The following is a 57,099-nucleotide window of genomic DNA, read 5'->3' on the forward strand; positions in this document are numbered from 1 at the left end:
TTCCTGCTGCCTGCCGATCATCTCTCGGCCGTGACCATACCCATTCAACTGTGGAGCTCGGACCCGATGCATCAGTCCGACGGCGTATCCGGCTGTTGCGCAGCCACGATCAAGGACGAACTGGCATCCAAGCCCGAATGGCATTTCGTCGCGAATGCGAACCACTTCGCATTTCTCGCGGTCTGCTCCCAGAAACTGGCGCTGGACGCCCCCAGGATTTGCGCCGAGCCGCCGGGCTTCGATCGCACGGCCTTCCACAAGGCATTCGAACCCGAGATGATCGCTTTCTTCCGCAGGACCCTAAACCAGTGACACGACCAATCATCTTCGAAACTCGGAAGCATTCGCAACAGCGCGCTCCTGCAACTCACTAGCGTCTACGCCTGTGGATCGTCGCTTGATGTTCACTCGTGGCCTGCTAAATCCCCCGCCATGACAGTCCAACACAACAAGACCTCGGTCGCAGCGATCTCGATCTTCGCGAGCGGCGGCATGGCGGCGGCCAAGTTCGCGGTCGGGATCGCGATCGGCTCGCTGGCGCTGATTTCCGAGGCGCTGCATTCCTCGATCGACCTGGTCGCGACCATCATCACCTGGGCGGTGGTACGGGTGTCCGACAAGCCGGCGGACGAGGAGCATCATTACGGCCACGGCAAGCTCGAAAGCGTCTCGGCACTGGGCGTTACCGCCCTGCTCTACGTGCTCGCCGGCGGCATTCTGGTCGAGTCCTACAGCCGGCTGCGCGAGGGAACCGCGCCACCGACCATTTCGGCCGTGCCGTTCGTGGTGCTGGTGATCGACATCGTCGTCAATCTCTGGCGCGCCCGTGCCCTCCACCGTGCCGCGCGGGAGACCAGGAGCCAGGCGCTCGCCGCCGATGCGCTGCATTTCGCCTCCGACGTGATGGGCTCGTTCGCCGTGATCGTGGGCCTGATCCTCGCCGGCCTCGGCTTCTGGTGGGGTGACGCGGCTGCCGCCGCCGCGGTGGCCGTGATGATCGCCCTGCTCGGCCTGCGCATGGCCGGCTCGACGGTGCAGACACTGGTCGACCGCGCCCCGGAAGGCGCGCATGAGACGGCCACGGCCGCGATCCGCAGCGTGCCGGGTGTGATCGACGTCGAGCGGCTCCGCGTGCGCATGGTCGGAGCAACCACGTTTATCGACACGATCGCAAAGGTGCCGCGGACTTATCCCATCGACCGGGTCGAGGACATCAAGCGCAACGCGCAAGCAGCCGTCGAGAAGGCCTTCGGCGACACCGACCTCACCTTCACCGCAGTCCCTGTGGCGCGCGACAACGAGACCGTGCGCGACCGCATCATGGTCATCGCCCACAATTCGGGCCTCGCCATCCACCACGTCACGGTGCACGATCTCGGCGCCAAGCTGATCGTCAGCATCGACCTCGAGGTCGACGCCGGGATGCAGCTCGACGCCGCCCATGACGTCGCCAACACGCTGGAACGCAACATCCAGGAAGAATTCGGCGCGGACGTCGAGGTCGACGTCCACATCGAGCCGCTGGAACCGGAACTGCCGTTCGGGGTCGATGCGGAGTCGGAACGGGTGCGGGCCATTGCCGCCGCCCTGACTGAATATGCCGCCGGCGGCGAGATCCACGACATCCATAATGTCCGCGTCCGCAACACCGACGCCGGCGAGATCGTCAACTTCCACTGCCGCGCCGAGCCGTCGATGAGCGTCATCAGGGTGCACGAGCATGTCGATGCGATCGAGCGCGCGTTGCGGCGCGCGTTCCCGAGCGTGAAGCGCGTCATCAGTCACGCCGAACCGCCGCGTGCGTGACAGAGAATGTGCGAGGAGTCACACGTTCTCGTTTCGGACTCGCCGCGCACGTAAGTTTGCGGACGCACGACGCACAAACTGCGCGTTGGATAAGAATAAATTCGCGTTAACGATTCGTTGACTCTCGACAGCCCGCGAAATCTGGATTCAAATCGAGCATGATTCGGCAGCGATGTGGGGCTGCTTCCGAACTCAAGTTGCAAGCAGGTTTCCAGGGGGCTTTAGGCATGTCGCGTGCAGACGCCGCGAACGCGTGCGTCCAATCCGATTCGATCAAAGGATTGGCGCAATCGATCGCGAAACCTGCCTATCATCGGCTCCTGATCGCGGAGCCTGCGCTGCGCCGCGCCGTGCCGACGCTCATCATCGCATTCCTGATCACGATCTGCCTCGGCGCGTTCGTGCAGGTCGTCGACCAGACGCGCCAGAAGCGGCTGGTGATCCGCCACGACATCTCGGCGCTCGCCGACCTGCTCGCCGAGCGTATCGACCGCCTCACCTCCGGGCGACAGGAGCGGCTGAAGAACATCGAGAGCCTCCCGGCGTTGCTGCCCGACCTCATTCCAACCTGGGGCACCGCCTCGGGCCGCCACGTCATCGTCACCTCGGCTGGAATCGACCGCCACATCCTCGCCCGCATCCCGATCGACAGCGATCCCTCGGGCAACGACCGCCTGCTCGACGCAATCACGACGGCGCAACTGCTGGCGGCACCGCCGCGCGACGACAACATCTCCGACATGACGCTGCCGAACGGCAACGCCGCAATGGCGACCGCGCGGCAGATCAAATCGCTGCCCGGCTTCGTGACCGTGATCCAGGAGCGCAACGAGCCGATCTGGGGTTCAGACGCCGCGCTGTCGGTGACGCTGTCGGCCACCACCGGCTTCGTGGTCCTGATCCTCGGCTTCGCCTTCCACTGGCAGTCCACCCGTGCCCGCGAGGGCGACCTGATCAACGACGCCGTGCGCGGCCGGATCGACACCGCGCTCAACCGCGGCCGCTGCGGGCTGTGGGACTGGGACCTGTCGCGCGGCCGCATCTTCTGGTCGCAGTCAATGTTTTCAATGCTCGGCCTCGACGGCCGCAACGAGCTCCTCACCTTCGGCGAGGTCAACGCGCTGGTGAAGTCCGACGACATCGACCTGTTCGAGATCGCCGACCAGCTCATCTCCGAGAAGATCGACCACATCGACCAGACTTTCCGCATGCAGCATGTCGACGGCCACTGGATCTGGCTCCGCGTCCGCTGCGAGAAGACCAGCGGCGCGACCGATTCCAGCGTTCACCTGATCGGGATCGCGGTCGACATCACCGAGCAGAAGAGCCTCGCCGAGCGGACCGTGGAAGCCGATTTGCGCCTGCGCGACGCGATCGAGACCATTCCCGAAGCCTTCGTCCTGTGGGACGCCAGCGACCGCTTGGTGCTCTGCAATTCGCACTTCCAGCGCCTGCACAAGCTGCCCGACAGCGCCGTCATCCCCGGCACCTCCTACGAGACCGTGCTGGAGGTCGGCCGCATGCCGGAGGTTCGCACCCGGCACAACGAGACTGCGAGCCAGGGCCCCGGCGCGCGCACCTTCGAGGCGCAACTCGATGACGGCAGCTGGCTGCACATCAGTGAGCGCCGCACCAAGGACGGCGGCTACGTCTCGGTCGGCACCGACATCACCCGCATCAAGGAGCACGAGCAGAAGCTGGTCGACAACGATCTACGCCTGCGCGCCACCGTCATCGACCTTAAGCGCTCGCAGGCAGCCCTGGAGCGCCAGGCGGGCGAACTCGCCGATCTCGCCGAGAAATACCAGCGCGAGAAGACCCGCGCCGAGGAAGCCAACCAGACCAAGTCGAAATTCCTTGCCAATATGAGCCACGAGCTGCGCACGCCGCTGAACGCGATCATCGGCTTTTCCGAAATCATGGGCTCGGGCATGTTCGGCGAGCTCGGCTCGGAGAAGTACCAGGAATACTGCCACGACATCCTGACCAGCGGGCATTACCTGCTCGAAGTCATCAACGACATCCTCGACATGTCCAAGATCGAGGCCGGCCGCATGAAGCTCGACATGGAAGAGCTCGACCTGGCGCAGACGCTGGCGGAATCCTTGCGGGTCGTCACCGGCCGCGCGCAGGACAAGCACCTGACGCTCGACGCCGACATCGCAAAGTCCATCTCCGTCGTCGCCGACCGTCGCGCCACCAAGCAGATCATCGTCAATTTGCTCTCCAACGCCGTGAAGTTCACGCCCGACGGCGGACGCATCGTGGTGCGCAGCCGGCAGCTCGACGACAGGATCGTGCTGATGATCGCCGACACCGGCATCGGCATCGCGCCGCATTCGCTGGCGCGGCTCGGCCGCCCCTTCGAGCAAGTCGAGAGCCAGCTCACCAAGACCTATCACGGCTCGGGACTGGGGTTGGCGATCGCCCGCTCGCTGGCGCAGCTTCATGGCGGCTCGATGCGGCTGCGCTCCAAACTCGAGGTCGGCACCGTCGTGCGCGTCACCCTGCCCCGCAACGCGATCAAGTCGGCGTCCGGAATATCGGCCGCGGCCTGAATTCTACGATTGCAGCGACGGCGCGACTTCTCGCGCGACATTGACCAGCGCCGCGATCAGCGGCGTCATCGGATCACGCTGCGGGATCACCATGCCGATGCTGTAGTTGACATCGGGATCGATGATCGGGATCGACCGCACCGTATCGGACAGGCCGAGCGTCTCGGCGAGCTTGGCCGGCATCACGCTGGCCCAGCGCCCCGTCTTCACATGCGTGAACAGCACCAGCAGCGAATTCGAGGTCAAGGTCGGCGTCGCCTCGGCGCCGACCGAACGTAACGCGCGGTCGATGATGCGGCGGTTCTGCATGTCGGGCGTCAGCAGGCACAGCGGCACCTGTCCGACCTCCCGCCACGTCACCGTCTCGCGATCACCGAACATTCCATCCGGCGCGGTGAGCAGACGATAGCTCTCGCTGTAGAGCGGAATGGTGCGCACCTTGCCGATCGGCTCGTTCTCGATATAGGTCAGGCCTGCATCCACCTCGAGATTCTCGAGCAACCCCAGCACCTCGGATGAGGTGGTGGACTGGATGCGGAAACGCACCTCGGGATGCCTGGCGCGGAACGGCGTCGTCAGCGCAGCGACCATGCCGAGCACGGTCGGGATTGCGGCAATTCGGATCTCGCCGGAGAGCTGATGCTTCAGCCCGTTGATCTCGTCACGCATCGCGCGGGCATCGCCCACGATCCGCCGCGCCCAATCCAGCGCCCGCTCGCCTTCCGGCGTAAAACCCTGGAAGCGGGAGCCGCGCTGGACCAGCATCACGCCGAGGATCTCCTCGAGCTGCTTCAGCCCGGTCGACATCGTCGGTTGCGTCACGCCGCACATTTCGGCGGCCCGGCCGAAATGCCGTTCCTTCGCCAGCGCCAGCAATAGTTCAAGCTTGTCGAGCAACCGTTCGTTCCCTCGGATCGTATGGTGGCATGCAAGCTAGCATGCCCTACCCCTTGCGACACGCAAAAACCGCCACGAATGCCTAGCGCTGCATCCAGCGCGTCGCCGCGACGCCCGCGGCGCGGGCTTGGAGCCGAACGTGCGGGAGGCGCTCACCTCGCTGAAGCCGACGACGACGTCCCTTCCAGCAGCGCCCTGAAGACACGGCGCACCTCGCTCTGCGTCTCCTTCACGCGCGCCTCCAGCGAGGAGAAATGCGGCGCGTCGCCGGCGCGTGCCATCACGCGCAAGAGGTCGGTGCCGGCGGTTTCGGGCTTGAAGCGGTCGCTGACGCAGAGCCGCAGGATCTGCGTCAGGTCGTGATAGAGCCGCGCCGCGGCACGCAATATCTCGGTCTCCGATTGCGCGAGCACGCCGAGCCTGCATGCATTGTCCAGCACCTGCGTGGTGCCGACGTCGAGAATCTCCGGTTTCTCGTGAGCATGCACGAGCTGGAGATATTGCGCGATGAAGTCGATGTCGACCATGCCGCCGGCGGCATATTTGAGATCCCAGCAATCGGCCTCGCCCTTCTCCTGGGCAATGGCACGCCGCATGTCGGCAACGTCGTTGGCGGTGATTGCGGGATCGCGGCGACGGGTCAGGACATCGCGGATGACGTGTTCGATCCGCTCCCGGAATTCGGGCGAGGCCGACACGACGCGCGCGCGCGTCAGCGCCATGTGCTCCCAGGTCCAGGCCTCGTTGGCCTGGTAGTCCGCGAACGAGACGAGGCTCGAGGCCACAGGGCCGGCACGCCCCGAGGGGCGCAGCCGCATGTCGATCTCGTAGAGCACTCCGTAATTGGTGCGCGTCGTGAACGCGCTGATCAGGCGCTGGGTGAAGCGGGCGAAGTAATGCGCACCTTGCAGTGACTTCGCACCGTCGGAGTCCGGATTGTCGCTATCGAAATCGTAAAGCAGGATCAGGTCGAGATCGGACGACGCGGTCATCTCGCGGCTGCCGAGCCGGCCCATCGCGATGATTGCGCTCTCCTGCCCCTTGATCCGGCCATGCTGGGCGGCGAAGCGGTCGGCGACGAGACCATGCACGGTATGGACGATGCCCTCGGCGACGTCGGCAAAGGCCGTGCTCGCCTGCTGCGCCGAGACGGTGCCGGAGAGAATGCGCGTGCCGATCAGGAACAGGCTCTCTTGCCCGAACAGACGCAGGCGGTCGAGGAACTCTTCGTAAGAGCCGGCATCCTGCACGGTGGTCGCAAGCCGCCCCGACAATTCCTGCCTGTCGGGCATGGCGCCGAAGAAGCGCGGATCGATCAGGCCATCCATGAGCTGCGGCTGCCGGGCGAGCATCTCGCCGAGCCGGGGCGCCGCGCCCAGCACCAGGGCGACCAGCGCGACGAGATCGCGGTTCTGGCCGAGCAGCGTGATCAGCCGGCCGCCGCGCTGAAGCGCTCCAAGGAAATGGTCGAACGCCACGACGGCCCGATCCGGCTCCTCGGCATGAGCGAGACCGTCGATGAGAGCCGGCACGAATTCGACGAATGCGTTGCGCGTCGCTTCGACGCGGAACACGCGGTACTCGCCGGTGATCCAGTCACGCACGGTCTGCGCGACGGCGGCAGGCTTCTTGAAGCCGAGCGTGGCCAGATACTGAAGCAGCCGCGGATCGTCGGGACCCGCACTGTAGTCGAGCGCCGGCAGCTTGGCCGTGCCGGTCGGATCGTCGCCTTCGAACAGTTTTTCGTAGTGGCCCTGGACGATCTCGAGCTGCCGCAGAAGGTCGCGGGCAAAGGCCTCGCGATCCGGATAGCCGAAGAACCAGGCGAAACGCTCCACCGCCTCCTTGTCCTCGGGCAGCGTGTGGGTCTGCTCGTCTGCGATCATCTGGAGGCGATGCTCGACCCGGCGCAGGAATTGGTAGGCCGTGGTCAGCTCGTCACGCGCCGAAACCGTGATCCAGTTGCTGGAAGCAAGCACGCCGAGCGCGGCGAGCGTCGGCCGCACACGCAGTTCGGGATGTCGCCCCCCGGCGATCAATTGCTGGGTCTGGGCGAAGAACTCGATCTCGCGGATTCCGCCGCGCCCGACCTTCACGTTATGCCCTTCGACCGCAACCTCGCTCTGGCCGCGATAGGTCTGCATCTGCCGCTTCATGTCGTGAACGTCGGCAAGCGCGGCAAAGTCGAGATGCTTGCGCCAGACGAAGGGCGCGATCTCCGCGAGCAGCGCCGCGCCCGCCCTGGGATCGCCGGCGCAGGCTCGCGCCTTGATCATCGCGGCGCGCTCCCAGGTACGCCCTTCCCGCTCGTAATAGTTCAGCGCGGCGTCGCGCGAAATCGCCACCTGCGTCGAGGATGGATCGGGACGCAGGCGCAGATCGACGCGGAAGACGTAGCCGTCATAAGTGCGCTGCTGGAGAATGCGCGCCATCCCCTGCGTCACCCTCACGAAGAACGGCTGGGGTTCGATATCGGCGGCGAGCGTCGTATTGTCGGGATCGAAGAACACGATGAGATCGATGTCGCTGGAATAGTTCAGCTCGCCTGCGCCCATCTTGCCCATCGCAAGCACGATCAGCCCGCAGCCCTCCTCCGACGCCTCGGGATTGGGCGGCGAGAGCTTGCCGCGTGCGGCTTCCTGCCGCAGGAGGTACTGAAGCGCCGCCCGCACCGAGGACACCGCGACATCGGTGAGCGCTGCGGTCACCCGCATCACCGGCCAGACCCCGCCGATGTCGCACAATGCGATCAGGAGCGCGGCCTCCGCCTTCATGCGGCGAAGCAGCCGCATCACCTCGGCTTCATCGGATGCCGCGAGCACGGCGCCGTTCGCCTCCGCGATCAGCGTGGCGAGATGCGCATCCGGATCGCATTCCAGCAGCCGGATCAGGCGCTGCGGATCAGCGCGCAGCAGCTCAAACAGATAAGGCGAGAATTCCGCGATGCCGGCCAGGATGTCCCGCGCGAAGCGGTGAGCCAGCAGCGCTTCAAGACGGGTGAATTGCGCTGGCTCGAGCTCGGCCAGCCACCTTTCAAAACGTCCTTGGTCGGTGACGGAAGCGGCAATATGGGGAGCCTCCGCGAAGCGTGCGGCAAGTCTCTCACCATGCTTGTCCGCGTTTCCCGGCGCGGAGTGGTTCATGCCACCTTCTGTGGCACATCCGGCATTGGCGGAGCAACCCTGTCGCCCGCGCGCGCCGGCAGCACCAGCGTGGCGACAAGACCGGGCTGGGCGTCACCCAACCTCAACTCACCGCCATGCAATGTCGCGACCGCGGAGGCGAGACTGAGACCGAGGCCGGATCCAGGCAGCGTGCGGCTCGCTTCCAGCCGCACGAATCGTTCCACCACATGCTTGCGGTCGGCTTCGGGGATTCCGGGACCGCGATCGGTGACGCTGAGCAGCACCTGATCGCCCTCGCGCCTCGATTCGATCGTGATCTGCCTGCCCTCCATGCTGACCACGGTTCCCGCGGATTGCGCGACCGGCTTGCCGTATTTGACCGCATTCTCGACAAGATTGGCGAGGGCCTGGCTGATCAACTCGCGGTTGGCGTGAACCGGCGTCGGCTCGCACCTGACCTTCAAAGTCATGCCGTCGTCTTCGGCCAGCGGCTCGTAGAGTTCGTGAATGCCGTTGGCGACATCGGCGGCGTCGAAATCATCCATGTTACCGCGCGCCTGCCCGGACTCGGCGCGCGCGATCATCAGAAGCGCGTTGAAGGTACGGATCAGCCCGTCGGATTCCTCGATGGTCCGCTCCAGCGCGGCGCGGTAATCGACCTCGCCGCCGGATTTCGCCAGCGCCTCCTCGGCGCGGTTGCGCAGGCGCGTCAGCGGCGTCTTGAGATCGTGAGCGATGTTGTCGGAGACCTCCTTCAGCCCCGCCATCAGCGCCTCGATCCGCTCCAGCATGGCGTTGAGATTTTCGGCGAGGCGGTCGAGCTCGTCGCCACTGCGCCCTACCGGCAGGCGTTCGCTGAGATCGCCGGTCATGATCCGATGGGCGGTGCCGCTCATCGCATCAATGCGCCTCAAAACCCTGCGCGCCACAAAGATGCCGCCGCCCAGGCCGAGCACAACGACGATCAGGATCGACCATTGCGCGGCCTTCGCCACGATGCCGAACAGCCGTCGCCGCTCGGCCAGATCGCGTCCGATCAGAAGCCGGAAGCCGTTTTCCAGTTCGGTGACGCGGACGAGCGCAAGGTGGTCGCGATCGTCGGCGTCCTCGATACGCCGGTAGGCGGTCTCGGACCAGCCGCGCTTCGCCATCACGCCGGGCGCCAGCGAGCCGACATTGCCGGCGATCGCCTGCCCGGTCGGCGTCGTCACGAGATAGAGGTTGGCACCCGGACGCAGCGCCCGGTACTCGATCGCGAGCACGAGAGCGCGCAAGCCGCGGCGGCCGTAGATCTCGCTGATCTCCGAGGTCTCGGCATTGACTGTCTGCGTGATCTCCTCGGTGATCAGCCGCCGCGTATTCCAGGCGAAATAGGCCAGCAGCGAGGCCGCGAACATCGCGAACAACAGCAAATAGACCAGCGTCAGCCGGAATGCCGTGGTGCGGACGAGTTTACCGAATGCCGTCACGGATCATGTATCCCGCGCCGCGGATCGTGTGCAGCAGCGGCCGCTCAAAACCCTTGTCGATCTTGGAGCGCAGCCGCGAAATGTGCACGTCGATGACGTTGGTCTGCGGATCGAAATGATAGTCCCAGACGTTCTCAAGCAGCATGGTGCGGGTCACCACCTGGCCCGCATGCTTCATGAGGTATTCGAGCAGGCGGAATTCGCGCGGCTGGAGCGTCAGCTCGTCCTTGCCGCGCGCGACGCGATGGGAGAGCCGGTCGAGCTCGAGATCGCCGACGCGGTACAGCGTGTCCTCGGCCGGACCGCCGCGGCGGCGCGACAGCACCTCGACCCGGGCCAACAGCTCGGCGAAGGAATAGGGTTTCGGCAGATAATCGTCGCCGCCAGCGCGCAGGCCCTTGATGCGGTCGTCGACCTGGCCGAGCGCGGAGAGAATCAGCACCGGCGTCGAATCGTCCTTGTCGCGGAGCGCGCCGATCACCGACAGGCCGTCGCGCTTGGGCAGCATGCGGTCGACCACCAGCACGTCGTAATCGCCGTTCTCGGCCATGGCAAGGCCTTCCTCGCCGTCGGCGGCGTGGTCGGCAATGTGCCCGACCTCACGAAACGCCTTCACGAGGTAGTCGGCGGATTCGCGGTCGTCTTCGATGATGAGGAGGCGCATCGTGCGTTCGGCAACGGTCAAGGGAGTGAACCTTCTCTAAACATGGCGCGAGCGGCAATCGCATGCAAGCCGAGTGAGAGACTCTGGCATCGAGAAAAAGGCGGGCGGTGAAGCTGGGGGGACTTCACCGCCCTAGGCCTTCCGACGGAGGGGGGCGTATTCCACCGGAAGGTAGATAGGGGAAGCAAACGTTGCGCTGCTCCCCCGAAGGGCGCCGTCGGCGGGGGCGACTGATGCCGGCGACACCCTTCATCTCGGAGGCCTCCTGAGGCCGAGCCCTTGGTTAGCCCTTCGCGATGGGCACGGCGACGAAGCGCGACTGACCGCCGCTCTTCACCCGCATCAGGACGCTGTTCTTGTTGTCAGTCCGCGCCGTGTTGATGGCGTCGCGAACTTCGCCGGCGGTGCTCACGCTCTTGCCGCCGACTTCGAGAATCACGTCACCTTCCTTGAAGCCGCGTTCGGCTGCGGCGCTCTTCGGATCGACTTCGGTGACCACGACGCCTTCCTTGCCGGCGCCGGCCACGGAATCGGCGGGCGCGACGGTCATGCCGAGCTTGGGCACGTCGGTGCCGCGGCTCGCGCCCTTGCCGCTGTCCTTGTCGATGTCGGCCTTGGCTTCGATCGTGTTCGGCAGCTGGCCGAGGGTGAGGTTCACCACCTTGTCCTGGCCCTTGTGCAGCACGTTGAGCTTCACGGTCGCGCCGGGCGCCAGGCCGCCAATGGTGCGGGCGAGCTCGCGCGCGTCCTTGACCGATTCGCCGTTGACCGACGTGATCACGTCACCGGACTCGATGCCGGCCTTGGCCGCCGGACCATTCGCCTGCGGCTCCGCAACCAGCGCACCTTCGGCCTTCTTCATGCCGAGGCTGTCTGCGATGTCGGGTGTCACCGGCTGGATCTGCACGCCGATCCAGCCGCGGCTAACCGAGCCCTTGTCCTTGAGCTGCGCCACCACGCTCTTCACGGTGCTGGCGGGGATCGAGAACGCGATGCCGACGCTGCCGCCGGAAGGCGAGTAGATCGCGGTGTTGACGCCCATCACCTCACCATTGGTGTCGAACGCGGGACCGCCGGAATTGCCCTTGTTAACGGGGGCGTCGATCTGGATGAAATCGTCGTAGGGGCCGTTGCCGATGTCGCGGCCGCTGGCCGAAACGATGCCGGCAGTCACGGTGCCGCCGAGGCCGAACGGGTTGCCCACCGCGAGCACCCAGTCGCCGATCCGCGGCTTGCCGTCGGCAAGCTTCGCGAATGGGAAGTTCGAGCTGCCCTCGACCTTGATCAAGGCAAGGTCGGTGCGCTGGTCGGTACCGATCACCTTGGCGGTGTAGGTCTTGCCGTCGTCGGTGGTGACCTCGACCTTGTCGGCGCCGTCGACCACGTGGTTGTTGGTCACGGCAAAGCCGTCAGCCGAGATGAAGAAGCCGGAGCCCTGGCCCTGCACGACGCGGCCACGACCGCCACCACCCTTTAGGCCAGGGATACCATCCGGACCGCCGAAGCGGCGGAAGAACCGCTCCATCGGCGAGCCCGGCTGGAACGGTGAGGAGGAATCATCGCCGTCATCGTTGCTCGCGGTCTTCTCCTTCATGTTGACCTTCACCGAGATCACCGAAGGTTTCACGCGCTCGACAATGTCGGCAAAGCCGATCGGGCGTTCGACCTTGCGGACCTCGTTGTTGACCTGTGCATGTGCCGGGCTCGAGAACAGGTCGGCCGGCGAGGTCGACGTGCCGAAGCCGTAGACGGCGGCGCCGAGGCCGGCGACGACCGATGCCATCAGCGCGATCTTGCGGGCCGAGAAAACGGACCGGCGGGGCTGCTGGTAGGACGGAAGTTTCGAGAGGTCGGAACGGTCGGTCATGCAGAGATCTCCAGGGCCTTGAAATCCATTTGGTACCTGACGGCGGCAACTTACGGACCTGAAGATGGGGGCTGTCGCCTTACCGTGCGCTGGCGGCGGGGTTAAACTTTTGTAATGAACCGGACATGCGGATGCGGCAGTTTATCGCGGCCAAAACTAGTGAACCTGCAGGAACTTAACCAAGTTCCAGGAACCCCCGCGCAGTGCCGGCTTGATGCGCGCAGCAACGTAGCTAGCTGGATTTGGCTTCATCCGCCATCAATGCGGCGAGCCGCGCTTCCTCGTCGGGCGTGAGCGGCGGAGCCGGTAGGTCTGCACCATTTCGCGCGCGCCGGCGGATTTGCAGCCATAGCGCCAGGCTGCCGCCAATCAGCAGCAACGGCGCGAGCAGCCACAGCAGCATGTTCTGGCGCTCGAAGCGCGGCTTGAGCAGCACGAACTCGCCGTAGCGCGCGACCAGGAAATCGAGCACTTGCGAATTGCTGTCGCCGGCCGCGATACGCTCGCGCACCAGGAGCCGCAAATCGCGCGCCAGCGGCGCATCGGAATCGTCGATCGACTGGTTCTGGCAGACCATGCAGCGCAGCTCACGCGACAGATCGCGTGCACGCGACTCCTTCACCGGATCCGACATGATCTCGTCCGGCTGCACGGCATGCGCCGCAGGCAAGGCCAGCAGCATCAGCGCGATGAACGCGACCATCATTCGGCGCATCCGATCACTCCGCCGGCTGCAGGCGCTGCTTGGCACGCGCCGGTTTCGGCGCGCCGACTCGCAGGCGCCGGTCCGACAGCGATAGCACGCCGCCGAACGCCATCAGCACCGGTCCCCACCAGATCAGCAGCACCAGCGGCTTGTGATAGATGCGCACGGCAATGGCGCCTTCGGCAGTGGCGTCGCCGAGCGAGATGTAGAGCTGGCTGGCGCCGCGCGTCAGCAGCGCGGCCTCGGTGGTCGAGGAGCCGCGGGTGGTGAAGCTGCGCTTGGACGGCGTCATCACGCTGAGCATCTCGCCGTCGTGGCTGACGTTGAATTCGGCGATCATCTCGTGGAAGTTCGGTCCCTGGCGCTGAAACAGGCCGTCCAGCTTGACGTCATAGCCGGCGACATGGGCGACGTCGTTCTGCTTCATCGTCGCGATATATTCGCTGTTCCAGGTGGTCTCGCAGACGATTCCGATCAGCGCAACGCCGAGGCCGGCATGCGCAAATACCGAGCCCCAGGCCGAGCGCGGCAGACCGCGGGCACGATGGAGCGTCGTCGCGAACGGCAGCCGGAACAAGCCGGTTCGTTCGGCCAGATCCGTGACGGCGCCGGCAATGACGAAGACGCCAAGTCCGATTGCCAATGGCGCGAGCGCGCTGCCGCCGCGCACCCAGCCCCAGACCATCGCGACGGCGATAAGCCCGGCAACGCCGGCCGCCAGCAGGCGTTGGGTGACGCCTAGCAGATCGCCGCGTTTCCACGCCAGCATCGGCCCGAACGGCACGGCGAGCAGCAATAGCGTGAACAGCGGAGCGAAGGTGAGATTGTAGAACGGCGCGCCGACCGACATCTTGAAATCGGCGAGCATCTCCATCGCCAGCGGATAGAGCGTGCCGAACAGCACCACCGCGCAGGCCACAGTGAGCAGCAGATTGTTCAGCACCAGCGCACCCTCGCGCGAGATCGGTGCAAACAGGCCGCCCTGCTTCAACGACGTCGCGCGCCCCGCGAACAGCGACAGGCTGCCCCCGATGAACAGGCAGAGAATCAGGAGAATGAACACCCCGCGGGTTGGATCGGTCGCGAAGGCATGCACCGAGGTGATGACCCCCGAGCGCACCAGGAAGGTCCCAAGCAGCGATAGCGAGAAGGTCAAGATCGACAAGAGGATGGTCCAGACCTTCAGCGCGTTGCGCTTCTCCATCACCAGAGCCGAATGAAGCAGCGCGGTGCCGGCAAGCCAAGGCATCAGCGAGGCGTTCTCGACCGGGTCCCAGAACCACCAGCCGCCCCAACCCAGTTCGTAATAGGCCCAGTACGAGCCCATGGCGATACCGAGCGTCAGGAAGATCCAGGCGACCAGCGTCCACGGCCGCACCCAACGCGCCCAGGCGGCATCGATCCGCCCCTCCAGCAACGCCGCGATCGCGAAGGAAAACGAAATTGAGAAGCCGACATAGCCGAGATAGAGCATCGGCGGATGCACGGCGAGACCGATGTCCTGAAGCACCGGATTGAGATCGCGTCCCTCGATCGGCGGGTTGGTGATGCGCAGGAACGGGTTGGAGGTCACCAGGATGAAGAGATAGAAGGCGCTGGCGATCCACGCCTGTACGGCCAGCACGTGCGCGCGCAGCGACAGCGGCAGATTGTTGCCGAAGGCCGCGACCAATCCGCCGAACAGCGCGAGGATCGACACCCACAAGAGCATCGAGCCTTCATGGTTTCCCCACACGCCAGTGATCTTGTAGAGCAGCGGCTTCATGGAGTGGGAATTCTCGTAGACGTTGACGACCGAGAAGTCCGACTCCACGTGCAGCATCACAAGCGCGATGAACGACGCACCGACGAACAGAAGCTGCGCCAGCGCAGTGGAGCGCGCCACATTCATCAGCGCGTCATCGCGCAGCCGCGCGCCGATCAGGGGCACGATGGACTGGATCAGTGCCAGTCCGAGCGCCAGCACCAGCGCGTAATGTCCTGACTCCGCGATCACCGAACTGCTCCCTGCGGATTGCCCTGCGCGGTCGTGGCCGCGGGCTTGACGCCGTCGGAAGCTTTGGCGCCGTAATCATCCTTCCAGTGCCCCTGCTTCTTCAGGGCATCGGCGACGTCCTTTGGCATGTAGGTCTCGTCGTGCTTGGCGAGCACGGTGTCGGCCTTGAACACGCCGTCAGCATCGAGCGCGCCTTCGGCGACGACGCCCTGCCCTTCGCGGAACAGATCGGGCAAAATGCCCTTGAAGGCGACCGGAAGCTTTGCGCCGCCGTCGGCGACCTCGAAGGTCACAGCGAGATTGTCGCCGCGCTGGAGCGAGCCGGGCTGCACCAGGCCGCCGAGGCGAAACCGCTTGCCGGGCGCAACGTGCTTCTCGGCGACCATGGTCGGCGTCGAGAAGAACACGATGGAATCGCGCAGAGCGTTGAGCACCAGCGCGGCCGCGAGGGCGAGCACGGCAAGCGAGCCGCCGATGATGGTCATACGTCGCTGCTTGCGCGTCATGGCGTATCCATTCCCTGCCCGTCTCGTCCTGACATCATCATCCGTCGAGCCCGAGTGTCTTGAGGCCTTCATCAAGCTGGCGCAACCGTGCTGCATCGTTGGCAACCGCCTGGCGGGCATCGGTCGATGCCCCCACCGCCTTGTCGCGATCACCCATGACGAGATAGGCGCGCACCAGGCGCAGCCAACCCTCGACGTCGTCGCCGTTCTGCTTGAGGCGCGTGGCGAGCCGTTCGACCATGCCGCGAACCATCGCGTTGCGATCGACCTCTTTCATGTCCTTGGAAGCTGCGAGGGTCTCATCCGACAGCGCCGGCATCGTCGCGCCACCGCCACCGACCCGCGCGAGCGAGGTCTGCACCAGAGGCCGCCACGGCGCATCCGCCGGCGCTTTCGCCAGCAGCGCGCGCCAGATATTGGCGGCATCGTCTTTGCGGCCGTCCTGCTCGGCGGCGAGACCGAGAAAATAGTTCGCCTTGGGGTCGTCGGCGCTGAGCGCGCGCGCGCGCTCGAACTCGGTCTTGGCCTCGGCGGTCACGACGCCGCCGGCGGCGGCCGAGATCGCTTCGCCGAGATCGGACCGGCGCTCCGCGCTCTCGCCATTGTAGGTGAGCGAGTTGCGATAGGCGCGCACGGCGTCGTCGAAGCGACCGAGCCGTTCCAGCACGGGCGCGATCACGTTCCAGCCGCGCCCGTCGGTCGGATTCTTTTCCAGATGTTGCTCGACCTGTACGACCAGATTCTCGAGCGACTGGGCCATGCCGGACCCGGACCCGCGCTCCCGCTGCGCCAGTGGAAAGTCCTGAAGCCTGGGCGAGCCGAGCGGCACATAGACACCAATCGCAACCAGCGGCAGGCCGGCAAGCGCCAGCACGGCCGCCGCGCGGCGCCATTTGAGGCTGGATTTCGGTGCCGTTGCGGGCTCGCTGCCGGCCGCGGCAAGCAGCCTGCGGCTGACCTCGACGCGCGCGGCCTCGGCTTCGGGCGCGGCGATCAGCCCTGCGGCAAGATCACGCTCGATCTCGGCGAGTTGGTCCTTGTAGACCGCGACCTCGCTGCCCTGATTTTGCGCGCGTCCGCTACGGCCGAGCGGCAAAAGCACGGCGAAGATCGCCGCGACCGTCATCAGCGCGAACACGAACCATAGCATCATCTGGCAAGCTTCCGGCAGCGCGCAAGCCGCGCCCACAGGTCGCTTTACACCACGGCCGGACGATGCGGCAATTGACAATTGTCAATTCGGCACGACCGCGCACAGTCCCGAAATGGTGAAAATCCAACGGCTTAGCCGATCTCGAAGTCCGCGCTTTGAGCGGCGTCCTCGCCATGCCCGTTGAAGGCCTTCAGGAAGTATGTTCCCGGCTCGATAGCGTCGGGCAATCTGATGCGCAACGCCCCGACGGGAACGGGTGATGCAACCCTGGTGACGGTCTCAGGAAGCTGCCGACCGCTTGCCTTCTCGACCAGCACCACCTTCGCGCCGACCATCAGCCTTTGATATTTGGCAACAACGACGCGATTCTCGATTTCGATGGAACTGATAACGGATTTCATGCGCCCACAGATAGAAATATAAAAAACCTGCACGGCGACCGTAGGGCCAGCCACCGACACCGTCAACCTGAAATTGTGACTACTGAAATATGCGCCTGGATCAGCTAGCGCGCGACGATTTGCGCTCGCCCGTGGCCGCGTTCTCCGCGGCGCGGCTCATCAGCGAAGCATAATCATCGCCGAACAGCACCTGGCAGAAGCGGATCGCGGCCTGCACCTGCTGCTGCCGATAGGTGCGGACCTTGTGATCGGCGCCGCGCAGCGACTGCACCAGCTGCTCAGTCGAACGCTCGACATATTGCTGGAGGTCGGAATAGGTGCGCAGTGTCACCTCGTTGATCGCAAGCTCGCTCGCATAATTGCGGCAGGTGGCGACGAAATCGATCAGCGCGACGGTTTCCTCGACCTCGGTGCTGTCGATCCGCGCGCCCGGCGGAATGTCCTTCTCGGCGCGCTGGCGCAGGATGCGGCGGACGCGGCCGGGAACACTGTCGATCTCGGATTGCAGCGCGTTAGAGATGTCGGCCCGGATCGAGGTCAACTGCTTGCCCCAGGCAGAATCGTTGCGCAGGTCGAGCTCGGTACGCAGGCCTCGCACGCCGTCGTGCAGCGTCTTGAGATTGGCGGCGACATTGTCGAAATGGCCGCGCTTGATGTCCATGCGCAGGATGGCGGCCACGCAGGACAGATCATGCAGCGCGATCGTGACGGCGACGCCATAGGGCGTTGCCGCAACACGGATCTCGTCGTCGGACGCGGCAATCTTGATGGCGAGGCGGATGATCTGCCACGGCGCGGTCATCCGCTGCACGACGATGGAGAGCGCGAAGGGCAGCATCTGCGGGGTCTGGAGGACCGGAATGTTGAGCGCTGCAGTCACCGAGGCGATCTGGGCATCGCCGAAGGCGCGCAAAGAGCGCGGCAGCTTCTCGTTCAAGGTGGCAATGGCGTCGCGGACCGCGAGCACCGCCCCGGTCGAATAGAGGTCCTCAATCACGTTGGGCGGACCAACGCGGGCGAGCGCACGCGACTTGTCACCCCCGCCCGGCCCCGTCAGCTCGAAGATGGCATCCGCAGCGACCGCCTGGAGCTTCGAGGCCAGCGCTTCGACCTGCCCTGCGCTGTCGGCCGGCGTGCGCGCCAGCGCCGCCTCGAGTTCCTTCAGCTTATCCGGAGCACCGTCGCGGCCGAGCCATTGCCAGATCGGAGCCAGCGAGGAGCGGCGGACCTGCCCGACCCGGATCGGGGCGCCTGCTTCGACCAGGAAGGGTTCCAGCACCTGGAACAGCAGCCGCGACAGATCGTCCGTACGCGGCGGTGCGGCCTCGTCGGCTTCCGTCTTGCGGACAATCTTGCGCAGCTGGTCGAGCACGAGGGTTGCCACGGCCGTGTCCTGGCCGCGCTCGAGCGCACGCTCGAACTCTCGCATCAGCAGCGCCTGCGCCTGCGGCGGGAGCTGCGCGAGATAGTCCCTCAGCCGCTCGATCGATGTCTGGCTCATGCGCCCGGGTAATGAACGGTAAAATGGCGGACGTGGGATCCGTCCTGCTCGATCATAGGTGGGGCCACTTAAGAAGCCGTTTAGGAAGTCCCTCCGAATACCCCTGGTTTCGTCCGGATCGGTGTGCAGCAGGCCAAATAGTCGCGTCGGAACAAGGGATTATATTCCGGGGAGGACCAGCTCCGCCCGCAGGCCCCCCGTCGGTGCGCGCCCGAGGGAGAGGCTGCCGCCATAGAGCGCAGCGAGCTCGGTCACGATCGACAGTCCCAGCCCCGATCCGGGCTTGGACTCGTCGAGCCGCTGGCCGCGCCGTGAGACCTGGGTGCGCTCGGCCTCCGACAGGCCGCGGCCGTCATCGTCGACGATGATATGCAGCCGCGGACCGATGCTCGCCTGCTGCGGCGCTTCCGCCAGAACTTCGATGAAGACCCGCGACGCCGCCCATTTGCAGGCGTTGTCGACGAGGTTGCCGACCATCTCCTCCAGATCCTGCCGCTCGCCGCGAAATTTCGCCGACGGATCGGCCTCGGCCTCGACCACGATGCCGCGGCCGCGGTGGATCTTCTCCATGGTCCGCCGCAGTGCCTCGATGGCCGGTGCCACCTCCGTCACCGTCGCAACGACCGAGACCCGCGCCGCGATGCGCGCGCGCTCGAGATGATGGGCGACCTGGTCGCGCATCACGTCGGCCTGCTCCATCACCTTGGCCGCGAACGGATCGGTGGCATGCGCGCCGGCCTCGTTCACGATGACCGAGAGCGGCGTCTTGATGGCGTGGGCGAGATTGCCGACATGGGTGCGCGCGCGCTCCACGATCTCGCGATTGGCGTCGATCAGCGCGTTGGTCTCGCGCGCCAGCGGTGCGATCTCGACCGGGAACTCGCCCTCGAGCCGCTCCGCCCGCCCGGACCGGATGTCGGCGATGGATTCGGAGATGCGCTTGAGCGGCGCGAGACCGAAGCGGACCTGAAACACGGTGGTCAGCAGCAACACGATACCGAGCGCGGTGAAGGTGCCGCCGAGGTAGTAATCGAAACTGCGCGTCTCGTCGAAAATCTCGGTGTCGTCACCGGCGACACTGACGAGAAATTTGCCGTCCGCGCCGAGATCGACCGGCCGCTCCACCATGCGCAGGTTCTGTCCCTCTGGACCGTCGACATAAGCGATCCGGATGCCCGCGGCTGTGAGCTCGGTGCCCTGCTCTTCCAGCTTTGGCAGCTTCTTGTCCCAGAGCGAGCGCGAGGAGCGCACCTCCGGCTTTTCGGTGTCGGTCCGCGTGATCTGCCAGTACCAGCCGGACAACGGCAGTTCGAACAAGGGCTCGCCGAGCGACTGGAACTGGCGGTCCGGCGGCTCGTCGGGGGTGGCGACCTCGGCGATCAGCGTGCGGAGATAGAGATTGAGCCGGCGGTCGAAGGCGCGCTCGGTGGCGTTCTTGTAGACCGACGACAGCACCACGCCGGTGATGGCCAGGATCACCACGAGCCACGCGGTCGCCGACAGAAACAGGCGGTTCGCAAGCGAGCTGGCGGGCATCGGAATGATCCCGGAGGCGCGGGGTGGCATGGCGTCGGAACTCATGACCCCGAACAAGGCCCCTGCTGCGCCGCCCGTCAAGCCAAGATACGTCTAGACGAGATAGTTCGAGACACCGCGCTTCAAGCGCCGGGGGCCGGCGGGGTCAGGAGATAGCCGAGGCCACGGACAGTCTGGATGATGTCGACGTCGAGCTTCTTGCGGATGCGGCCGACGAAGACCTCGATCGTGTTGGAGTCGCGGTCGAAGTCCTGGTCGTAGAGATGCTCGACCAGCTCGGTACGGGACACGACGCGCCCCGAATGGTGCATCAAGTAGGCCAGAAGCCGATATTCGTGCGACGTCATCTTGATGGGATTACCCGACACGCTGACCCGGCCGGTCCTGGTGTCGAGCGTGACGGGGCCGCAGGTCAGCTCGCTCTGGGCGTGGCCGGTGGAGCGGCGCAGCAGCGCGCGGATCCGCGCCAGCACCTCCTCCAGGTGGAACGGCTTTGCGACATAGTCGTCGGCACCGGCATCGAAGCCCTGGACCTTGTCGCTCCAGCGGTCGCGCGCGGTGAGGATCAGGACCGGCATGGTGCGGCCGTTGCGCCGCCAGGCCTCCAGCACCGAGATGCCGTCCTTCTTCGGCAGGCCGATGTCGAGCACCACGGCATCGTAGGGCTCGTTGTCACCGAGAAAATGCCCCTCCTCCCCGTCGAAGGCGCGATCGACGACATAGCCGGCGTCGGTCAGCGCCTTGGTAAGCTGGCGATTGAGATCGGGGTCGTCCTCAACGACGAGCAGGCGCACGCTTCTCTCCAGAATTAGGCCGCATGAACACCTGCACAGATGAGCAATTCCGGCGTGAACTGAATATGAACACCGGGGAACCGGCCGCGTTACTTTTTGGTCATATCCGACCAGTTCGCAGTTAACGCACTGCGCCCGCCATGCCACCGGACGAACCGACGGCATGGCGGGCGCAATGTGCCGCGTTACGCGGCGAGTCGGAAGGTGCAAACCGTCCGGTCGATCTGCCGATCAGGTCCGGAAGAACACGAACCAGATGACCGCGAGGATCAGGATCGCGAGCCCGGTTGATATGGCGAGCAGCGCCGCCACCGACGGCCCAGGCTCGCCCTGGCGCGCCTCCGTCGGAGTTTCCACGATCTGACGTTGGTCTCGCGTGGTTGCCATGGTGACCTCAATTTCTGGCCGTCGCGTCGGATGGCCGCGACTCCTCGCGGCGGATGTCCAGTGGCAACGCATGATTGGATATGATGTTCCGGTTTTTGCAGCCGGATCGGGCTGCAACCGCGCGCCGGGCGGCCGATTAACGCAGTTGCAAGATTCAGCGATCCGCCTTGCTATGATTCGGTGTTCCCCGATGGTATCTTCGTCTTCTGTCCCCGTTGCGTTTGGAGTAGCCCATGGCCCCCCGCGCCAATTGGAAGGGTTTTCTGCGTTTGTCGCTCGTGACCTGCCCGGTCGCGCTCTATCCGGCCACTTCGGATACCGAGAAAGTCTCGTTCAACCAGATAAACCGCAAGACCGGCCACCGGATCAAGTACCTCAAGGTCGACGCCGAGACCGGTGACGAGGTGACTTCGGAGGACATCGTCAAGGGCTACAAGGTCGACACCGACACCTATATCGAGGTCACCAAGGACGAGCTCGACGACATCGCGCTGGAGTCCACCCACACGATCGAGATCGACGAGTTCGTACCGAAGACCGACATCGACAGCCGCTATCTGATCCGCCCCTACTATCTCGTGCCCGACGGCAAGGTCGGCCACGACGCATTTGCGGTGATCCGCGAGACGATCCGGAGCATGGACAAGGTCGCGATCGGCCGCGTGGTGCTGACCAACCGCGAGCACATCATCGCGCTGGAGCCGCTCGGGAGCGGCCTGATGGGGACGCTGCTGCGCTACCCCTACGAGGTGCGCGGCGAGAAGGACTATTTCGACGACATCCAGGACGTGAAGCTGACCAAGGACATGCTCGACCTTGCAAAGCACATCGTCGAGAAGAAGTCCGGCGCGTTCGAGCCTGAGCTGTTCGAGGACCATTACGAGACCGCACTGATCGACCTCATCAACAAGAAGCGCAGCGGCGCGCCCATCGCAGCAAAGGCCGCGCCCAAGACAGGCGGCAACGTTATCAACCTCATGGACGCGCTGAAGAAGAGCATCGCGAACGAAAAGGACGCAGGCCCCGCGGCGAAGGTGGCCAAGGACGTGACCAAGGACGCCGTCAAGCGCAAGAAGCCGAAGAAGCGCGTCGAAGGCCAGCGTGAGATGCTGCTGCCGATCACCGGCAAGGGCGGCAAGGACACTGCTGCGAAAGCCGCTCCCAAAAAGGCGGACAAGCCGGTGCGCGCGCCGGCCCGGGCGAAGAAGGCCGGCTAGCGGCATCGCACAGCGCCGACGCCGTGATGCTGCCCCTCGTCGATCGGCCGACCTGACATGCCCTGGTCGACCGCGTTCGACGAACCCATCTCGTTACGTGGCGGGCGCAAGCTGCGGACGCTGCAAGAAGCTGCCGATCACATCATGCGACTGCCCGAGGATACGCAGGATGCGAGCCACTGGCAGACCGCGATCGAAACCCTGATCAACGCGGCCGAGACCGGCGGCGGCTGGATGATGTTCGCCCGCATCGCGGTGTTGCGGGCGCTGAATGCGGACGGTCGGCGCGAGTGAGCCGGGCGCCCCGCTCGAGAACAGGCTCAACAATCCGTTAAGTCAAGCCGCGCTTTCAGCGTCTGCCTGCGGCCGGAGGGCACGTAATCCTACGGAAGACAAAATTAACCGACGCTTCCCGCTCAGCGCAGCATCGTCGCCCCTCGATTGAACTCGGGGTTGCAGGCTCGTGAAGCAGCAGGACGCCAGAAAGAATTACATCGGCATCGTCAACGACGCGGCCGAGGAAGAAAGCCTGGCCGGCAGCTCCGCGCGAGCGCAGCCGTCCGTGGTCAGCTATCTGGTCGGACGTCTGGCGATAGTGCTGAAACGCTCCAGCAAGGCCGCACCGGAACGCCAGATCTCGTCCTGAGACGGGATGACGACATCGCCAAATGCGTCTGAATTGGGTGACGAAACCTTAAGTCAATCGATGTCACCATATCAAACGGCAGGTGAGGACCATCCGCCCTGCGTTTTGGCGCGCTCACGAAAACTTAGTGAATCAATTTACCATTCCGAAAACGGCACCAGCCTAGGTTGGACGGATGAACAGGAGTTGACGATGACTTTGCTCAAGTCATTTCTTGCCGACGAAAATGGTGCCACCGCCATCGAGTATTGTCTGATCGCCACCGGCATCGCGTTCGCGATCATCACGGCCGTGAACAACACGGGCAGCGCACTCCTGAGCAGCAAATTCAACTCGATCAGCGCGGCGATGAAGTAGCCGGCATAGCCGGCGCGCCGCAATCGCATCAGCACGAATCCGCGTGCAGCGCGCCGGATGATAGGCTCCTCCTTCCGATGCGGCGGCGACCCCACTTTGATTTTCGCGAAGTTCACATTATTGGCGTTGTGTCGCGCGGTTACGCCGTCGTAGAGCGTAAGCTCAAACTCTAGCGGCCCTATGACATGATTCCTTCCGACAAGCCGACCTCGACAATCTGGGCTCGTCTTGGCTCGGACCGATCGACGCCGATCAGCGTTCTTGCTGTCCTGGCGGCCCTGTCGTTTCTTCCGGTGCTGCTGACCCCTATCCCCGCGATGGTCGACTATCCCAATCATCTCGCCCGGATGTACATTCTGAGCCAGAACGGCACTCCCAATGCCAATCCGTATTACGAAGTGGCCTGGGCATTCTATCCCAACCTTGGAATGGATCTGCTGGTCCCGCAAATGGCGCGGCTGATCAACGTTGAGAACGCCACGCGCCTGTTTCTGCTCCTGAGCCAATTGCTGATCGTCGGAGGCGCGCTTTTGCTCGAATGGGCCCGGAAGCGACGGGTCCATCTCGCCGGCTTTGCGGCGCTCGCTTTCCTTTACTGTCTGCCGTTCAGCTGGGGCTTCGTGAATTTCGAGTTCGGACTGGGCCTCGCTCTTTGCGGCATCGCCGTCTATCTGATGCTCGCGGAGCGCCCATGGCCACTGCGTTTCGTCGTCAACATGGTCTTCGTCGCTGCGCTGTTTGCGGCGCATTTCTTCTCCCTCGGCGTCTATGGCGCGACGCTCGGCGTCTACGAGCTCTCGCGCATCCGCCATGGGCGAAGGTCGTACGGGGTCGCCGCCGCGCGGCTCGGCGCGTTGGCCATACCGGCGCTTGCCCTCTTTGGGATCATGCGCATGACCGCGGGATCGATCGGAAGCGAAGGAACGAGTTGGTTCATCGGATTCAAGCCGATCTGGCCGTTGCGCATCATGAACGGTTACAATCTGACGATCGCAGCGGCGACGGGGCTTACGCTGATGGTCTCGCTGTTCTTCGCCGCAAGACGCGGCGTCCTCAAGCTCGAAACAGCCGGGACCTGGCTCGCGATCGGCTTCGCGCTGCTCTACGTCGTCATTCCCTCGAAGCTGTTCGGAACCTCGTTCGTCGACCTGCGCGTCATTCCCGCTGCGGCTCTGATCCTGCCGGCCTTCTGCTCGCTGACGCTGCCCAGCCGGGCGTGGAGAATGGCAGCGCTCGCCGCGATCAGTGGCGTCATACTGATCAATCTCGCCGTCGTGCTCACGGTGTGGCTGCCTTACCGCACCGACTATGCGGCCATCGTCGAGTCGTTCCACAAGATCGATCGCGGCTCGCGCATCCTCGTCGCCAGCACGGACGACAATGGAGACCCGCCCTTCGCCGACCTCACCTCATATCCGATGTACTATGCACCTACGCTGGCCGTGCACTATGCCAACGCGTTCGTGCCCAATCTATTCACGGAAGCGGGCAAGCAGCCCGTGCGGCCACGCGAGGACGTGCGCCGTCTTGCCATTCCCTACGGGGGGCCGGTGCCGCTGGGCGTGCTTACCGCGATTGCGGCAAGCCGGCCGCCGGCAGGCGTTCCGCCGTTCGTCCGCACCTGGCATCAGGACTTCGACTATCTCTATGTCCTCGGGCCGCGAGCCGCAAACCCGCTGCCGGATCTGCTGGAAGCGCTGGACACCTCTGAGCGATTTGTTCTCTACAAGATCCGCCGCAAGTCCTAGACCGCAAGTCCTAGGCCGAAGCCGCGGCTGCCCAGCGTGGTTAATCGGGCATCACCATCTGCACCCGCCTTTTGGAAGCCACTGCGGTGCCCCATATCCTTAATGGTTGTGGCAAGGCGACCTTAACCACCGCCGGCATAGACTTCCGCTCCTGCAACGAGTTGGACTCTCTCGCATGGCGGCCAATTTCCAGTCGATCCGCTACAGCCTCGTCATCCCCGTGTTCAACGAGGAAGCCGTGCTGCCGGTGCTGCTGCGCAGGCTCGACCTGGTCTTGTCCCGGCTCGACGGGCCGGCAGAGGCGATCTTCGTTGACGACGGCAGCAGCGATTCCAGTTCGATCGTGCTACAGGCGCTCGCCACGCGCGACCCGCGCTTTCGCTATATCGGCCTGTCGCGAAATTTCGGGCATCAGATCGCCATCACCGCCGGCATGGACGCCGCGCAAGGTGAAGCGATCATCGTCATGGATGCCGATTTGCAGGATCCGCCCGAAGTGATCGAGCAATTGATCGCAAAATGGCAGGAAGGCAACGACATCGTCCACGCCCGCCGCCTGTCGCGCGACGGCGAAAGCCGATTCAAGCGCGCGACCGCGCATCTGTTCTACCGGCTTCTCGGCAGGATGTCCTCGGTCGGCATCCCCGCCGACGTCGGCGACTTCCGCCTGATCGATCGCAAGGTGCTCGACGCGCTTCGGCAGATGCCGGAGCAGGACCGCTTCGTACGCGGCATGATCGCCTGGCTCGGCTTCCGGCAGGCGGAGGTCACCTTCCACCGCCTCGAGCGAGCAGCGGGCGAGACCAAATATCCGCTGTTCAAGATGCTGCGGCTCGCGATGAACGCCGCGCTCGGCTTTTCCGATCTGCCCTTGCGCCTGGCAATCTGGTGCGGATTGACGGTCTCAGGTCTGGCACTGCTCTATGGCGGCTGGGTGATCCTGTTGTGGCTTAGCAACGATAGTCATCTCGTGACCGGCTGGTCCTCGACGATGGTCGTCGTGTCCCTGCTGTGTGGAATGAACATGCTGATGACGGGTATCGTGGGGCTTTACGTCGGCCGCATCCATGCCGAGGTGAAACGTCGACCGCTCTACGTGGTGCAGACCCGCGCAGGCTTCGACCGCAACGAGGCGGCAGCCGCACCCGCGATCCACGCCGTCAACGAGTGACACAGCGCATGACCGAGCTCTTCGACGGCTATCACGACAACTACCGTGACGTGGTCCAATCCTCGATCGACTTCTCCGGCTTGCCGCATCATTTCTTCATGCGCGCCAAGGCCGATCTGCTGGGCAACCTGATCGCGCAGCGGCTCGACACGGAGAGGCCCGACATGCTGGACGTCGGCTGCGGCGTAGGCAGCCTTCATCCACTGCTGCACGGCATGGTCGGCCGCTTGAGCGGCATCGACGTCTCGTCGGCCAGCCTGGCGCAGGCGCGCGCTGACAACGGCAGGGTCGACTACCGTGAGTTCGACGGCCGCACCTTTCCTTTCGACGATGCCAGCTTCGATCTGGTCACGGCCGTCTGCGTGATGCACCATCTCGTGCCAACGGAATGGGCGCAATTCATCGCGGAGATGCGGCGCGTGACGCGCCCCGGTGGACTCGTCTGCGTCATCGAGCACAATCCGTACAACCCGCTGACCCGTCTTGCCGTCGCGCGTTGTGAGTTCGACCGGGACGCCGTCTTGCTCGGGGCCGGCACAACCCGAAAATTGATGGCTGCCGGCGGCTTGCGCGAGATCGGTGCGCGCCATTTCCTGCTGCTGCCCTGGGACACCAAGCCGTCGCGGCGTCTCGAAGCGACCCTGAGCGGCGTGCCGCTCGGCGGCCAATACGCCGCCTACGGGACCGCTTGATCTATCTTTGCGGTATATCTCGCCGCTTGTGCACGACCGCCACGTCGTCGCTGTAGACGCGCTGCCATTGGGGCAGCCGGTCCAGCATCGCTATAGCCGGCGTCCCCGGCGCGAGCAACGTCGCGCCGATGCTGTATTCGTCGAGCAATCTGAGAAAGTCGCCGAGATCGACGAGCGCCAGGGCGCGATTGTAGCGGTTGATGAACGCTCCCCCGTACAGTTCACCGCGACCGTCGATAAAGGTGGGAATGCCGGCAAAGATCAAATAGCCACCGAAGGTATAATCGTTGAGCACGTGCCCCGCTGCGGCGAGGTTGGCTTCAGCGATGGCAGCCTGAGGGGTAATGGCCGGAGCCGGCCGTATATCCCGGGCCAGCGTCGCCCCGCTTACCACGATCAGCACACCGAGCACGGCGAGGTTCAGGCCGCATGACGAGCCGGCGTCTTCCCCAATCGGTCCGCCGAACTTCCGCCCCAGCGGAGCCGCCAGATAGAGCGGCGCCAGCATGGCCAGCAGATCCGCATTGCGGATCTGGGCCAGCGCGAAATGCAGCAAGCCGATCACGACCAAGGCCCGCACGACCGGCAGCGTCACGCCACGCGAGAGCGCGAAGATGCCGGCCAGCAGCAGCAACTCGAAGAAACCTATGTGGCTGAAATCCTGCGGCCGCCATTCCGCGATCCACCCGAGCGCCGGGCCGAGGCCGAGTGTGGTCAGCGGCATCAGCAGCGGTTCCGGCCCGTAGGGCGTCAGGCAGGAGGCCGCGACCGCGAGCGCGGTGAACGGTAGCCATCGCAGGAATACGCGTGGCCATTCGCCGCGCTTCTCGCGCAGCAGCGCCTCGAGCCCCGCAGGCCCGATCAGTCCAAGTGCCAACACCACACTGCCGTGCAGATTGGCCCACACGACCAGCAGCGGAAGGGCCCAGTACGGCGGAGGCCCTTCACGATCCATGCAGCGTACCAGGGCAGCCGCCCAGGTCACCATCAGCGGCAGCACCAGCACATGTGGCCGCGCCAGCATATGCGGCGCCAACAGGATGACGGCCGCGATCACCATGAGCAATGTCTGGGTCGGCGAAAGCTCGCGCAGCAGGAAGAAGGTGAACAGGCCAAAGGCGAGCGCTATCGCCGCGGCGGCGACGACGAGGACGCCCTGCCAGCCGGCAAGCGCGTAGGCTCCGGCGTAGATGACCTCCGAGAGCCATTCGAAGGTGATCCAGGGAGCGCCGTGCCTCGAAAAGGAAAATGGGTCGGTCGCTGGCAGCGTGCCATGCGCGATGATCCAGCGCCCGACCTCGATGTGGGAATAGCTGTCGGGATCATTGAGCAGCCGCGGTCCAAGGATCAGCAGCAGGCCATAGACGCCAAGGCTCACCAGCCAGGGAAGCGCCGCACGCGCCGAAAACGGTTGAACCTCGCTGTGGACGACCTGGTCACTCATGGCGAGCGCAAGTTAGGGCGCAAGCGTTAAATTCCTCTTTGACTTGACAGGGCCTGGCTTGGTGCGCGGCGGGCCGGTCACGCTTTGTGAACTATATTCCCGGTAGCGAAATCCGGGCTGCGGCGCTTTGACGACAATGCGGGTCCTGATACGCTTCACACTGTCAATCGACGAACCACGGCGGCTTGAAGGATGCGGATGAGAAGCGTGATGCTCTTGGCTTTCAGCCTCATCTTTGTTGGCGTCTGGTCGCAGGACAGCGCGAGAGGGCAGACTTCGGCCGCGCCGTCGGTTTCGCTTTCTCCGCCCAATGCATCGCCGCCGCATGCGGGCGCCAAAACTTCCAGACCTCCGCCGGCAGCATCCATCAGAGAAGCTTCGCCGCCGGTGATCGGCGGGCTTCCATCGGCGCCGAACCCAGCTGCCGACTACGATGGCTTCAGCGTAGGTATCGGCGACGGCAACGACACCTCGAGCCAGGTAGTCCCGCCTGTGAGGTCACGCAATGCGAAGGGCTCCAGGGCCGATCCGGGTGCGAAAGGCGCCGCTGAGCAATTGATCGATCAAGAAGATGAGTCGCTGAAACGCAAGCTGATGATCTGCCAAAGCTGCAAGTAGCGGTCGTAGTCCGGATGGAGCGCAGCGAAATTCGTCACTGGTCTATCCGGGTGGAACGGCCCCGGATTGCGCTGCGCTCCATCCGGGCTACGGCAGTTCGCTGCATAGCTGACCTACCGCGACTCTCATCGTCCGCGCTTTACCCTCCCCGGATTTCCTGATCCTCTCTCCCCTAATCGGCCGGAGCAACCGGCCTACGCCAGGGAGAGAGACGCCATGAAGCTCGGCACCGCGATTGCGGAAATCATGAAGTGCGAGGGGATCGGGATCCTCTGCGGCTATCCGGTCAACCATCTGATCGAGCATGCGGCCAAGGCCGATATCCGGCCGGTGATGGTGCGGCAGGAGCGCGTCGGCATCCACATGGCGGATGCGATCTCGGGGTGACATCGGGACGCTCGATCGGCGCGTTCTGCATGCAGCATGGCCCCGGTGCGGAGAATGCGATGGGCGGCGTTGCGCAATGCTACGGCGAATCCGTTCCCGTACTGGTGCTGCCAATGGGCTATCAGCGCAGGCTTGCGCATATCGAGCCGAACTTCAATTCCAGCGAGGCGATGAAGGCGTTTTCGAAATCGTCGGAGCCGATCATCCTGGCCGCGGAAGTCGCCAACATTTTTCGCCGCGCCTTTACCAAGCTGAAGAACGGCCGCGGCGGCCCTGTGATCGTCGAGATCCCTGCGGACATGTGGAACGAGGAGGTGCCGGAGCCGCTGAACTACACGCCTGTGCTGCGCACCCGCTACGGCGCGGATCCCATTCATATGAAGGAGGCGGCCGACCTGCTCGTCAACGCCAAGCGCGCGGTGATCTATGCCGGCCAGGGCGTGCATTACGCCCAGGCGTGGCCACAACTGAAGCGGCTGGCCGAACGGCTCGCCATTCCCGTCACGACCAGCCTTGGGGGCAAATCGTCCTTCCCGGAAACGCATCCGCTCTCGCTCGGCTCCGGCGGCCTTGCGGTGCCGCGCGCCGTGCCGAAGTTTCTGGCTGAGGCCGACCTCATTTTCGGCATCGGCTGCTCCTTCACTGAAACAAGCTTCGGCATCGCGATGCCCAAAGACAAAACCATCATCCACTCCACACTCGATCCGAACCATCTCAACAAGGACGTGGAAGCCAGGATTGGCCTCGTCGGCGATGCCGGGCTTGTGCTCGACGCGCTGCTGGAGGAGATCGGCAAGACCGTCAGCGCGGATCGCGACGCGTCGGCGGTGGCAGCCGAGATCGCGGCTTCGCACAAGGAGTGGCTGGCGAAATGGATGCCGAAGCTCACCAGCAATGATGCGCCCTTGAGCCCCTATCGCGTGCTGTGGGACCTGCAACATACCGTCGACATCCGCAACACCATCATCACCCACGATGCCGGCAGCCCCCGCGACCAGCTTTCGCCGTTCTGGAAGTCGGTCGAGCCCCTCACCTATCTCGGCTGGGGCAAGACGACGCAACTCGGCTACGGCCTTGGGCTGGCCATGGGCGCAAAGCTCGCAAAGCCTGACAAGCTCTGCATCAATGTCTGGGGCGACGCCGCGATCGGCTTCACCGGCATGGATTTCGAGACCGCGGTGCGCGAGCGCATCCCGATCATGTCGATCCTGCTGAACAATTTTTCAATGGCGATCGAATTGAAGGTGATGCCGGTCTCGACCGAGAAATATCGCTCGACCGACATTTCCGGAGACTACGCCGCGATGGCGCGCGCCTTCGGCGGCTATGGAGAGCGGGTGACGAGACCTGAGGACATCACCCCCGCGATCAGGCGCGGCATCCAGAAGACGCAGGAAGGCGTTCCCGTGCTGCTGGAGTTCATCACCAGCAAGGAGACCGAGGTGTCGCGGCCGGGCACGTGAAGCGGGCCGGATTCCGGCAGCAAAACTCGCTGTCGCGGAGGCTGGCTCCGGCCGCAGGAGATGTGATAATCCGCCTCGGTGCCGCGCTTGTCGCGGCATCAAGCCGGATTGCGAATGACCGCCCCTTCCAACGACATCGCGGAATTTAAACGCCTGTTGCAGGCGGCCACAGCCGAGAACGCGCAGCTTCGCAGCGAGCTCGCGATTGCGCGCGATCGTCAGAACGCCAGCGCCGGGATTCTGCGCACCATCGCGGCCTCTCCGTCCGATGCCCGGCCGGTCTTCGAGGCGATCGCGTCCAGCTCCCGGCGCTTGCTCGGCGGCTTCTCCGCCACCGTGCTTCAGTTCATCGAGGACGAGCTCCACCTCGTGGCGTTTACACCAACGAGCCCCGAGGCGGACGAAGGGCTCAAGGCGTCGTTCCCGCGCAAGATTGCCGACTTTCCGACCTTTGCGCTGGTGCGTGGCGGCGAGACGATCCAGTTTCCCGATAGCGAAGCCGCGGAGGTCCCGGAGCTGAATCGGAACCTTGCGCGGCTGCGCGGCTTCCGCAGCGTGCTGTTCATGCCCCTGATGAATCGGGCGACGCCAGTCGGCATGATCAGCGTCACGCGCGCCGAGCCCGGCGCGTTCGCAGCCGACCTCGTGCAGTTGCTTCAGACCTTTGCCGACCAGGCGGTGATCGCGATCGAGAATGCGCGGCTGTTCAACGAGACACGCGAGACGCTGGAGCGTCAGACCGCCACCGCCGACATTCTGAAAGTGATGGCCGCCTCGCCGTCCGACGTACAGCCGGTGTTCGACGCCATCGCGGCCAATGCCAACCGGCTGATCGGCGGCTTCTCCACGGCGGTGCTGCGCTACATTGGGGGCGCGGCGCACCTTGCGGCGTTCACGCCGACCGATCCGGCCGGCGATCGCGTGCTGCAGGCCTCGTTCCCGGTGCCATTCGCGCAGTTCCCGCCCTACCGGCTCGTGGCCAATGGTGTGGCGGCGCAATTGCCCGACACCGAAGTCGAACCCGCAGCCCGCGACATCGCACGCGCCCGGGGCTACCGCAGCATGCTGTTCGCGCCCTTGATGAGCGACGGCGAGGCGATCGGCGTCATCATCGCCACGCGGCGCGCGACCGGCGCGTTCGGCGAGCATCACGTGCGGCTGTTGCAGACCTTCGCTGACCAGGCGGTGATTGCGATCAAGAATGTCAGCCTGTTCAACACCACGAGGGAAGCGCTGGAACGGCAGACCGCGACCGCCGACATCCTCAAGGTGATCGCGGCCTCGCCCGCGGATGTGACGCCGGTGTTCCAGGCGATCTCCGACAGCGCCAAGTCCCTGGTCGGCGGACATTCCTCCACCGTCACGCGCGTCATCGACGACCTGCTGCACCTGGCCGCCTTCAGCACCGACAACGAAGCCGGCAATGAAGAGCTGCTCAATTCGTTCCCGGTGCCGCTGTCGGCATCCGGCATTCACAGCCGGGTGGCAAGAAGCGGAGAGTTCGCATTCCGCAGCGACATGCAGACCGAGCCCGACCTCACGGACGCCATGAGAGAGCTGGCGCGGACGCGAGGCTATCGCAGCATCCTCGTGATCCCGATGCTACGCGACGGCGTCGCGATCGGCACCATCGGCGTGACGCGGCCGGAGGCCGGTCCTTTCCCGGACAAGGCGATCGCCCTGCTCAAGACCTTTGCAGACCAGGCCGTGATCGCCATCGAGAACACGCGCCTGTTCAACGAGGTGCAGGACCGCACCCGGGACCTCGCCAAATCCCTCGACGATTTGCGCGCTGCCCAGGACCGGCTGGTCCAGACCGAGAAGCTGGCTTCGCTCGGCCAGCTCACCGCCGGCATCGCGCACGAGATCAAGAACCCGCTCAACTTCGTCAACAATTTTGCATCGCTCTCCGCCGAGCTGACGGACGAGCTGAACGAGGCGCTCGCGCCTGTCCCGCTCGCGGACGACGTTCGCAGCGAGGTCGACGAGCTGACCCGACTGTTGAAGGACAATCTCGCGAAAATCGTGCAGCATGGCAGGCGCGCCGACTCCATCGTCAAGAACATGCTGCTGCATTCCCGCGAGGGCGGCGGCGAGCATCGGCTGAGCGACATCAACGCGCTGGTCGAGGAGAGCCTCAACCTCGCCTATCACGGCGCCCGCGCCGAGAAGCCGCAGTTCGACGTGACGCTGAAGCGCGAGCTTGATCCGGCTGCCGGGCAAGCGGAAGTGTTTCCGCAGGAGATCACCCGGGTGCTGCTGAACCTGATCTCGAATGGCTTCCACGCGGTCGCCAAGCGCAAGTCGGATGACGGCGCCGCCGATTACGAGCCGGTGGTGATCGCCGCGACACGCGACCGGGGCGACAGCATCGAGATCCGCATCCGCGACAATGGCACCGGCATTCCGCACGAGGTGAAGGAAAAGATGTTCGATCCGTTCTTCACCACCAAGCCGGCCGGCGAAGGCACCGGCCTCGGATTGTCGATGAGCCACGATATCGTGGTGAAGCAGCACGGCGGCACAATCGACGTCGCGACGGAGCCCGGCGCGTTCACCGAGTTCACGATCCGATTGCCGCGAAGCAGCAGCTTTCCGGACGGACGCCGCGGCTAGCGGTTCTCATTCCGCCATCTCGACGGGTTGCGTCGTGGACGGACCGGCCAGCGGCCGCTCCTCCATCATGATCAGGCAGAGCGCGGCGCCAGCCATCAGCGCGGTGGCGGCGCCGAAGACGTAGCGGAACGCATGCCGCATGTCGTCCGCGGGAATCGCATTGACGGCGCCGTGATGCTCGCCGGCGAGCGGAACGTCGGCACCGAGTGCGATGAGCAGGATGGCCGCGAACGCCGCAACCGTGAACGAGGACATAAGCGAGCGGAAGAAGTTCAACGCGCCCGTGATGGTGCCGACCTGCGGACGGGCGACCGAATTCTGCACCGAGACGACGCAGACCGGAAAAGTGGTGCCGAGGCCAAGCGCAAACGCAGCCATCAGCATCAGCAGCGCCCAGAGCGGCAACGTCGTCAACGTGAGGCCGAGGCCGCACAGCGCTGCCCAGGACGTTCCTACGATGGCGACCCGCTTGTAGTGCTTAGCCCGCGCCATGGTGCGACCGGCGATGGCCGCGCCGCAGGTCGAGACCGCCGCGAGCGGAATCAGCGCGAGGCCCGCTTCGCTGGCGCTGAGGTGATAGACCGCCTCGTAATAGAGCGGCAGCTGCACCGTGAGGCCCGTGATCGCACCGAGCGCGCAACCGCCGGCCGTCAGCCCGAACGGCACAACCGATCCTCCGAGCAGCGGCAGCGGCAGGAACGGCTCTTCCGCCCGGCGCGCGTGCCACACGAAGGTGACCGCGAGCGCTACAGCGCCGCCCACCATCGCAAGCACGGTGGGCGAGAGCCACGGGAAGCGCGTGCCCCCCCAGGTCAGCACCAGCATGAAGACGACGGCAGAGGCCATCAGCAGCACGCCGCCGAGCCAGTCGACCTTGCGCTTGCGGTGGAACACCGGAATCTTCTTCATCCTGGGCAGCAGCAACGCGATCGCCGCCGCCGCGAGCGGCACATTGATCCAGAAGATCATCGACCAGTGCAGATGCTCGGCGAACACGCCGCCGATGACCGGGCCGAGAATGCCGCCGACCATCCAGACGCTGGAGAAATAGGCTTGATACTGGCCGCGCTCGCGTGGGCTCACGACGTCGGAGATCACGGTCTGCACCACCGGCATGATGCCCCCGCCACCCAGTCCCTGGAGACCGCGTGCAAGAATCAGCATCGGCAGGTTCGGAGCGATCGCGCACAGCACCGAGCCCGCGACGAACAGGCTGAGCGAGATGATGATCATCACACGGCGCCCGTAGATGTCGCTGAGCGTGCCGAAAACCGGCGCGACCGCGGTCGACGCGAGCAGATAGGCGGTGATGACCCAGGAGAGATTGGAGACGTCGTGGAACTGGCGTCCGATGGTCGGCAGCGCGGTGGCGACGATGGTCTGGTCGAGTGCAGCCAGGAACATCGTCAGCATCAGGCTGATGACGATGGTGCGGACCTCGTCCTGCGACAGCGGCGCCGGCGGCGCGAGCGAAGGAGCGTGATCGACGCTCAAGACCTCGCTCGGAAGGCGCGACAGCTCTTCAGCGATATCGTCGGGCAATGTCTGGGTGTCGGCAGAACTGCTCTGCCGCTCGAACTTGTTCATCTCGACCGGAAGCCATGAGGCGGCGCAACGCCGCGAAGGATTCGTTCTATGCAGCCAATGTAGACAGCAAAGTTCTTCTCAGGCAGGCACCGCGGCGCATGGGAGCATCCCACCCACGGCCATCGCGAGGACGTGATCTACCTGGTGCGGCGGATCAGTCCTTCGGACGTCGCTTCAGGCGCGCCCGTTTTGGCAGCTGCGCCGGCCACTGCACGATGTGGTTCTCGAGCTCATCGTCCGGAATCTCGACCTCGCTGCCTTCGACCCGTCCGCGTACGGAGACGCCCGCGTCATGCACGGTGTCGGGATCGCCTGACACCAGGGGATGCCACCAATAGAGGTCGCGGCCTTCCGCAACAAGCTTGTAGCCGCAGCTCGGCGGCAGCCAGTTCAGGGTGCGGACATTGGCCGGGGTCAGGCGGACGCAGTCCGGAACCTTGTCGGAACGATTCGCGTAGTCCTTGCAGCCGCAGGTCACCCCATCGAGCAGCTTGCAGCCGACATGGGTGAAATAGATGTCGCCGGTGCCATCTTCCTCGAGCTTGTTCAGGCAGCAGCGGCCGCAGCCGTCGCACAGGCTCTCCCATTCGGGCCCCGACATCTCTTCCAACGTCTTGGTTTTCCAGAAGAATCCTTCCTGGCCTGAAGGTCGTTTGGGAGCTGCGGTCATGCGCCTCAACAAAAGTTCGAAAGAGCTACGGTTGGTGCCATCTAGGGCGTGCGGTCGTGGGGCTGCAAGCAACGCCCGCGTGAGGCCCGTAATGAACCGGGGTCAATTAGGCCTGTTGTTCAAAATCGCAAGCGTGACCATTGGTTTATAGGCCCTGCTCGGCTAGAAGGAACAGCAAGTCCCCACCGTCGCTGGCCGGGCGCCTTGGGTTTGCCGCAACACTCCCGCAAGACGTCTCGATGCCGCCCCCGGCCGGGTGCTTGAACGCTTTCGAACCAAGCCGCAAGGGTTCTAGGTGCGCCAGATCATACCACCGCATTGGAAGGCCCGGATCCGGAATTTCTTCCTGGACCTCGATGCGCGCATCGACTCCTCGCTGTTCTCCTCGGCCAAGGGCATCCGCGAGCTCTACGAGCGCTACTCGACCTTCATGGACCGCTTCTATGTCGGGCGCTGGAAGCGCTGGGTGTTCATCGAGCCGCTGTCGGAGGCCGCGACCCTCGGCCTCGGCGGCCTGGTGGTGATGCTGACCCTCGCCATTCCCGCCTTCCGCGAGACGGCGGACGAGGACTGGCTGAAGAAGTCCGACCTCGCGGTGACCTTCCTCGACCGCTACGGCAACCCGATCGGCAGCCGCGGCATCAAGCACAACGATTCGATCCCGTTGGAAGATTTTCCGGACGTGCTGATCAAGGCGACGCTCGCGACCGAGGACCGCCGCTTCTACGAGCATTTCGGCATCGACATCGCCGGCACCGCGCGCGCGCTCGTCACCAACGCCCAGGCCGGCGGCGTCCGCCAGGGCGGCTCTTCGATCACCCAGCAGCTCGCCAAGAACCTGTTCCTGAGCAACGAGCGCACCATCGAGCGCAAGGTCAACGAAGCCTTCCTCGCGGTCTGGCTGGAATGGCGCCTGACCAAGAACGAGATCCTCAAACTGTATCTCGACCGCGCCTATATGGGCGGCGGCACCTTCGGCGTCGACGGCGCCGCGCATTTCTACTTCAACAAGTCGGCACGTGACGTGACGCTCGCCGAAGCCGCGATGCTCGCCGGCCTGTTCAAGGCGCCGACCAAATACGCGCCCCACATCAACCTGCCCGCCGCCCGCGCCCGCGCCAATGTCGTTCTCGACAATCTCGTCGACGCCGGCTTCATGACCGAGGGCCAGGTGTTCGGCGCCCGCCGCAACCCCGCCTTCGCGGTCGACCGCCGCTACGAGGCGTCGCCGAATTATTATCTCGACTACGCCTTCGACGAGATGCGCAAGCTGGTCGACACCTTCCCGAAATCCTACACTGAGCGCGTCTTCGTGGTCCGGCTCGCGATCGACACCAACGTGCAGAAGGCGGCGGAGGACGCGGTCGAGAACCAGCTGCGCCAGTTCGGCCGCGACTATCACGCGACGCAGGCCGCGACCGTCGTCTCCGATCTCGACGGCGGCATCCGCGCCATGGTCGGCGGCCGCGACTACGGCGCCAGCCAGTTCAACCGCGCCACCGACGCCTATCGCCAGCCGGGCTCGTCGTTCAAGCCTTACGTCTACACCACCGCGCTCCTCAACGGCTTCACGCCGAATTCGATCGTGGTCGACGGCCCGGTCTGCATCGGCAATTGGTGCCCGCAGAACTATGGCCATTCCTATTCCGGCGCGGTGACACTGACGCAGGCGATCACGCGCTCGATCAACGTTGTACCCGTCAAGCTGTCGATCGCGATCGGCCAGAAGGAGCAGCCGAAGGCGCCGAACCCGGCCAAGATCGGCCGCGCCAAGATCGTCGAGGTCGCGCGCCGCTTCGGCCTCAAGGCACCGCTGCCCGACACGCCGTCGCTGCCGATCGGCTCGGACGAAGTCACCGTGCTCGAGCACGCGGTGGCGTACGCGACTTTCCCCAACCGCGGCAAGGCAGTGACGCCGCATTCCGTGCTGGAAGTGCGCACCGGCGCGGGCGATCCGGTCTGGCGCTGGGACCGCGACGGGCCGAAGCCGCGCCAGGCGATTCCCGCCTCCGTAGCCGCCGACATGGCTGGCATGATGAGCCACGTCGTCAGCGAAGGCACCGCGCGCCGCGCAGCCCTCGACGGCATTCCGACCGCGGGCAAGACCGGCACGACGAATGCGTATCGCGACGCCTGGTTCGTCGGCTACACCGGCAATTTCACCTGCGCGGTCTGGTACGGCAATGACGACTATTCGCCGACCAACCGCATGACCGGCGGCTCGCTGCCGGCGCAGACCTGGCACGACATCATGCTCGCGGCGCATCAGGGCGTCGAGGTCCGGGAGATCGCCGGTGTCGGCATGGGCCAGAAGCTGCCGCCCGAGCGGATCACCAACGCACAGGCCAATGCGGCGCCGAAGGTGCTGGAGACCAAGCCCGGTCCGCCGCCCGTATTGACCAAGCGCGGCGCCGACGTTTTGGTGCGCGTCGAGAAGCTGCTGGATGACGCGGCCAGGACCGCGGCCAAAGCGGCCGCCACCGACCCCAAGCAAGCCAAACCGGCATCGTCCACGAGCGCGCTCGCCTTCCCGCAGAACTATGCGGAAGAGAATGCGAACGCATCCGCCCCGCGCAAGAACTGACCGAACAAGTGCGGCTGATCCTGATCACATTGACGGCCCTTCTGCTCGCAACCGTGGTGGGCGTCGGCGCGACCTGGATGACGACGACGCGCGGCACCGAGATCGGCGCGCTGACCATCGGCCCCTGGACCGCGCGTCCGCGCACCGGCACCGCCGACGTCGATCCCTATTCGCGCGCCACCATCGTGCGCAACGGCGAGCTGCCTATCGGCACCGGCGACGGCGTCGCCTTCACCGCCACCGCCGACGACAAGAAGAAGGTGCTCGACGGCCGCTGCGACGTCGTGGTCTCCGGCGTGACACCGCCGGCACGGTTCTGGACGCTGACGCTTTATGACCGCAAGGGTCATCTCGTTCCCAATTCGCTGCAGCGCTACGGCTTCACCAGCCAGGAGATCGTGCGGCAGTCCGACGGCTCGTTCGAGATCCGCATCGCCTCGCGCTCGCGCGCCGGCAACTGGCTGCCGACCGGCGGCATCGAACGCTACGCGCTGATGCTGCGGCTCTACGACACCCCGGTCGGCGTTGCCACGCGCACCCAGCGCGACGCGCCGATGCCCACGATCACGACGGCGGGCTGCTCATGATCCGGCTGTTGTTCACCATCGTTGCCGGCGTGGTGCTGGGCCTCGTGGTCCATCTCGTCAGCGTGCTGGCGTTGCCGCGGATCGCGACCCAGGACGCCTATTCGCGGCTGACGCCGATGACGAAACTCAACGCCGTCACGCAGCTTCCGCTCGCCGATCCGCAGACCTCGCCGATGCCGTTCATGGACCCGGCCTTTGCGCTCGCGATCTGCCGCTACGATCTGTCGAACGGGCCGATCAAGCTGACGGTCCCCGTCAGCCAGGCCTACACGTCGGTGTCGTTCTACACCCGCAACGAGATCGCCTACTACGCCATCAACGACCGCTCGGCCGGCAAGAAGGTGATCGAGCTCGACCTGATGACCGAGCCGCAGCACAACGAGCTGCCCGAAGACGAAGAGATCACCGCCGCCGACCGCCTGATCATCGATTCCCCCAGCACCACCGGCCTGATCGTGATGAAGGCGCTCGCCCCCGAGCCCGGCCTGATGCCGCAAGCGCAGTCAACCCTCGCTGCCGCGAGCTGCGGACCGCAGACCGAGCCGCCGGCCAAGGCGGAAGCACCGCGCGGACGGCGCTGAGGCGCGGCTTCGGCGGCGCAAAAACAAAAAAATCGAAAAACAACCCCATGCACAGTAGCGGGGGTATTGAAATCATTAGCCATTTTGATTGCACCAACTAGGCGTTTGCCGAACCGATACATCCCTGCCCGTCGTGCTGTTCAGCTTTGACACGTCGGGCAAAACACTGGCAGAATGGCATCATCGAAAGTTCACCCGCGCGGAGCAATCCGCCGCGGGTTTTTTCATGCGGGAGCGCAGGTGCCATGATCGAGAAACACTCTTGTCCCCCGTGCGGGCGGGACTAGCGACGCTGATGTCCCGAGCACCGGTCTGTTACTTCAAGATCCGTGCTGATTCCAAATCCTCAATTCCGCTCGGTTTGGCGTCAACTGTTCCCGATCACGGACGGCCGGTCACGAGTGCTAAACGCGGAGATTGAGCAATGCCAAAGCATGACGAAACATCGAAGCAGCGGGAGAAGCGGGAACTCGACGAGGAATTGGACCGGCAATTGCAGCAAACCTTTCCGGCCAGCGATCCGCTGAAGATCACGCGGGGCTCAACCAAACCACAAGCAGCAAAGCCGGCTGCGCGCGACAGCGAACGACGGCGCCGCTAGTCTATCGATCAGCCGACAGAGCGGGAGCCGTGGTCTCGCGGAAAGAAGGGTTCGCCGGCGAGCGATGAGCCGCGGTACGCGTCACGCCTTCGGGTCGGTGCCGATCAGCGGATTTGACATTGTGCGTTCAGAGCCGGCGGGAGGAACAACGAGAACGTCGACACTCAACGAACGCAGGACTTCTTCCGTTACGCTCCCGATCAAGGCCCGAACCAATCCAGATCGCCCGTGCGTCCCCATCACCAGCATGTCAGGCTGCCTCTCCGAAACAGCACGGGTGATGACCTGCATGGGCCCGCCCTCGCCGACCTGGAGAGACCATCGTTGCGTGCCGAGCTTGTTCGCCACCAGAAACTTCGTCAGCTCCTCCGTTGCCTTCAGACGCTCGCTATCGACATATCCGCTGATGACGGCCGCGCTCGCACCGGAGCGGACCAATCGCGCTTTCGTCATCGGCGAGAAGGCGTGAAGGATCGTTGTTGCGCCCTGTGTCAAGAGTCCGGTGGACAGCCCCACGCGGATTGCATCGGCGGATGTATCCGACATATCGACCGGCACCAGAGCGCGTTCATAGCGCCGCTGCGCCTCGTTGTTCACCATCAGAACCGGATACCTTCCTCCGCGAATTACACGCTCGATTGTGGTGCCTGTGAAGATGTCGCGCAGAAACTGCTTACGATGGGCTCCCATTACAACGAGATCCGCGTCGGCTGCTGCAGCCGCTCGCAATATCCCGTCAAAGGGATGGCCCTTGACCACGATCGGGTAGCACTGAACGTTTTGCAGCTCCGGCATGGATGCGATCTGCTCAACCAGCACCCGCTGTGCCTCACGCTCTTCGATGCGGATCAGCTCGGCTGGCTGATCCTCGTCGACGACATGAACAAGGTGCAGAGTTGCATCAGGGGAGCGCGCCAGGAGGCCGGCCTGCCGCAAAGCGCGATTGGACCGCGTCGAGAAATCTGTCGCAGCGACGATATTCATGTCAGAATCCTTACAATTGCGAACGGCCGCCGGCCCGATGGCCTGCCAAGCTCGACCAGCGCGGCAATTCGGTTGCCTTGCGGAGGGCCTATGACGCTGTTGCCTGCCAGCTTCGTTCGTCCGGTTTGGCCTGGACCGACGATCTGGAGCCGAGAAGCAACGAAGCATCGCGCCCCGCGAACATGCGGCGCACGATATCTTTCTCGCTCATAAGCAACTGTTGTACGCGGTGACGGAGGTGAACCTCCCAACGTCACCTTTTAGGATCGTGAGGAATTGGCGCTCGGCGGCGAGCGAATGCCTCGCGGAAGCCATCGGGATCTGAAATCCAGATGAACATGACCCATGAGGTCAGGACGAGCAGCGCGAAGAACACCGACATGAGAAACTCCCGGCTTTGGTTGCAGAAATGTTGAGGTACCATCCCGGACGATCTGAATCGTCCGGGTTACCGGCGGATCTGCAGCTGGGTCCTATAAATCCGGCGTCGTAGCGTTGTAGTCATCACTGCCTCTGTTTGCGGTGCGGCTCGCTTGCGAGCGGCATGTGCATTGCTCGCTCTGCCGGGCACCGAGCTTCCAGCCCTCGCGAACGCGGCATGGACTGAGTTCGGGGCTGATTGCCTCCGATCAGGCGGCCAACATGCAAAGACTTCGGCGAACTCGCCTACTACTCAGCGTCATGCATCATGTACTTAGAGGTGGGCATGCGATGCAGGAAATCAAATGCGACATTTAGCCTGGATTGGCCGACTGGCCGATCAAGGAACCTGCCGCAAAAAATCGCGCGTCTCGCGCTAATTGCCCTCTGGTCCGCGAACTTGCGCACTCTTTTCGGCGGTATCGCGAAATCGCGCTGCGCCCACCAATACGGTCAGCGCAATAGGCGTGGTTACCACGCCAAGCCCGATGATCAGGATTTCGTGCAGCACGGGCCTGCTCTGAAGTACCGAAAAGCAAACGATTGAAGCAGCTGCAATGAATACGGTGCCCAGCGTTGTCCCGAGCGTCGGCGCGTGGACCCGCTCGTAGAATGTGCCGAACCGCAAAAGGCCCAGCGAACCGACCAGTGTGGCGGCGGCGCCGACAAGAAGGAGAAATGCCGTGAGAGCCGCAGCCCAGGGCGGCAGGTGTTCAATGCCGTTCATTCCATCACCTCGCCGCGCAGCAGAAACTTCGCTAGCGCAACCGTACCAACAAAACCGAAGAGGGCCATGGCCAGAGCCGCCTCGAAATAGAGCGTTTCGCCGGATCGAATCCCGAACGTCAGAAGCAACAACATCGCGTTCACGGACAGCGTGTCGAAACCCAGAACGCGATCCTGTGCTCGCGGCCCCCGAAAGATGCGAGCCGCGCCACAGCCGATAGCCAACACCAGAAGTACCTGCGCGGCGACAAGCGCGTAGATCAGCAAGAGCTGGCTCATTCGAATATCTCCAGCAGATGGCGTTCGTAGCGCTGCTTGATCGTGCGGATCCACTCGGCTTCATCGACCAGGTCGAGAACATGGATCATCAACAAGCCCTTCTGTGCATCGAAATTCACCCACAGCGTTCCGGGCGTCGAGGTGATGATGCAAGCCAACATGGCCAGTCCGTAGGGATTGCGCATGTCGAGCGGAATGTTCACGAACCCGGATTTTCGCTGCCGGCGCCCAAAGCCGAGAATGATCCGGCCAACCGCCAAGTTAGAGCGGATGATATCAATCGCTACCAATCCCAACAGGCGAAGAAGGACGCCGGGTCGCCTGACGTGCGTGCTTGGCAGCTCCAGCACGGTGAGGATCCGCCCGCCGACGAGCGCGATCACACAACCGAGGAGGACATGTCCGACCGTGACTGCTTGATTGAGCAGCAGCCACAATGCGAGAAGACAGAAGCTCACCCGCGGAAAGGGCAGGAATCGCGTCATTCGCCACCCGCCTTTCGGCTGCCTTGGACGCTGATCTCCAGGACGTCGCTGACGTAGCCCGCCGGGGCGTGCAGCGATTGCGCCGTTGCCTGCATGAAACGCATCACCGGACCGGCGAGCACTGTCTGGGTCGCGCAAATGATCAACAGGAACATGATGGGCGCCATTTCGATCAGGCGCACACGCGGCACGGTGCGATCTGGCGAGGCCCAGAAGGAGCGGATACCTGCTCGGGTCAGCGCGACCAACGCCGCAAAACTGGACACGAGGAGCGCCAACAGGAGCGCCCATCCACTGCCGGGAACGGCACCGCCCGGATGCATGTCTGAAGGATGAAGCGCCGCCGTCAGCAGCGCGAATTTGGCTATGAACCCCGACAGCGGCGGAAGCCCGGCGATGACCAGGGCGCATCCGATAAAGGCGACGCCGAGCAATCCCATCGTGGCCACAATGGCCATGCCGACTTCCTCTTCGGTATCGTCCGCACCGTCGTCTTCTCCGTAAGCTTCTCGCGTGACGGCGATCACGTCAGCTCCGGGTTCGCGGCCGCGCTCGATGAGTTCGGCCAGAAGGAAGAACGCGCTGATGCCGAGAGTCGAGCTGACCAGGTAAAACAGTGCTCCGCCGGTGACACTGACTTGCCCGGTCCCGGTGGCTGCCAGCACGGTTCCGGAGGATACGAGCACCGAAAAGCCGCCGAGACGGGCGGTGTCCTGGGATGCCAATGTGCCGATTGCTCCGAAGGCGATCGTCGCCACCCCGCCCCACAACAGCCAGTCACTGCCGAAGCCCGCTGACGCGCCGCTGCCCTCACCGAAAAGCAACAGCGATAGACGGAGGATGATATATACGCCGACCTTGGTCATGATCGCAAAGATCGACGCCACCGGTGGACTCGCAGATGCGTAGGCCGTCGGCAGCCAGAAACACAGAGGCCACATGCCGGCCTTGAGCAGGAAGGCCACGGCCAGCATGCCGGCGCCTGCTTCGAGCAAACCGCGGCTCTCCGCAGCGATTGCAGGTATCCGCGCCGAGAGGTCCGCCATATTGAGCGTCCCGGTGACGCCATAGATCAGGCTGACCCCGATCAGGAACAATAGAGACGCGACCAGATTCACGACGATGTAGTGCAACCCGGCCTTCACCCGTGCAAGACCGGAACCATGCAGCAGAAGTCCGTACGAAGCGGCCAGCAACAACTCGAAGAAGACAAACAGGTTGAAAAGATCGCCGGTCAGGAAGGCACCATTGAGGCCCATCAACAGAAATTGAAAGAGCGGATGAAAATGCGCGCCTGTCCGGTGCCAACGGGCAAGAGAGAACACAACCGACGCCAACGCCAGGATGCTGGTCAGGAGCAGCATGAGCGCGGAGAGCCGATCGAGAACGAGGACAATTCCGAACGGAGCAGGCCAATCGCCCAGGCGATAGACTTCCCTGATTCCGGGGTGACCCGAATCAGACATTCCGAGCAAGATCACCGCGACGCAAACGAGTGCAACCGTTGCGGCGACATTGACCGCAGCCACGATGTTGCGGTGCCGCTCTCCATTCAAGAGCAGCATGCCTGCGCCGGCAAGCAGGGGCAGGACGATGGGCGCAACGACGAGATTTGCGATTCCGCTCACGCCTCGGGCTCCTGACCATCGACGTGATCGGTGCGAGCCAGGCCGCGCGACGCGAGGAGAACGACAAGGAACAACGCCGTCGTCGCAAAACTGATGACGATTGCAGTCAGTACGAGCGCCTGTGGTAGCGGGTCAGCATGTTTCGTTGCATCCCCGATCTCCTTTGCGATCAGCACCGGCGCTCCCGTCCGCACCCGTCCCATGGCCACGATGAAGAGATTGACGGCGTAAGAGAGCAACGAAAGCCCGATGATGACTTGAAACGTGCGCGGCCTGAGGATCAGCCACACTCCGGACGCCGTAAGCGCACCTATGCCGATGGCCAGGCTAAGCTCCATTACACCAACTCCTCTTTCGCTCGCTCATCGTGCGCGCGTTGCCCCGCCTGGAGCGGCACGCCATAGCGACGCAGCGATTGATGCGCGATTGCGATGAGCATCAATACCGTGGCGCCGACGACGAGCGAGAACACACCGATATCGAAGAGAAGAGCGCTGGCCGTGGGGACGCGACCGAGCAGAGGCAGTTCGGCATATGCAAAGTACGAGGTCAGGAAGGGGTGTCCGAAAACGCAGGCGGCAGCTCCCGCACACCCTGCCAGCAAGAGGCCGAAACCCATCCAACGCACCGGCATGACGTGAAGACGAGCTTCCACCCACACCGTGCCGCGAGCCATATACTGCAGGATGAACGCTGTTGCCATTGCGATGCCGGCGACGAAGCCGCCGCCCGGAAGGTCGTGCCCGCGCAAGAGAAGGAAAATGGCCACGACGCCGATCACGGGAAACAGCAGCCCCATCATCAATGCCGCGGTAGCAAGCGTGTCCTTGGCAGTGTCGCCCTTCTGTCGATCGGGATGAGCCTCGTCGTGGGCATCCTGGGCATGCTGCTGTTCGGGAACGGGAATGCTTTCGGGGGCCGGACGGAAACGGCGCAAAAGCGCAAAGACGGTCAGTGCGACGACCGCAAGCACGGTGATCTCGCCGAGCGTATCGAACCCGCGAAAATCCACCAGGATGACGTTCACCACGTTGGTTCCGCCCCCCTTCGTATAGGCGTTTTCCACGAAGTATCGCGAAATGCTGTGGTTGTCCGGGAGCTGCATGGCCGCCAGCGCAAGCGTGCCCAAACCGAGCCCGGCGAGGAGCGCGATGGAGAAATCGCGAACGCGGTGCCACCGAATGCTGTCGGGCGCCTCTGCCGGGCCTGGTCGCGCAATGCGTTTCGGCAGCCACCGCAAGCCGAGCAACAGGAGAACCGTCGTAACCGTCTCAACGACGATCTGCGTCAGCGCGACATCGGGAGCGGATAACCAGACGAAGCTGACGCAGGTGACGAGACCCGCGGTCCCGAGCAGTATCAGCGCCACCACCCGATGAAATTTGGCCTGGACCGCGGCCCCCACCGCGCAGCCAACGCCCACCACCCAGAGTAGTCCAAAGACGAGGTCGAATTCCCTCCCTGACGGTCCCGTCAGCGAAAGGCCGCTGGCGTAGAGGGGCAGCAGGGCAGCGACGAACGCCACGCCAGCCAACAGTCTCAATTGTGGTTGGAGACGCCTCGTGCCGAGATTGGTGGCGAGCCATCGTGCAAGCCGCCAGGACAATGTCACCAACACCCAGTCAAAGATCCGCTTGCCATTGATGCGACCGAGCAAGGGCGGTCCCTCATGCGCGAGCAGGTAGGAGCGCAGCATGACGTAGACGCCCAACCCACCGGCCATCGCTACGATGCTCATCAGAAGTTCAGGCGTAATTCCGTGCCAGAGACGAAGGCTGTACTCCGGCATCGCGGAGCCGAGAACCGCCCGAGCAGCCGTATCGAGGATCGGCGCCACTGTGAGAGCCGGCGCGACACCGACGATGAGGCATGCCAGCACGAGCAGTTCGGCCGGAAGTCGCATCAACAGGGGCGGCTCATGTGGAACGCGTGGCAAGCCGGTTGGAGCCGGGCCGAAGAACACGTCGCGAATGAAGCGCAGCGAATAGGCAACCGTGAACGTGCTGGCCAGAGTGACGATGTACGGCAGCGCCTGATCGACGAGGGAATTGTCATGGACCTCGATCGTCTCGGCAAAAAACATTTCCTTCGACAGAAAACCATTCAGCAGCGGCACTCCCGCCATTGCCGCGGCAGCCACCATGGCCAGCGTCGCCGTAATCGGCATGAAGGCCCACAGCCCGCTAAGGCGGCGGATGTCGCGCGTGCCGGTTTCGTGATCGATGATGCCGGCCGCCATGAACAGCGATGCCTTAAAGGTCGCGTGGTTCATGATATGGAAAATCGCCGCGATCTGTCCGAATGGGGTATCGAGTCCGGTCAAAAGCGTGATCAGTCCGAGATGGCTGATCGTCGAGTAGGCCAATAGCCCCTTCAGATCCTGCTGGAACACGGCGAGAAAGGCGCCCAGAAAAAACGTGATCAGGCCGATCGAGCCCACCAGCCACAGCCATTCATTCGTTCCACCCATTGCCGGCCAGAGCCGCACTAGAAGGAACACTCCGGCCTTCACCATTGTTGCCGAATGGAGATAAGCTGAAACGGGAGTTGGAGCGGCCATCGCGTGCGGCAGCCAGAAATGAAACGGGAACTGGGCGCTTTTTGTGAGAGCGCCGAGAAGGATTAGAACGAGTGCGGGGACATAAAGCGCGTGCGAACGGATCGCGTTTCCGGAAGCCAGCACCTGCTCCAGGTCATAGCTGCCGACGATGTGCCCGATGAGCAGCACGCCGGCGAAGAGGCAAAGCCCACCCGTCGACGTGATCACCAGCGCCATCCGCGCGCCGTCTCTCGCCGCCGCGTTGTGGTGCCAGTAACTGATCAGCAGGAATGAAAAGAGACTGGTCAGCTCCCAGAAAAAAACCAGTTGGAGCAGGTTGCCGGAGAGCACGATTCCCAGCATTGCTCCCATGAAGGCGAGCAGCAGGGAGAAGAACCGCGGAACGGGATCACTGGGTGACATGTAGTACCGGGCATACAGCACCACCAGAAAACCGATGCCGGTGATCAGCATGGCGAAGGCCCATGCGAACCCGTCAAGCCTCAGCACAAATGCGAGTCCAAGTTCAGCGACCCAGTCCGTTCGCCACCCGACAACGCCGCCATTCGTCACGTTCGGATAAGCCGCACCGATGAGGCAAAAAGCTGTAAGTGCGACCGCTCCAGCGAGCCATGCCTCAGCGTTGCGTGCATTGACCCGCAAGAGCGCCGCAATAAAGCTTCCTGCGAAAGGAAGGACGAGAACGGCAAGCAGGAACATTTGCGTTCATTGCCCCAGGCTGCGAGGTGGAGAGATGCTTTCGCTGATCCTCAATTGCTTAGCCGAGGCGGATCGATATCTCCACTGCTAGATTTTAGCGCCATTGTGATGGTTTGGCCGGAAACCGCCATTCCGGCGGACACTGGCTCCGCGATTGAGCGGTTCAGATCCAGTGTGGAAGGGTGCCAGTCGCGGCGGCAACGACGGCGGCGAGAGCGCCCAGCAACGCACAGAATCCGCAGAGCGCGATCCCCCGCCAGCCACTCATCTCGACCGGCTCGGTGTCCTCAGCTGGGCTGACCTCGGAGCGGTATCGCATGTCATGGCGCCCGTTCAGTGTTCCATCGCCAGGTGCAAGCGATCGATGCCGACTATAATAATGGTTCTGTAGAACTACGGCTCACATTCACGTCAAACCGCCGCCCGGAGCCTACCGGTGCGACAAGAGCGATCGCCTGCAGCAACGTCAGCCTGTCCATCCCACGCGGTGTAATCTTCGACGCACGTTCTTGCGCAGCTGGGTAGACCCGCGTGCTTGTTCGATGTCTCACTTCAATGACGCTCCTTGTCTCCTCTCGATACTTCGCGTGCACAGGTGCTGTGCGGTTTCGTCGCAATGTTTCCAGGGAAATGAACCACTATAGTCAGAGCATCATGGCTTATGTCATCGACATTGATGCGCGCACCGCGCGTTTTGCTCTTCACGCCGGCCGCCTCCAAGCAGGCGGTTAGCCGGGCGGTGTTCGCGCCGTCCGGGCCCTTTTCCAGCTTTCGTGACCTCCAGTCGAGAGGTCGTCTTGAAGCAGAAGGAGTGCGCCGTGCTGCCTCTTCCAAAAATTGCACTGACCTCATCAGACTATCCGCGGCTCGAACAGCTCGCCCGGCTCGCCGTCCAAAAAGGAGATTTGGACGGGATATTCCTCATGGGCGAAATCAACCGCGCCGATATCGTCGCGGACGAAACGGACAACGTCCGTCCTTTCGTGACGATCGGATCATGGGTCACCCATTGCACGAATTGGGGCGCTCCGCGTCGCACCGTGCAACTGGTCTGGCCTGAGGAGTGCTGGTCGGATCCCGCCTGCATTTCGGTGTTGACCCCGCTGGGTACAGCTTTGATCGGACTGCGGGTCGGCGATCAGATGCCGTACTTCGTCGCCGGATGTCTGAATGTCGTCAGGGTCCAAAGCCTGACCCCATCGGATTCAAAGGTCGTCCCATTCTTTCGGAGAGGGCCGACGCGGTCAGGCAACCCGTTCGATGACGACCCCGGACCAACTGCAGCATAGGAGCGACCAATGCGCAATTTCGAAGCTGAGAGCCGGCGAGAACAGCCGGCGTTGCCGCCGATCAAGATTACTGAGGACGAATCACGGCGCCTCAGTTCCTTGGCCAATTCGAGCATGGATCTGTTTCCGCGAGTGGCCCATTTTCTGGCTCGAGAGATGGAACGTGCCACGGTGACGGACGAGAACAACTTGCGAGGCGTGATCAGGATGGGATCGAAAGTGACCTATCGCGATGACGAGACGGGTGCGAGCCGAGAGATCGTGCTGGTCTATCCGCATGAGGCAAACATCGAGCTCAGTCGGATCTCGGTCCTGACGCCTGTTGGAGCGGCCTTGATCGGCCTATCGCCGGGACAGCGGATCGACTTCGAGACGCCCCACAAGCGCACCAGGGGCCTGACCGTTCTCGCTGTGTCCGAATAAGGCGCGTACGTTAAGTCAGACCGAGCATCGCCGTCTTGCGATGTGGGCGCGTAGTCCCGAGGACGTCGCGCCCGGATCTGGCCCTTCGTATGAATTCGACAGCGCACACGCCTTGGTTTCGTAGCGCTGTGGATCACCGCGCCTCTCACTATTGCAGGACTGGTCGCCCAACGACTCTGCGCGGCTTCGATCCATCATAGTGAGTTTGCAACGCGGTGTGCCCCCCAGAGGACCGGGGCTCAGGGGTCGTAAAAGTCGTTCACGAGGACGTCTCAAGTCGCGGCCGTGCGGTTGATCTACACACTCGCTCTTTGGAAAAGGACAGGAACATTCCTGCGATTGCCAAGTTTTCCCGATGCCCTTCCCCAAGGGCGACCCCGAGTGGCCCCAGCTCCATGCCCCCCAATAGCCCCGCGAGCTGGGGCCCGTTTTTTTTCGAAATTTGGGCTGATAACGGGAACCAAGAACCACTTCTTTGGTTGGGCATCATTCGCAACCGCACCTCAAATAACGTGGTGCCGACACACGAAGGACCTCAGCTGGCCCAGCCCCGAGCTGAAGCCCTTCTTGTGTCGTGCGCGCATTTTTAAGCCGAATTCGGAACGAATATTCGACCCTTGAATCATTCCACGTCAGCTAAGTGTCGGATGTCCAACCGTGTCGCGCTTAAATCAGTTCGCCCGTGAGGCCGCAGCGGCATTGCTGCGCATGGCAAAAACAACAAAAAATCCCACGGTCGCTGCTGGCTTGGTCCAGCGTGCGGCAGACCTGAAAGACCGCACTGGCGAGCTTCCTGCCATTGATGTCGAGGCCATGGCCGAAGAGCCGCCCAAGCCCTTGACGAAGAACTAAGGCTGCCTCGGTCGGAGAAGGCTTCGTCCACTCCCCTCAGGACTGAGCGGGCGGAGTTCCGGTATTCAGAAGTTGAGCTACGGCGGTCACGATTTGCGCAGGTGCAAATGGCTTGGTCAGCAAGATGCTGTTGGGCACGCCGTGGGCGGGCCATTGATCGGCGGCTGCGCCTGTCATGTAAATCACAGAGATGTCCGGATTTAGCTCCCTGGCGCGATGGCCGACTTGCCAGCCATCGAGCTTTCCGAACAAATTTATATCGGTAACGAGTGCGCGATACTTGGTTTGGTTGCCCTGCAGAAGACTAACTGCATCCTCCCCGCTGACGGCGACTTCGGCTTCAAAGCCGCCATCTGACAATGCGTCGGCCACCATGTCGCGGATAAGCTGTTCGTCTTCGACGACGAGGATAGTAACTCCCGTCCCTTGCATGCTGGCCCCCTGCGCACCCCGCTGTGCGATCGGGAAGGAACTCGCGATAAAGAGTTATGTTCCATTTTGAACACAGGGAGCAAGGGTCCCCCGCCCAACGGATGTCAGCTCGACTTCAGGAGTGCAGCTTCTTGCGCAACTTCCCGATCAATTCGCGAAAGCCCGCGACATACTCTTGGAGGATGCGCCACCGGGCCTCGTCGCCCTCGCTGACCAGCCGCACGGCCGCAGGCGGCCTTGATCCAGATCGATCTTTTAACTCTCTCAGGGCTGCGGCGGTTCTTCTGGCGGGCTTGGTGGCGGCAGTCCGTATTCCAAGGCGCGCTTTGCCGCCAGCTTTCTGTAAGCCGCCGCCTGGTTCAACAGCAGAGTTTTGAAGGTCGAATCCTGCTCGCCCGCCGCCAATTTCTCCAGACTGACGGCACGCTCCAGGTATTCGTTCAACAGTTTCATCGCCGCCCCCGGCTTTTTTCGGACCCTTAAAAAATCTCACGGCGCGAAAAAAGGTCAAGCGGGGAAGTCCGGCTACCGATCCACTCCCTCAGGGTGAGCGCAGTATGGGAATCCTGGTGCCCGTTGAGGCACCAGGCAGTCAGGGAAGAGATGACGGCTAAGGCCCAGAGAACGGACGGTGCTACGGTGGCCGCCGACGGCCGGCGGTCAGGATTGTACCGCGGGTCAGACCCTGGTCATTCAAACTGATCCAGAATCTCTCGCACCTTCAGCGCCAGTTTTGCTTGCGAGATTGGCTTCTCCAGCAGGTTGACACCTTCATCAAGCCTTCCCTGATGGACCACGGCATTACGCGAATAGCCCGTCATGTACAGGATCTTCAGTCCCGGTCTAATTTGATGCGCGCGCCTGCCGAGCTCGCGACCATTGATCCCCGGCATGACCACGTCAGTGAGAAGAAGGTCCACCTTCGAATCGTCTTGCAGGAGAATGGTCAGAGCGGCCTGAGCGCTGCGGGCCGAGAGGACGCGATAGTTGAGATCCCGCAGGACGTCAGAAATATAGACGCGCAGATCCTCATCGTCCTCGACGACGAGAACGGTCTCGGATAGCTCACCCTCGGCAATTTCCTCAGGTGCGATTTCTTCGGGCCGTGTGCTTCCGGAGAAGCGCGGAAAGTACATCTTGATGGTGGTGCCCTGCCCCACCTCGCTGTAGATTTTTGCGTGGCCTCCGGATTGCTTGACGAAGCCGTAGACCTGGCTCAGGCCAAGGCCGGTGCCGTGGCCCGGCTCCTTTGTCGTAAAGAAGGGCTCAAAAGCGTGACTGAGAACGTCGCGCGACATTCCGCCTCCGGTGTCAGTCACGCAAATGGCGACGTACTGACCGGGCGCCAGTTCAGGATTGAGCCGGCAGTAATCATCGTCGGCGGAGATGTTGGCTGCTTCCAAAGTCAGCTTTCCGCCGTCGGGCATGGCGTCACGAGCGTTGATTGCCAGGTTGACGATGGCTGACTCCAGATGATTGGCGTCGGCTTCGATTTCCCAAAGACCCGCACTTCCGACGGTCTGGACTTCGATGCGCTCTCCGAGCGTGCGCTGAAGGAATTCCTGCAGGCCATTGACGTAGTTGTTTACGTTGATTGGCTTGGGATCGAGCGCTTGTCGGCGCGAAAATGCCAACAAGCGACTGGTTAACGCCGCGGCTCTCTGTGCGCCGCGCTTCGCGTTTGCGAGCGCCCGGTTCAGATTGGCTCCGGGCGCCTTGGCGTGCCGCTCAGCTGTTTCGAGATTGCCAAGGACGATCATGAGCAGATTGTTGAAGTCGTGCGCGATGCCACCGCTGAGTTGCCCCACCGCTTCCAGCTTTTGGGATGCGGCGAGTTGCTCCTGAACGTGCTTGAGCTCGTCCTCGGCGCGCTTCCGGTCCGTAACGTCGCGCGTGACTTTGGCGAACCCGACAATGTTTCCGGCCTCGTCCGTGATGCGATCGATGATGACGGATGCCCAGAAGCGGGAGCCGTCTTTTCGCAGGCGCCAGCCTTCCGCCTCGAAGCGACCATGCTCCGCCGCCTCTGAAAGCGCACGCTTGGGCACACCGAGTTCGATGTCTTCGGGCGTGTAAAAAGCGCTAAAATGCTGACCGATGATCTCCGGCGGCGCGTAGCCCTTGATCCGCTCTGCTCCGGGATTCCAGGTTGTCACGTTGCCCAGTGGGTCGAGCTGAAAGATCGCGTAATCGACCACGGCCTCGATTAGCTGGCGATAGCGCCGCTCACTATTGAGAAGCTCTTCATGGGCTTCCTGACGTTCGGTAACATCTCGCGTGACCTTGGCGAAGCCATCACTTCGCCGGCTTGATTGCGGACGGCATCGATGATGACCGATGCCCAGAAACGGCTTCCGTCCTTGCGGACTCTCCATCCTTCGGCACTGAAGCGGCCTTCTCGTGCTGCGACGCTCAAGGCGCGCTCTGGAAGCCCATTGGCGCGATCATCTGGCGTATAGAAGGATGCGAACGACTTGCCGATGATTTCGTCGGGCGAGTAGCCCTTCAACCGCTGGGCACCGGAGTTCCAGCTGCGGACTGTGCCGTCGAGGTCGATCATGTAGATGGCGTAATCAACGATTGCGTCGATGAGCAGTTGAAGGCGCGCAGTATCGTCGATCCCGTCAAGTTTTGACTGATGGGCTTGCAAATGGTCGACTCCGGTGTCGGGGGAGACCGTTTAACCGCGAAGTCTTTTTATTGTTCCGTGGTGCTGCTTCGTGCGTTGCATGCCTCTGTCGGAATCTGGATCTCAGTTGCACCACTGAGGGAGCGAGGATCTTAACCATCAGGCGGCGCTCCGATCAGTGCTCCTCGGTCGGATACACTCATTTGCAGGGTGTGATGCTTCGCGTTGCGGTCAGCTTGATCCAGTGGACGGGCGGCGCCGAACGTTCCTTTCAGCATGACCGGCACTCCAGCGACGCCTCCAGCTTCCAGATCAGCGGATCGCTTGTGCGGCAGAGACGAGCATGATAGAAAAGGCCATCGGGTCAAACACAACCGCCCGACCAGCTTTCGAGCCAAGCGTTGTTTCGCTCCATTATGGAGGTGAAACATGTCTTGCGACAGCACCACTGGCTCAATCGGCACATCCAGCGCAGCCTTCGTTCCTTCTCCAAGCCCTGCATGGTTCTGGAAACTCACGCTCGCGCTGCTGGACGGCATCACACGGCGCCGCCAATACGACGAGCTTCTCGAACTGGATGACCGGCTTCTCGCGGACATCGGCTTGTCGAGAACAATCGTTGGGGAAGCTCGACGGTGTTACTTCTCAGGTTGGCGCGACAAATCGGATATTGTCGATTCCTGTCGGTGAGCGCCCCACACCTGCGCGTGCGAAGGCGGCGCGTCTGCTTGTCCCTGTGGATCAGACGGCCGCCAGGCTCGTGAAAGGCCGAAGGACTTTTTGACCGCGATCTTGACGTCTTCTCAGAAGTCCAGCTTGTCGCGTATGGCATCAATTCCGGCTTTCGCGCACGCTTCGTCCGCGTCACCGCCCGGCGCGCCGGACACGCCGACCGCTCCGACCAGGGAGCCGCCGGCTTCAACGATCAGTCCTCCGGCAATGACGACCGCTCCGGGAAGGTTGCGAATGCCCGCCTGCATCATCCCCGGCTGGCTGATCGCATTGAGCTCGGTCGTGCTGGTCTTGAACGAGGCTGCTGTCCACGCCTTGCCTGCTGCCGTCGAGGGCGTGTGAGGGCCTGCAAAGCGATCGCGCAACATCACTTGCGTGACGCCGAGGCGATCGACGACGGCAACTGCAACCTGGTATCCACGGGTGCGGCAGTTCGCCAACGCAGCGCGCGCAAGATCGAGCGCCAGTTCTGGACCGAGCGATTTGTAGGCGACCAGACCTTCCTCCGCCCGTACTGGGCAGATGGACGCAATCAGCAGGGCCGTCGCGACCGACAGGCATCGAACGTTCATGGCAATCTCCGGCATAGGTGACCAAAGGCTTATTTGCTCTCACCATATGTCAGATCATCGAACAGGGTCACGCTATCTGCCTTGGTCCACAGGCCGATCATGCCCGCGTCCGGAATGGTGGCGTCTTCCACCTCGAACAATTGCTTTCCGTCATAGCTCACCTTGAACCGACTTCCTGCAAAGTCGCAGCGCAGCAGGTGCCATTGCCCGGACGACACCGGCGCGCTGACGCCATAGCCGCCTCTGCGACCCACGATCTCGAGCGACATTCGAACGCCATTGATCGTCTTGTAGAGAACGACATTGTCCTCCAGCGCGTTAGCCCGGACCACGTAGTAATTGTCGGCATCCTTCGCACGCCAAATGACTCCCGCGGCGCGATCCTCGGAGCCGGCAACGGCCTTGAATTTCACCTCGACGAAGCCGTCACGGATGGACGTATCGCGCTTGATGGCGAGGGGAAACGTCGCCCGTCCGGATTGCTTGAGAACGTTCGGCTTGCTTGGCGCCGTAGCCTCGGCCTCGACGGTCCATTTCGGCTGTCCCTTGCCGGTCATCGTCAAAGTCCACCCGTCGGGCGAAGTTCCGACAGCAGCGCTGTCGAAATTCAGGGTCTCGGCCATGGCATTTCCTCCCATCAAGTCAGCATGGATGGCAGCGCAAGCCTGGCCCATGCAGAAGATTGAATTCGTGCGCGGCCTGCCGCGCTCGATCTGCACTCATCACTCATCGGAGAATGCGAGGAGGCCCCCGTGAAGACGCGGCGCGTCTTCGGATCGAACGCGGCGTGATCGAAATCGCTGTTCAGTCCGTTCGGGATGGCGATGACGCCCAGTCGCTTCAATAGCATGATGCCCTTATCGATCAGCGGAAAAAGGGAGGGTCGAGACGACCAGCGAGAGCCCCGCCAACAGCAACAGTGCCAACACAGCCTTGCGAAAGGTCTCGTCCTGGATGGTCCCGAACATCTTGAAGCCGGACCAAAGGCCGGCGACCATGAAGGGAACGCCCAACGCGTACAGCACCAGTGTTTCCCTGGTAATGGAGCCGGCCGCTGCCTGGGACAAGGAGATGACCACGAAGGCGATGAACAGCACCGGCTGAAACACGGCCCGCTGCAAATCCTTCGGCCAACCGCGCCATTGGCACGATATCGTGGAGATCACGCCGCCGAGCCCCGTCAACCCGCCAAGCATCCCATTCGAGATGCCTATTGCGATGTCTGCTCCGGTGCCGATTCTCATGGGCGCGAACACAGGGCGCGCCAAGCCGTAAATGGAGTAAATCATCAACAACACACCGACTCCGAACCTCAGATAGAGGGGATTGAGATAGACGAGAATTTCAACGCCAATCGGAATGCCGATGACTGTTCCAAGCGCGAGAGGCCATGCCTTGCGCAGATCCAGGACATGTCGCAGCCTATAAATGCCGTAGCCTTGGGTGAGCAGACCGTACCCCGCGATCAAAGTGGCGGTCTGGATCGGCGTGATGATGTGCAGCCAGACACCAGAGACGACCAGGCCCATCGCGAAGCCAGAGAAGCCGCTGACGAAGCCACCGGCAAGGGCGGCAAGAGCAAAGATAGCGAAGCCAAGTGCGTCCATATGATCGTCCCCGGATCGAGGTGGCGAGCGCTTGGATGGGACTCCATCTCACGGGGAGGTCTCGGTATCCCCGAATCGTCAGTTGTTATGTCAGATGCTTCTCTCGCCCATCGAATAGCTTCGAAGCGTGCCGTCCTGGTCGTAGACGAAGCGATAATGGACTTCGTCCGACATGCCGCGGATTCGACTCGGGTCGCACGACAGCGGCTTCATGACGTAGGTCATGGCAGTCCTCCATTGAGATCACGGATGAATTTCGAGTTGGATGGTTCACGATCGCTGCCGCCCGGCAGAGTCCGTCGGCACGGTGATCCCACCGCCGACAGCGAGGCCCTGGTGGGCGCGAAACGGATAAAGGGGCTTGCAGAGGGGATCGGAAAACGGAAGACATGCAGCGTCCTTGTCGAAACCGGGACGCGATTCTTGGGCATGTCGCCTCACGGGGAG

General features: G+C 63.5%; 52 protein-coding genes and 2 pseudogenes (1 of these 54 running past the window's edge). 21 read left to right on the forward strand and 33 right to left on the reverse strand.

Features of this window, described 5'->3' with window-relative positions; translation table 11 throughout:
- The 3 genes from IVA93_RS24885 to IVA93_RS24895 all read left to right on the forward strand — a co-directional run.
- Nucleotides 1–312, forward strand: partial view of an alpha/beta hydrolase family protein gene (locus tag IVA93_RS24885; protein ID WP_240544104.1) — the 3' portion only. 258 nt of this gene lie to the left of the window's left edge; only the last 312 of its 570 coding nucleotides appear in the window; its start codon lies beyond the left edge, outside the window; the stop codon is at nt 310–312.
- A 120-nt stretch (nt 313–432) separates the two neighbouring features.
- Complete coding sequence (locus IVA93_RS24890) at nt 433–1,806, forward strand: cation-efflux pump (protein ID WP_085352309.1); 1,374 nt, start codon at nt 433–435, stop codon at nt 1,804–1,806.
- Between the two features lie 227 nt (nt 1,807–2,033).
- Nucleotides 2,034–4,364, forward strand: a complete 2,331-nt coding sequence (locus tag IVA93_RS24895; protein ID WP_247541214.1) for a PAS domain-containing sensor histidine kinase — start codon at nt 2,034–2,036, stop codon at nt 4,362–4,364.
- Between the two features lie 3 nt (nt 4,365–4,367).
- Here the strand turns inward: IVA93_RS24895 and IVA93_RS24900 are convergent, their stop codons facing one another.
- From IVA93_RS24900 to IVA93_RS24965, 14 genes are all read right to left on the reverse strand, one after another.
- Complete coding sequence (locus tag IVA93_RS24900; RefSeq protein ID WP_018458564.1) at nt 4,368–5,261, reverse strand: LysR family transcriptional regulator; 894 nt, start codon at nt 5,259–5,261, stop codon at nt 4,368–4,370.
- Between the two features lie 152 nt (nt 5,262–5,413).
- Nucleotides 5,414–8,404 carry a bifunctional [glutamine synthetase] adenylyltransferase/[glutamine synthetase]-adenylyl-L-tyrosine phosphorylase gene (locus IVA93_RS24905; RefSeq protein ID WP_247370878.1) on the reverse strand — a complete coding sequence of 997 codons (2,991 nt, stop codon included), beginning with the start codon at nt 8,402–8,404 and terminating at the stop codon, nt 5,414–5,416.
- Nucleotides 8,401–9,855 (reverse strand): sensor histidine kinase, encoded by a 1,455-nt coding sequence (locus tag IVA93_RS24910; protein ID WP_085352306.1) that lies wholly within the window; start codon nt 9,853–9,855, stop codon nt 8,401–8,403. Before IVA93_RS24910 ends, IVA93_RS24905 begins: the two co-directional genes overlap by 4 nt.
- Nucleotides 9,839–10,519, reverse strand: coding sequence for a response regulator transcription factor (locus IVA93_RS24915; RefSeq protein WP_035969420.1), 681 nt, complete (start codon nt 10,517–10,519; stop codon nt 9,839–9,841). The genes IVA93_RS24910 and IVA93_RS24915 overlap by 17 nt, the downstream gene beginning before the upstream one ends.
- A gap of 283 nt (nt 10,520–10,802) precedes the next feature.
- On the reverse strand, nt 10,803–12,386 hold the full coding sequence (locus tag IVA93_RS24920) for a Do family serine endopeptidase (RefSeq protein ID WP_085352305.1): 1,584 nt from the start codon (nt 12,384–12,386) through the stop codon (nt 10,803–10,805).
- 232 nt (nt 12,387–12,618) lie between these two features.
- On the reverse strand, nt 12,619–13,101 hold the full coding sequence (locus IVA93_RS24925) for a cytochrome c-type biogenesis protein (RefSeq protein WP_026233610.1): 483 nt from the start codon (nt 13,099–13,101) through the stop codon (nt 12,619–12,621).
- A gap of 4 nt (nt 13,102–13,105) precedes the next feature.
- On the reverse strand, nt 13,106–15,088 hold the full coding sequence (locus IVA93_RS24930; protein WP_018458559.1) for a heme lyase CcmF/NrfE family subunit: 1,983 nt from the start codon (nt 15,086–15,088) through the stop codon (nt 13,106–13,108).
- Nucleotides 15,085–15,594 (reverse strand): cytochrome c maturation protein CcmE, encoded by a 510-nt coding sequence (gene ccmE / locus IVA93_RS24935; protein ID WP_026233609.1) that lies wholly within the window; start codon nt 15,592–15,594, stop codon nt 15,085–15,087. Before ccmE ends, IVA93_RS24930 begins: the two co-directional genes overlap by 4 nt.
- A 37-nt stretch (nt 15,595–15,631) precedes the next feature.
- Complete coding sequence (gene ccmI / locus IVA93_RS24940; protein ID WP_085362454.1) at nt 15,632–16,747, reverse strand: c-type cytochrome biogenesis protein CcmI; 1,116 nt, start codon at nt 16,745–16,747, stop codon at nt 15,632–15,634.
- A gap of 131 nt (nt 16,748–16,878) precedes the next feature.
- A complete protein-coding gene (locus IVA93_RS24945) occupies nt 16,879–17,148 on the reverse strand; it encodes a hypothetical protein (RefSeq protein WP_007593394.1) in 270 nt (89 codons plus the stop codon).
- Nucleotides 17,149–17,248: 100 nt separating this feature from the next.
- Nucleotides 17,249–18,649, reverse strand: a complete 1,401-nt coding sequence (locus tag IVA93_RS24950) for a hypothetical protein (protein WP_247370886.1) — start codon at nt 18,647–18,649, stop codon at nt 17,249–17,251.
- 159 nt (nt 18,650–18,808) lie between these two features.
- Nucleotides 18,809–20,185 carry an ATP-binding protein gene (locus IVA93_RS24955; RefSeq protein WP_018458555.1) on the reverse strand — a complete coding sequence of 459 codons (1,377 nt, stop codon included), beginning with the start codon at nt 20,183–20,185 and terminating at the stop codon, nt 18,809–18,811.
- Between the two features lie 122 nt (nt 20,186–20,307).
- Nucleotides 20,308–20,979 carry a response regulator transcription factor gene (locus IVA93_RS24960; protein WP_018458554.1) on the reverse strand — a complete coding sequence of 224 codons (672 nt, stop codon included), beginning with the start codon at nt 20,977–20,979 and terminating at the stop codon, nt 20,308–20,310.
- Nucleotides 20,980–21,210: 231 nt separating this feature from the next.
- Nucleotides 21,211–21,366 carry a hypothetical protein gene (locus IVA93_RS24965; protein WP_007593402.1) on the reverse strand — a complete coding sequence of 52 codons (156 nt, stop codon included), beginning with the start codon at nt 21,364–21,366 and terminating at the stop codon, nt 21,211–21,213.
- A 233-nt stretch (nt 21,367–21,599) separates the two neighbouring features.
- On the opposite strand from IVA93_RS24965, the gene ku reads away from it, so the two are divergent.
- From ku to IVA93_RS25000, 7 genes are all read left to right on the forward strand, one after another.
- Entirely contained in the window at nt 21,600–22,583 is a 984-nt protein-coding gene (gene ku / locus IVA93_RS24970) for a non-homologous end joining protein Ku (RefSeq protein ID WP_247370889.1), read from the forward strand.
- A 57-nt stretch (nt 22,584–22,640) separates the two neighbouring features.
- Complete coding sequence (locus IVA93_RS24975; protein WP_018458551.1) at nt 22,641–22,877, forward strand: hypothetical protein; 237 nt, start codon at nt 22,641–22,643, stop codon at nt 22,875–22,877.
- Nucleotides 22,878–23,046: 169 nt separating this feature from the next.
- Nucleotides 23,047–23,229, forward strand: coding sequence for a hypothetical protein (locus IVA93_RS24980; protein WP_018458550.1), 183 nt, complete (start codon nt 23,047–23,049; stop codon nt 23,227–23,229).
- A gap of 192 nt (nt 23,230–23,421) precedes the next feature.
- Entirely contained in the window at nt 23,422–23,586 is a 165-nt protein-coding gene (locus IVA93_RS24985; protein WP_018458549.1) for a Flp family type IVb pilin, read from the forward strand.
- Nucleotides 23,587–23,771: 185 nt separating this feature from the next.
- The gene (locus tag IVA93_RS24990; protein ID WP_085352303.1) at nt 23,772–25,334 is read left to right on the forward strand and encodes a hypothetical protein; all 1,563 of its coding nucleotides are present in this window, start codon (nt 23,772–23,774) and stop codon (nt 25,332–25,334) included.
- Between the two features lie 175 nt (nt 25,335–25,509).
- Complete coding sequence (locus IVA93_RS24995) at nt 25,510–26,505, forward strand: glycosyltransferase family 2 protein (RefSeq protein ID WP_085352302.1); 996 nt, start codon at nt 25,510–25,512, stop codon at nt 26,503–26,505.
- Nucleotides 26,506–26,513: 8 nt separating this feature from the next.
- Nucleotides 26,514–27,197: a class I SAM-dependent methyltransferase gene (locus tag IVA93_RS25000; protein WP_162496368.1), complete on the forward strand. Its 684-nt coding sequence runs from the start codon at nt 26,514–26,516 to the stop codon at nt 27,195–27,197.
- Between the two features lies 1 nt (nt 27,198).
- Here IVA93_RS25000 and IVA93_RS25005 read toward each other — a convergent pair whose 3' ends face one another.
- Nucleotides 27,199–28,641 carry a hypothetical protein gene (locus IVA93_RS25005; RefSeq protein ID WP_247541229.1) on the reverse strand — a complete coding sequence of 481 codons (1,443 nt, stop codon included), beginning with the start codon at nt 28,639–28,641 and terminating at the stop codon, nt 27,199–27,201.
- A 198-nt stretch (nt 28,642–28,839) separates the two neighbouring features.
- On the opposite strand from IVA93_RS25005, the gene IVA93_RS25010 reads away from it, so the two are divergent.
- The 3 genes and pseudogenes from IVA93_RS25010 to IVA93_RS25020 all read left to right on the forward strand — a co-directional run bounded on the left by IVA93_RS25010 (nt 28,840) and on the right by IVA93_RS25020 (nt 33,725).
- Nucleotides 28,840–29,259 (forward strand): hypothetical protein, encoded by a 420-nt coding sequence (locus IVA93_RS25010; protein WP_026233607.1) that lies wholly within the window; start codon nt 28,840–28,842, stop codon nt 29,257–29,259.
- Nucleotides 29,260–29,475: 216 nt separating this feature from the next.
- Nucleotides 29,476–31,109, forward strand: a pseudogene (locus IVA93_RS25015) (thiamine pyrophosphate-requiring protein).
- Between the two features lie 114 nt (nt 31,110–31,223).
- Nucleotides 31,224–33,725 carry a GAF domain-containing sensor histidine kinase gene (locus IVA93_RS25020; protein WP_247455140.1) on the forward strand — a complete coding sequence of 834 codons (2,502 nt, stop codon included), beginning with the start codon at nt 31,224–31,226 and terminating at the stop codon, nt 33,723–33,725.
- A gap of 6 nt (nt 33,726–33,731) precedes the next feature.
- Here IVA93_RS25020 and IVA93_RS25025 read toward each other — a convergent pair whose 3' ends face one another.
- Together IVA93_RS25025 and IVA93_RS25030 are read right to left on the reverse strand one after the other, a co-directional pair.
- Complete coding sequence (locus IVA93_RS25025) at nt 33,732–35,312, reverse strand: MDR family MFS transporter (RefSeq protein ID WP_085352297.1); 1,581 nt, start codon at nt 35,310–35,312, stop codon at nt 33,732–33,734.
- A 154-nt stretch (nt 35,313–35,466) separates the two neighbouring features.
- Nucleotides 35,467–35,982 (reverse strand): YcgN family cysteine cluster protein, encoded by a 516-nt coding sequence (locus IVA93_RS25030; RefSeq protein ID WP_026233606.1) that lies wholly within the window; start codon nt 35,980–35,982, stop codon nt 35,467–35,469.
- A 295-nt stretch (nt 35,983–36,277) separates the two neighbouring features.
- On the opposite strand from IVA93_RS25030, the gene IVA93_RS25035 reads away from it, so the two are divergent.
- The 4 genes from IVA93_RS25035 (at nt 36,278) to IVA93_RS25050 (ending at nt 40,335) form a co-directional block, all read left to right on the forward strand.
- Nucleotides 36,278–38,566, forward strand: coding sequence for a transglycosylase domain-containing protein (locus tag IVA93_RS25035; RefSeq protein ID WP_247370897.1), 2,289 nt, complete (start codon nt 36,278–36,280; stop codon nt 38,564–38,566).
- A gap of 8 nt (nt 38,567–38,574) precedes the next feature.
- Complete coding sequence (locus tag IVA93_RS25040) at nt 38,575–39,153, forward strand: DUF1214 domain-containing protein (protein ID WP_007593444.1); 579 nt, start codon at nt 38,575–38,577, stop codon at nt 39,151–39,153.
- Complete coding sequence (locus IVA93_RS25045; RefSeq protein ID WP_018458536.1) at nt 39,150–39,734, forward strand: DUF1254 domain-containing protein; 585 nt, start codon at nt 39,150–39,152, stop codon at nt 39,732–39,734. Before IVA93_RS25040 ends, IVA93_RS25045 begins: the two co-directional genes overlap by 4 nt.
- 424 nt (nt 39,735–40,158) lie before the next feature.
- Nucleotides 40,159–40,335, forward strand: coding sequence for a hypothetical protein (locus IVA93_RS25050; RefSeq protein ID WP_018458535.1), 177 nt, complete (start codon nt 40,159–40,161; stop codon nt 40,333–40,335).
- 81 nt (nt 40,336–40,416) lie between these two features.
- Here the strand turns inward: IVA93_RS25050 and IVA93_RS25055 are convergent, their stop codons facing one another.
- The 9 genes from IVA93_RS25055 to IVA93_RS25090 all read right to left on the reverse strand — a co-directional run bounded on the left by IVA93_RS25055 (nt 40,417) and on the right by IVA93_RS25090 (nt 48,435).
- Complete coding sequence (locus IVA93_RS25055) at nt 40,417–41,319, reverse strand: universal stress protein (protein ID WP_018458534.1); 903 nt, start codon at nt 41,317–41,319, stop codon at nt 40,417–40,419.
- Between the two features lie 253 nt (nt 41,320–41,572).
- Entirely contained in the window at nt 41,573–41,701 is a 129-nt protein-coding gene (locus IVA93_RS40795) for a hypothetical protein (RefSeq protein ID WP_018458533.1), read from the reverse strand.
- Nucleotides 41,702–42,115: 414 nt separating this feature from the next.
- Nucleotides 42,116–42,466: a monovalent cation/H(+) antiporter subunit G gene (gene mnhG / locus IVA93_RS25060; RefSeq protein ID WP_018458532.1), complete on the reverse strand. Its 351-nt coding sequence runs from the start codon at nt 42,464–42,466 to the stop codon at nt 42,116–42,118.
- Complete coding sequence (locus IVA93_RS25065) at nt 42,463–42,744, reverse strand: K+/H+ antiporter subunit F (protein WP_018458531.1); 282 nt, start codon at nt 42,742–42,744, stop codon at nt 42,463–42,465. The genes mnhG and IVA93_RS25065 overlap by 4 nt, the downstream gene beginning before the upstream one ends.
- On the reverse strand, nt 42,741–43,229 hold the full coding sequence (locus IVA93_RS25070) for a Na+/H+ antiporter subunit E (protein ID WP_018458530.1): 489 nt from the start codon (nt 43,227–43,229) through the stop codon (nt 42,741–42,743). Before IVA93_RS25070 ends, IVA93_RS25065 begins: the two co-directional genes overlap by 4 nt.
- The gene (locus IVA93_RS25075; RefSeq protein WP_247370901.1) at nt 43,226–44,857 is read right to left on the reverse strand and encodes a monovalent cation/H+ antiporter subunit D; all 1,632 of its coding nucleotides are present in this window, start codon (nt 44,855–44,857) and stop codon (nt 43,226–43,228) included. The genes IVA93_RS25070 and IVA93_RS25075 overlap by 4 nt, the downstream gene beginning before the upstream one ends.
- Nucleotides 44,854–45,195, reverse strand: coding sequence for a Na+/H+ antiporter subunit C (locus tag IVA93_RS25080; protein ID WP_018458528.1), 342 nt, complete (start codon nt 45,193–45,195; stop codon nt 44,854–44,856). The genes IVA93_RS25075 and IVA93_RS25080 overlap by 4 nt, the downstream gene beginning before the upstream one ends.
- Nucleotides 45,195–48,116: a monovalent cation/H+ antiporter subunit A gene (locus IVA93_RS25085; RefSeq protein ID WP_247370904.1), complete on the reverse strand. Its 2,922-nt coding sequence runs from the start codon at nt 48,114–48,116 to the stop codon at nt 45,195–45,197. The genes IVA93_RS25080 and IVA93_RS25085 overlap by 1 nt, the downstream gene beginning before the upstream one ends.
- Before the next feature lie 163 nt (nt 48,117–48,279).
- Entirely contained in the window at nt 48,280–48,435 is a 156-nt protein-coding gene (locus tag IVA93_RS25090) for a hypothetical protein (RefSeq protein ID WP_158091577.1), read from the reverse strand.
- Nucleotides 48,436–48,913: 478 nt separating this feature from the next.
- Between IVA93_RS25090 and IVA93_RS25095 the strand changes: the two genes are divergently transcribed.
- From IVA93_RS25095 to IVA93_RS25105, 3 genes are all read left to right on the forward strand, one after another.
- The gene (locus IVA93_RS25095) at nt 48,914–49,405 is read left to right on the forward strand and encodes a GreA/GreB family elongation factor (RefSeq protein WP_085352291.1); all 492 of its coding nucleotides are present in this window, start codon (nt 48,914–48,916) and stop codon (nt 49,403–49,405) included.
- Nucleotides 49,406–49,414: 9 nt separating this feature from the next.
- Entirely contained in the window at nt 49,415–49,828 is a 414-nt protein-coding gene (gene rnk, locus IVA93_RS25100) for a nucleoside diphosphate kinase regulator (protein ID WP_143273371.1), read from the forward strand.
- Nucleotides 49,829–50,485: 657 nt separating this feature from the next.
- The gene (locus IVA93_RS25105) at nt 50,486–50,680 is read left to right on the forward strand and encodes a hypothetical protein (RefSeq protein WP_026233604.1); all 195 of its coding nucleotides are present in this window, start codon (nt 50,486–50,488) and stop codon (nt 50,678–50,680) included.
- Between the two features lie 36 nt (nt 50,681–50,716).
- On the opposite strand, the gene IVA93_RS25110 is transcribed toward IVA93_RS25105, so the two are convergent.
- From IVA93_RS25110 to IVA93_RS25120, 3 genes and pseudogenes are all read right to left on the reverse strand, one after another.
- A complete protein-coding gene (locus tag IVA93_RS25110) occupies nt 50,717–51,112 on the reverse strand; it encodes a response regulator (RefSeq protein WP_085352290.1) in 396 nt (131 codons plus the stop codon).
- Between the two features lie 264 nt (nt 51,113–51,376).
- Nucleotides 51,377–51,565 (reverse strand): hypothetical protein, encoded by a 189-nt coding sequence (locus IVA93_RS25115; protein WP_247370907.1) that lies wholly within the window; start codon nt 51,563–51,565, stop codon nt 51,377–51,379.
- 236 nt (nt 51,566–51,801) lie between these two features.
- A pseudogene (locus IVA93_RS25120) lies at nt 51,802–53,762 on the reverse strand (PAS domain S-box protein).
- Nucleotides 53,763–54,170: 408 nt separating this feature from the next.
- On the opposite strand from IVA93_RS25120, the gene IVA93_RS25130 reads away from it, so the two are divergent.
- Nucleotides 54,171–54,431 (forward strand): YjiS-like domain-containing protein, encoded by a 261-nt coding sequence (locus tag IVA93_RS25130; RefSeq protein WP_083926524.1) that lies wholly within the window; start codon nt 54,171–54,173, stop codon nt 54,429–54,431.
- Nucleotides 54,432–54,544: 113 nt separating this feature from the next.
- Here IVA93_RS25130 and IVA93_RS25135 read toward each other — a convergent pair whose 3' ends face one another.
- The 4 genes from IVA93_RS25135 to IVA93_RS40800 form a co-directional block, all read right to left on the reverse strand.
- Complete coding sequence (locus tag IVA93_RS25135; protein WP_247371108.1) at nt 54,545–55,045, reverse strand: GlcG/HbpS family heme-binding protein; 501 nt, start codon at nt 55,043–55,045, stop codon at nt 54,545–54,547.
- Nucleotides 55,046–55,074: 29 nt separating this feature from the next.
- Entirely contained in the window at nt 55,075–55,668 is a 594-nt protein-coding gene (locus IVA93_RS25140) for a hypothetical protein (RefSeq protein WP_039800453.1), read from the reverse strand.
- A 234-nt stretch (nt 55,669–55,902) separates the two neighbouring features.
- Complete coding sequence (locus tag IVA93_RS25145; RefSeq protein WP_018458517.1) at nt 55,903–56,652, reverse strand: sulfite exporter TauE/SafE family protein; 750 nt, start codon at nt 56,650–56,652, stop codon at nt 55,903–55,905.
- A gap of 90 nt (nt 56,653–56,742) precedes the next feature.
- Nucleotides 56,743–56,877, reverse strand: a complete 135-nt coding sequence (locus tag IVA93_RS40800) for a hypothetical protein (protein WP_018458516.1) — start codon at nt 56,875–56,877, stop codon at nt 56,743–56,745.
- Nucleotides 56,878–57,099 lie beyond the last annotated feature (222 nt).

This window comes from Bradyrhizobium sp. 155 (genome assembly GCF_023101105.1).
Taxonomy (GTDB): Bacteria; Pseudomonadota; Alphaproteobacteria; order Rhizobiales; family Xanthobacteraceae; genus Bradyrhizobium; species Bradyrhizobium canariense_D.

Coding starts and splice junctions, on each gene's coding strand:
- IVA93_RS24990 (WP_085352303.1), top strand. CDS start 23,772: ATGATTCCTTCCGACAAGCCGACCTCGACAATCTGGGCTCGTCTTGGC.
- IVA93_RS25000 (WP_162496368.1), top strand. CDS start 26,514: ATGACCGAGCTCTTCGACGGCTATCACGACAACTACCGTGACGTGGTC.
- IVA93_RS24915 (WP_035969420.1), bottom strand. CDS start 10,519: ATGCGCCTCCTCATCATCGAAGACGACCGCGAATCCGCCGACTACCTC.
- IVA93_RS40795 (WP_018458533.1), bottom strand. CDS start 41,701: ATGTCGGTGTTCTTCGCGCTGCTCGTCCTGACCTCATGGGTCATGTTC.
- ku (WP_247370889.1), top strand. CDS start 21,600: ATGGCCCCCCGCGCCAATTGGAAGGGTTTTCTGCGTTTGTCGCTCGTG.
- IVA93_RS25065 (WP_018458531.1), bottom strand. CDS start 42,744: ATGAGCCAGCTCTTGCTGATCTACGCGCTTGTCGCCGCGCAGGTACTT.
- IVA93_RS25085 (WP_247370904.1), bottom strand. CDS start 48,116: ATGTTCCTGCTTGCCGTTCTCGTCCTTCCTTTCGCAGGAAGCTTTATT.
- IVA93_RS25030 (WP_026233606.1), bottom strand. CDS start 35,982: ATGACCGCAGCTCCCAAACGACCTTCAGGCCAGGAAGGATTCTTCTGG.
- IVA93_RS24995 (WP_085352302.1), top strand. CDS start 25,510: ATGGCGGCCAATTTCCAGTCGATCCGCTACAGCCTCGTCATCCCCGTG.
- IVA93_RS25140 (WP_039800453.1), bottom strand. CDS start 55,668: ATGGCCGAGACCCTGAATTTCGACAGCGCTGCTGTCGGAACTTCGCCC.
- rnk (WP_143273371.1), top strand. CDS start 49,415: ATGCGCAATTTCGAAGCTGAGAGCCGGCGAGAACAGCCGGCGTTGCCG.
- IVA93_RS24895 (WP_247541214.1), top strand. CDS start 2,034: ATGTCGCGTGCAGACGCCGCGAACGCGTGCGTCCAATCCGATTCGATC.
- IVA93_RS25005 (WP_247541229.1), bottom strand. CDS start 28,641: ATGAGTGACCAGGTCGTCCACAGCGAGGTTCAACCGTTTTCGGCGCGT.
- IVA93_RS24985 (WP_018458549.1), top strand. CDS start 23,422: ATGACTTTGCTCAAGTCATTTCTTGCCGACGAAAATGGTGCCACCGCC.
- IVA93_RS25025 (WP_085352297.1), bottom strand. CDS start 35,312: ATGAACAAGTTCGAGCGGCAGAGCAGTTCTGCCGACACCCAGACATTG.
- IVA93_RS24965 (WP_007593402.1), bottom strand. CDS start 21,366: ATGGCAACCACGCGAGACCAACGTCAGATCGTGGAAACTCCGACGGAG.
- IVA93_RS25080 (WP_018458528.1), bottom strand. CDS start 45,195: ATGGAGCTTAGCCTGGCCATCGGCATAGGTGCGCTTACGGCGTCCGGA.
- IVA93_RS25050 (WP_018458535.1), top strand. CDS start 40,159: ATGCCAAAGCATGACGAAACATCGAAGCAGCGGGAGAAGCGGGAACTC.
- IVA93_RS25110 (WP_085352290.1), bottom strand. CDS start 51,112: ATGCAAGGGACGGGAGTTACTATCCTCGTCGTCGAAGACGAACAGCTT.
- IVA93_RS25130 (WP_083926524.1), top strand. CDS start 54,171: ATGTCTTGCGACAGCACCACTGGCTCAATCGGCACATCCAGCGCAGCC.
- IVA93_RS40800 (WP_018458516.1), bottom strand. CDS start 56,877: ATGACCTACGTCATGAAGCCGCTGTCGTGCGACCCGAGTCGAATCCGC.
- IVA93_RS25135 (WP_247371108.1), bottom strand. CDS start 55,045: ATGAACGTTCGATGCCTGTCGGTCGCGACGGCCCTGCTGATTGCGTCC.
- IVA93_RS24950 (WP_247370886.1), bottom strand. CDS start 18,649: ATGAGCCAGACATCGATCGAGCGGCTGAGGGACTATCTCGCGCAGCTC.
- IVA93_RS24925 (WP_026233610.1), bottom strand. CDS start 13,101: ATGCGCCGAATGATGGTCGCGTTCATCGCGCTGATGCTGCTGGCCTTG.
- IVA93_RS25055 (WP_018458534.1), bottom strand. CDS start 41,319: ATGAATATCGTCGCTGCGACAGATTTCTCGACGCGGTCCAATCGCGCT.
- IVA93_RS25115 (WP_247370907.1), bottom strand. CDS start 51,565: ATGAAACTGTTGAACGAATACCTGGAGCGTGCCGTCAGTCTGGAGAAA.
- IVA93_RS24955 (WP_018458555.1), bottom strand. CDS start 20,185: ATGCCCGCCAGCTCGCTTGCGAACCGCCTGTTTCTGTCGGCGACCGCG.
- IVA93_RS25070 (WP_018458530.1), bottom strand. CDS start 43,229: ATGACGCGATTCCTGCCCTTTCCGCGGGTGAGCTTCTGTCTTCTCGCA.
- IVA93_RS25045 (WP_018458536.1), top strand. CDS start 39,150: ATGATCCGGCTGTTGTTCACCATCGTTGCCGGCGTGGTGCTGGGCCTC.
- mnhG (WP_018458532.1), bottom strand. CDS start 42,466: ATGAACGGCATTGAACACCTGCCGCCCTGGGCTGCGGCTCTCACGGCA.
- ccmE (WP_026233609.1), bottom strand. CDS start 15,594: ATGACGCGCAAGCAGCGACGTATGACCATCATCGGCGGCTCGCTTGCC.
- IVA93_RS24945 (WP_007593394.1), bottom strand. CDS start 17,148: ATGAAATCCGTTATCAGTTCCATCGAAATCGAGAATCGCGTCGTTGTT.
- IVA93_RS25145 (WP_018458517.1), bottom strand. CDS start 56,652: ATGGACGCACTTGGCTTCGCTATCTTTGCTCTTGCCGCCCTTGCCGGT.
- ccmI (WP_085362454.1), bottom strand. CDS start 16,747: ATGATGCTATGGTTCGTGTTCGCGCTGATGACGGTCGCGGCGATCTTC.
- IVA93_RS24920 (WP_085352305.1), bottom strand. CDS start 12,386: ATGACCGACCGTTCCGACCTCTCGAAACTTCCGTCCTACCAGCAGCCC.
- IVA93_RS24890 (WP_085352309.1), top strand. CDS start 433: ATGACAGTCCAACACAACAAGACCTCGGTCGCAGCGATCTCGATCTTC.
- IVA93_RS24975 (WP_018458551.1), top strand. CDS start 22,641: ATGCCCTGGTCGACCGCGTTCGACGAACCCATCTCGTTACGTGGCGGG.
- IVA93_RS25010 (WP_026233607.1), top strand. CDS start 28,840: ATGAGAAGCGTGATGCTCTTGGCTTTCAGCCTCATCTTTGTTGGCGTC.
- IVA93_RS25020 (WP_247455140.1), top strand. CDS start 31,224: ATGACCGCCCCTTCCAACGACATCGCGGAATTTAAACGCCTGTTGCAG.
- IVA93_RS25090 (WP_158091577.1), bottom strand. CDS start 48,435: ATGCGATACCGCTCCGAGGTCAGCCCAGCTGAGGACACCGAGCCGGTC.
- IVA93_RS24905 (WP_247370878.1), bottom strand. CDS start 8,404: ATGAACCACTCCGCGCCGGGAAACGCGGACAAGCATGGTGAGAGACTT.